Raw genomic sequence first — 57,671 nt, forward strand, 5'->3', positions numbered from 1 at the left:
TGATTACCTTGAGGCTATATTTTTAGCGGGATCCGAGTTAGTTGAGTGATAATTAGGCATTCACGCTCTTGCCGTGGTCACACCCCCCCTTCACTGAACTAATCTAGTTATCAAAATTGAAAATAATTATTCGTCAAGAAAGTTAATTAAGCATCTGAATTTCATACCTAAAACTAAAAATCAGCATAAAGTCAATTCACTAAGCGCGCGCTAAGCAGCTTATAAAAGTTGACAGATTAACCGTTGATCACTATAACTACCTACCAGTAGGTAGTTTGATTAACAAATAAACCTCTTTAGCCAATCTAATCCTGAAAACGCTTAGAGACCCTTTTGAAAAACAATGAACCAAAAAGAACGATAGCGAACTATAGAGAGACAGCCATGATAATTTATGACGTAGAAAATTTCCCAAATCCACTTCGTGTACGCATCGCATTAGCGGAAAAAAACGCCCTTGATGCCGTTACTTTCAAACCTGTAGACTTAATGAATGGTGAGCATAGAAGTGATGCATTCTTAGGCAAAAACCCGTTTGCAGGTGTACCAGTACTCGAGTTGGATGATGGTACGTACATCGCGGAATGCCCAGCAATAACAGAGTACATCGACCATCACTTTGCAGGCCCTTCATTGACAGGTGAAACCGCTAAAGAGCGTGCAGTCATCAGCATGATGCAGCGCCGCGCCGAAACCCAAGTGCTTGACGCTATCGCCACTTACTTTCATCATGCGACCGACGGTTTAGGCCCTGAGTTAGAAACGTATCAAAATAGTGATTGGGGTCAAAAACAACATGCACGTGCATTAGCCGGCCTAGCGTATTTTGATGGTGTGCTGGCAACGCAGACCTACGTGGCTGGTGAAGCATTTACCGTGGCCGACATTACACTATGGTGTGGATTAGTATTCGGTGGTTTTTGTAATGTGAGTATTCCTGCTAACTTAACGCACTTACAAGCATGGCACGACCGAGTTGCTAAACGCCCGAGCATTGCGGCCTAACCTTAGCCTTAATTTGAGACTTGGCCTTATTTTCAGCGTACAAATAAGGCTTATACTACCAATTGATTCACTCTGGGGAGTCAGAAGATGAATATTAACGCCGATTTCAGCCAACGTGTTGTGGTTCACAGTCATCAACAACCGTGGGTCGCTTCACCTATGCCAGGGGTTGACCGTAGACCACTTGATCGCGTCGGCGATGAAGTTGCCCGGGCAACGACTATAGTGCGCTATGCGCCAGGTAGCGAGTTCTCACCTCATGTGCATACCGGCGGCGAAGAATTTATTGTGCTTGAAGGGGTGTTTCAGGACCAACATGGTGATTTTCCTGCGGGCTCCTATGTTCGCAACCCGCCTCAGTCGTCACATAAACCGGGCTCTGAACAAGGCTGCGTAATTTTTGTAAAACTATGGCAATTCAACCCAGAAGACAGGCAACACGTGAATGCGCCTGCCCGGGTCGATAGCGATGTTGCATCATTAGCATTTACTGCGCCGAAGACTGGCATAGTGAGCAAAGAACTATATCGCGATGGGTTTGAGGTGGTCAGTGTGTACGAGGTAGCGCCTGAAACCCAGCTCAATCTAGATGCGGTAAAAGGGCTTGAAATACTCATTCTCAATGGTCAATTTAGCGAGGGCAGCGACACGCTAGAAAAGCACAGTTGGCTGCGCTTACCCCTCGGCAGTAAGTTACAGGGTAAAGCTGGAAATAAAGGCGCAAGGTTATGGATAAAAACCGAGCATTTACCTTTTGTAAATAAGCAAATTGCCCGTGTGCAGAATGTAAAATAGCTAACACTATTGGGCTGGTAAGCTGAACGCTTTGTTTTTTTGGCCTTTGGCCTGCGAGCTCAGCGACTTCGTGGTAATTCGAATTTTTACGATAAAAATAACGATAATTTAAGATGGCGAATTAATAGGGTTGTCATGTTAAGCGGTTAAATAGCTTACTCGAACTGGGGGTCAAAAGAGATATCCGCAGCGGATTTTTAATGAAAGGTAAGTTGCTAGTCATATTCACGACCCTCACCACCCTTAATGCTCTGTCTATTTCACTTCAGAGCCTTACATTGCGACAACAACGGGGTTACCCGTTTAATTTTTACATCTAATTTAACGGCTACAGCGCACGCTTTACCACCAGAGCTGAAGACAAAGGTGTATCTAATATATGCCTAAAGTTCTTTCTCAAAGAAGCTGATTGAATGTCCATTTATGTAGCATTAGCATGTTAAGGGTATTAAACGATATCATTAAGTATGTAAATTCATACGAATGCAATGACAAAGCAGTTTATAATAATCTTATACTGGTCAACAGTAGCCAAAGCACAATTACTAATAGACAAGCCTTGCAGTTATCAAGTTTAGTATGGTTTGGCATGTCATTTTACTTCAAATGATTAACGCTAATAACTTATAAAATAATGTTCGTTCATCGAGTTGATTGTTAACCATGTCAAAAATTTTAAGTAACAAACTTCGTATTCTATTTTGCCTTGTACTCATAAACATACTGAATGTGAGCAACGCTCTGGCATCCGATGATATGGTCAAATTTAGTGGTTACGCTACGCTAGGTGCAATTTATAACGATAGTGCGGATCTAGGGTTTCATTCAAACTTTAAAGTGCCCGCTAGAACAGGTTTCTCACTGGCACCGGATTCATTAATTGGTGCTCAAGCGAATATCGAATTTACCCCCCACTGGGACGCTGTTATTCAAGCCGTCTTTCGCGATAAGCTTGATAATAAAGCGCTTAATTATATCGACGTCGGATTTCTTCGTTATCATCTAGGCAGTAATTGGGAGTTTCGCGTTGGGCGGATGAATACCGATATTTATTTTCTATCGGAATATAAATCAGTCGGTTACGCTTATTTGTGGGCTCGGCCACCGTCCGAATTTTATACCAATGTATCTTCAGTATCTCAGTTTGAAGGTGCCGATGTATTATATAAGCGCTCTGTGGGTAAAGGTTTTTTGCAAGTTAAATTAGGTTACGGTGGGTCCGATGCCACTATCGGAACAACAGGTTCAGAAAACGATACGAACATTGTAACTACAGACTCAAACGTAGATATAAAATTTGGTGATATGTTGATGGCATCTGTAGCTTACCAACAAGATAAGTGGCAAATACGTGCGTCGTTTCTCGATTCAAAAATAAAAAATTTCAGCGAAGATTTAGATATCATTGATGACGCTATTGCGTTTTTTCCTCCCACTATTTGGCCTGGCGGACCGATCCTTAGAGACCGGTTTGAATACCGTGGTAAAAAGCAGCAGTTTTATGGTTTGGGCTATCAATACGATGATGGTCTGTGGCTCGTACAATCAGAGATCGGTTTCACGCACTCTTTATGGGATATAATACAAGACAACGTTTCGGGTTATATCAGCGTAGGCTATGAGCCAGAAAATATAACCTACTTCGCTACACTGTCGGCCATTGAGCCTACACGAGGCACGCTAAGTGATAGTGTTGGAGAGATTTCACCTTACGCACCTGACGCGGTGGTAGCCTTAATACAATCCTTTAGCCCATTGATTAGGGCGGCGTTAGATCAAAGTAGGATTAAACAACACACCTTTAGTATTGGGGCAAAATGGCACATTTCACCCGCTGTGGTGGCTAAATTCCAAGTCGATCGCAGCGTGATTGCAGATAACGGTTTCGCATTATGGCAAGTGAACAATAATCTCGATTCAGGGCAAACTGTTAACGTAACGAGCCTTAACGTGAATTGGATATTTTGATATGCGCTTAGCTAATATCCAAATATTAGGCTTTTTATTATCCTTATGCTTGGCCTTCTCTGCTCAAGCTGTAGTTGTGGTGGTCAGCAAACAGAATCCTATTGATTCTTTGAGTAAAAATCAGATTATTGATATTTATATGGGCAGGTATAACACCTTCCCTGATGGGATTTTGGCTAAACCACTGGATCGCACAGCTAACAGCTCTGAAAAGCAGCAGTTCTACCATGCCTTAGTCAATAAAAGTGAGGCAAAAATTAATGCCTATTGGGCACGTTTGCTCTTCTCTGGACGCGCAAGTCCGCCGGGGCGCTTTGATTCAAATGACGAAATGCTTAGTGAATTAAAACGCTCTCACCAGACAATTGGTTATGTTTTAGAATCGGAAGTAGATGATTCTTTGAAAATCGTTTACCGTTTCGATAATAAGTAATTTATTTAAGACTCTTTTAAAATATCAGTACGTCTAAATGCCGCTTTGTAAAGCGCAATCTTTGTCGATAGATAATTTATTCGCGCTTTATTATTCTCATTAACGTTCAAATTGGTGGAATAACCGTCGCTCTTAGTTGCCGTGTTTTTTCCTGTACTCAGCATGTATTTATTTACTCAAAACCAGTTTGATAAGCATTGCATATTTGACTGGAAGTGAAATTTTTAAGCTAGGTTAGATTATAAAAAAGCCTCAGCTAGAATTAGCTGAGGCTCATTAATTATTATCCTGTTTCTATATCAAGCTGCCGAGCTACATAACTAAATAACTGTGGCGTTTCGAAAAACAGTTCAGGTGTGCAGCAGTGGTGGTTAGTTTAACGTGACAAATTCTTCTGCGCTGGTAGGGTGAATAGCGACACAAGCATCGAAATCCGCTTTTGTTGCCCCCATTTTCATAGCGACGCCGAAGCCTTGTAGTATTTCATCCATTCCATAACCAATACCGTGAATACCGACTACTTTTTCCTCTTCGCCAACACAAATCAATTTCATACGTGTCATCTGCCTATGGCTAGTCAGCGCTGTGTACATGGCGGCAAAGCTTGAGTTATACACTTTGACATTATCTTTACCAAATTCAGCATCAGCTTCAAGTTCCGTTAAACCCATGGTGCCTATTGCAGGGTGACTGAACACCACTGTAGGGATTAAATTGTAATCCATATGGGCATCTGTTTGACCGTTGAATAAGCGTTCTGATAATAAGCGTCCTGCTTTTACCGCAACAGGCGTCAGTTCAACTTTACCGATGTTATCGCCAACGGCATAAATGCCTTCAACACTGGTGTTTTGGTACTTATCAACCGCGATATAACCGCGTTGATTAACTGTTACGCCGGCGTTTTCAAGGCCCATATTGTCGTTTGCAGGCGCACGTCCAATTGCCCAAATAACGCAATCAGCTTCTAATTTCTCACCACATTCAAACGTAAGCGTCAGTCTGCCATCTGCATTTTTTTCCAGTTTTTCTGGAATGCGATGCGTATGCAACGTCGGGCCGTCTTGCGCCATCGTTTCAACTAATGTTTCGCTCAGCATGGTATCGAATGAACGCAAAGGCGCATGCTTACGCACTACTAAATGTGTTTTACTGCCCAATGAGTGCAATACTCCGGCTAGTTCAACCGCGATATAACCCGCACCGACGACCACAACTTCTTTAGGCTGCTCGGTTAACTCGAAAAAACCGTCTGAATCTATGCCTAAATCAGCACCAGGGATGCTTGGCGTAACGGGACGACCACCCGTTGCAATAAGAATGTGCTCTGCTGTGTATTGTTTGCCATCAACTTCTACCGTGTTTTTATCGACGAAACGGGCAAAGCCGTTAATAACAGTAATGTCGTTGTTGCCTAAGACTCGATCGTATGAGGCATGAATTCTTTTAATGTATGCTTCGCGACTATCGACTAGCTTTTTCCAATCGAATTTATTGACTGTTACGTCAAACCCATAGTCCGCAGCATAATGGTTAATAGCTTCAGCGACTTGTGCACCGAACCACATCGCTTTCTTAGGTACACAACCTACATTGACGCAAGTACCACCAATATGGCGCGCTTCAATTAACGCCACTTTCTTACCATGCTTCGATGCGCGGTTCGCCGACGCAATGCCACCACTGCCGCCGCCAATACAAATATAATCAAAATCTGCCATTTCTACTTATCCTAAATTATTAAGCTGTAACTACACGATATAAGGTTAGTCTCTATAAAGACAAATGAATTTTCTAATCAGGTTAATCGATAAAAATAAACGTGTGCCCAGTAGACCTTGCGTTAGCGAATTAACTTACACGGAAACTCACTTAAGTGAGGCTAGTCAAACCCTAATGATTTTAGCCTAGATTTATCTAAACACTTGAATTTGTGCTCCTCGCCCCTTACTTAGTACTCATCATTTTGTTGACTAAAGAGTTCACTATGTCCTTAAGCCCGCTGCAAGATTTATCTGGATTACCGCGTTTTTCAGATATTACCCCAGAGCAAATTCAGCCTGCCGTTGAGCAAGCCATTAACGATGCAAAGCAAACGATAGAAACATTGCTCGACCAACCATCTTACACCTGGGACAATTTTGCCGCCAAGCTTGAAGATAAAGATGACGAACTCGGTCGTATGTGGTCGCCCGTTTCACATATGAATTCGGTTGTCAGTAACGACGACTTGCGGGAAGCACACGATGCGTGCCTGCCTTTGTTATCGGATTACGGCACATGGATAGGTCAACATAAGGGCTTGTACCAAGCCTATCTGCAAATTCAAAACAGTGACGAATTTGCTGAACTAGATGAAGCAAAACGTAAGGTCATTGAAATTACAGTGCGTGACTTTGAATTATCTGGTGTGGGCTTAGACGATGAGAAAAAGCAGCGTTATGGCGAAATTAAAAGCCGTCTGTCTGATTTGTCGTCTACCTTTAGCAATAATGTAATGGACGCCACTTTAGGTTGGCAAAAACATATTACTGATGAATCACAGCTCGCAGGTTTACCTGAATCAGCTCTTGGCGCAGCTAAGCAATTAGCACAAAGTAAAGAATTAGAAGGCTGGTTATTTACCCTAGACATACCCAGCTACCTGCCTGTAATGATGCATGCTGATAATCATCTACTGCGTGAAGAAATGTATCGTGCATTCACCACCCGCGCCTCAGATCAAGGCCCAAATGCTGGTAAATGGGACAACGGCCCCCTTATTGATGAAACCATGGCTTTGCGCCAAGAACTGGCTCAGTTGTTAGACTTTGCTAACTATGCAGAGCGTTCACTGGCGACCAAAATGGCTGAATCAACCAGTCAGGTTAAGGGCTTTTTACATGACTTAGCGGCCCGGTCTAAACCCCAAGCTCAGCAAGATCTCGCTGAACTAGCCGACTTTGCAAAAAAACAATTTAACAAACCTGAACTTCAAGCGTGGGATTTTGCCTATTACAGTGAAAAGCTCAAAGAGCAAAAATATGCAATTTCTGACGAGGCATTACGTCCTTATTTCCCCGCTCATAAAGCGGTGGATGGGTTGTTCGAGGTTGTCTCTCGTTTATATGGGCTACAAATCGCTGAACGTGATGGCGTTGACACTTGGCATAACGATGTTCGCTTTTTCGATATCAAAGATGCCAGTGGTGAGCTTCGGGGCAGTTTTTATCTCGATTTATACGCTCGCGAACATAAGCGTGGCGGTGCCTGGATGGACGAATGCCAAACCCGCCGAGCTAAACCAGACGGTACAGTGCAGTTACCGGTTGCTTACTTAACCTGTAATTTCAGTGGTCCAGTTGGTAACAAGCCAGCGTTGTTTACCCACGACGAAGTCATTACCTTATTCCACGAATTCGGCCACGGAATTCACCATATGTTGACCCAAATCGACGTTGCTGGCGTATCGGGTATTAACGGGGTGGCTTGGGACGCAGTTGAATTACCGAGTCAGTTCCTTGAAAACTGGTGTTGGCAGCCTGAAGCCTTAGCATTTATCTCTAGCCACTATGAGACCGGCGAACCTTTACCTCAAGATTTACTGGATAAAATGCTTGCGGCTCGTAACTTCCAATCGGCCATGCAAATGGTTCGACAGCTGGAGTTCAGTCTGTTCGATTTTACCTTGCATGAGAAATACAGCAGTGAGGAAAAAACATCTGTTCAGGCCTTACTCGATGATGTGCGCAGTGAAGTTTCGGTGGTTATGCCTCCTGAATTTAACCGCTTCCAGAATAGTTTTGGGCATATTTTCGCCGGTGGTTATGCAGCAGGTTATTACAGTTATAAATGGGCAGAAGTGCTTTCTTCAGATGCGTTCAGTCGTTTCGAAGAGGAAGGAATTTTTAACCAACAAGTTGGCCAAGATTTCTTGAATAACATTCTTGAAAAAGGTGGCAGTAAAGAGCCTATGGAGCTGTTCGTTGCATTCAGAGGGCGGGAGCCAAAAGTGGATGCTTTGTTACGCCACAGTGGCATTGAAGATTAAGCAAAAGAGAGTCTAATTAAGCAGGAGTCGGGGTGAGCGAGAACATTTTAGCCAATTTAGAAGATTATCAGGCCCTCTATCAGCGTGCCTGTGAGCGCAAGTGTGGCCCTGACGCCGTTGAAAGCTTACTTAGTGATCCATTATCCGATCGAGACGTCGCCCAATTGGGCGATGATCGCTTTTTAGCTGAATTTAGTAAAAAAGTTTTTCAATCCGGCTTTGTATGGCGTGTAGTACGTAACAAGTGGCCGGAGTTTGAACGGTTGTTTTTTGAGTTTAATCTGGACAAAGTATTGCTTATGCCAGAAGAGATGTTGGAACAACGTGCTCAAGATCCGGCGATTATTCGTAACTATAAAAAGGTCAGAACTATTCAAGACAACGCCATGATGATTGACTCGGTACGTCGGGAGCATGGCAGCTTCGCGCAATTTGTAGCAAATTGGCCTGCTACCGATATCATTGGTTTGTGGGCTTATCTTAAGAAACACGGAGCACGATTGGGCGGTAATACTGGCCCTTACGCTTTACGTGCCTTAGGCAAAGACACCTTTATTCTCAGTCGCGATGTCACCAGCTATTTTACTCAGCGTGGTATAATCTCCGGCGGCGTCAACTCAAAGCGCAGCCTTAACGCCATTCAACAAGCATTTAACCAATTGCAACAGCAAAGCGGGCGTTCGATGCAGGCTCTAAGCGTTCTGATAGCCATCAGTGTGGGTGATAACCTCTGAGCGTCATGTCTCAGATTAATATTATTGACGTTAGTTACCTTTTTTAGGTAAATAATCTTTTGCAACGAACTGCACGTATAACAATGTAACTTTTTTAGATTGGCACTGTTTATTTCGTTACACTAGCGCCAAGAGTTTATTAAGGAATTGACATGAGCGTCAGTGAAAACAATGCCACTATAGCGGCCAATCCAAGTGCTAGCCAAGAGCAAACCCAAGAATCTTCTGAAAAAACCCATTTTGGTTTTCAGCAAGTAGATAAAAATGCCAAGGCATCTATGGTTGCCGAGGTTTTTCAGTCAGTTGCGGCCAAATACGATATTATGAACGATGTGATGTCCATGGGTATTCATCGTTTATGGAAGCGTTTTACCATAGATTGCAGTGGAGCTAGAGCTGGCCATAAAGTGCTTGATTTAGCAGGCGGCACAGGTGACTTAACCGCAAAGTTCTCACGCATAGTCGGTGATAGCGGCGAAGTGGTTTTAGCGGATATTAATGATGCTATGTTACGGGTGGGTCGTGACAAATTACGCGACAAAGGCATAGTTGGTAATGTGCAGTACGTGCAAGCCAACGCTGAAGCTTTACCTTTTCCTGACAACAGTTTCGATATTATTACTATTGCCTTTGGATTGCGTAATGTAACCGATAAAGACAAGGCCCTAGCCTCCATGTATCGGGTACTTAAGCCTGGCGGCCGTTTATTGGTATTGGAGTTTTCAAAACCAACGAGTGAAATATTAAATAAAGTCTACGATGCCTATTCTTTTCATTTGCTGCCTAAAATTGGTGAGTTAGTGGCAAAAGACGGCGATAGTTATAAATACCTTGCGGAATCGATTCGCATGCACCCAGAACAAGACGTGCTTAAAGACATGATGCAAGATGCTGGCTTTGAGCAAGTGACTTATCACAATTTAACCGGTGGTATTGTTGCCTTACATCGTGGGTTTAAATTTTAAATGTTAGTCGGGCAACTGCTAAGCGCAGGCATTGAGTTCACCCTTAACCAGCTTGTGCAACTCGATCCTGACTGCCAAGGACGACTGAAAAAGCTGTCTAATAAGCAACTGCAAGTCACCGTAAGAGAATTACCTTGGTCACTGCTGTTTAGTTTTTCCCAGCAAATTGACGTTAGCACGCTTACGCCTAGCGACCAGGAGACTTCAACCGAATCAACAGCTGATTGCCATATCACGTTAGATCTTAGTACGTTGGCCGAACTTAAAGATAGCAGTAAAATCAGTCAGCTTATTCAACAGGGGAAATTGGATTTAGCCGGTGATATAAATGTCGCTCAAGGGTTTAGCAACCTAATGAAAGAACTCGATATTGATTGGGAAGAACAGCTATCTAATTACACCGGCGATGTCGTTGCACATCAAACATTTAGCAGCGTTAAATCATTTTTTAATACCGCCCAACAAGAAATTGAAAAATTAGCTGATCAGTTTAGTACACGTCTAACTCAGCCCGACGCAGTTGCCGTGACGCCAGCAGAAGTAGAAGACTTCTGTGAGCATGTGAATACTTTACGCAGTGACTGCGATAGGCTTGAAGCCCGTATCGATAATTTAATAGCCTCACAACAGGACGACAAGTAACCCGTGCGGATCCTTCGTTTATACCAAATCAATAAAGTTTTTTTACAATACGGCTTAGATGAGCTTATTCCAGAAAAATGGCTACCTTGGTATGCCAAGCTCGGCCGCTTCGGTTTTTTTTGGCTGCGAAATAAACATAAAGATAAATCCCAGGGCGCTCGCATTAGGCTTGCTCTGCAGTCATTAGGTCCGGTATTTATCAAATTCGGCCAGATGCTGTCTACTCGTAAAGACTTATTAAGCCTTGATGTAGCCAACGAACTAGCCATATTGCAAGACCAAGTTGCCCCATTTGATAGCGAGGTGGCCCAGCAAACCATCCGTCACGCCCTTGGCCTAAAAAATTTAAGCGAGTTGTTCAGTGAATTCGATAGCACACCCTTGGCATCAGCGTCCATTGCCCAGGTGCACGCCGCTAAACTAATTGGTCACAGCGAAGAAGTTGTTGTGAAGGTTATTCGTCCAAATATTGGCTCGGCTATTCATGCTGACATCCAATTAATGCGCACATTTGCCAACGCCTTGCAAAAACTTTTACCTGATGGCAAGCGTCTTCGCCCAGTTGAAGTGGTCGCTGAGTACGAAAAAACCATCGTCGGCGAACTCGATTTACTCAATGAAGCTGCCAATGGTATTCAATTTAAACGTAATTTTGAAAACTCTACGGCTTTATATGTTCCGCATATTTACAGTGATTATTGTCATGCAAATGTGATGGTAATGGAACGAATTTATGGTACCCCAATATCCGATATCGCCACCCTAGAAGCGCGCGGCACAAACATGAAAAAGCTTGCTGAGCGTGGTGTTGAGGTGTTTTTTACCCAAGTGTTCAGAGACAGCTTTTTCCATGCAGACATGCATCCTGGAAATATTTTTGTCGCGTTGGACAACCCCGAAGATCCGCAATATATCACTATTGATTATGGCATTGTAGGCACCTTAAACAGTGAAGATAAACGCTATCTTGCTGAGAATTTTATTGCGTTTTTCAACCGTAACTATCGCAAAGTCGCTGAATTACACGTGGATTCTGGCTGGGTGCCTAGTAACACCAGTATTGACGAGTTCGAAGCCTCTATTCGCCGTGTATGTGAGCCTATTTTTCAAAAGCCGTTAGCTGAAATTGAGTTCAGTAATGTGCTATTACAACTGTTTAATACCGCTCGGCGCTTTAATATGATTATTCAGCCACAGTTGGTGTTATTACAGAAAACATTGTTATATATCGAGGGCCTAGGCCGTCAATTATATCCACAACTGGACTTGTGGCAGACCGCAAAACCATTCCTTGAAAATTGGATGCGTGAGCAGATTGGCGTGAAGGCTATGTATAACAAAGTGTCGGCAAATCTGCCATTTTGGTCGGAAAAACTACCTGAAATTCCTGATTTGGTGTACGACTCGCTACGCCAAATAAAGCGCTACCCTGAACAACAGAAATTGCAATTTGAAAAGCAACAATGGCAGGTTAAACAACAACAACGACGCTTAGTGTTTACCATTATCGGTGCCACCTTATTAATCGTATCCAGCGTTATGCCTATCTATAGTCAACATTGGTGGGTACCTGCAGGGGTGGCAACGATAGGCATAGTAAGTTGGTTGATCGCTTGGCGATGCCGAGTTGCTGAATAACCCCAAAAGCAAAACCTGGATGCCATAGCGACCTGCGGCCTATTGAATACCCCAGCGTTTAGCTATGGCCGAAAAAGCCTTCCACTCTTAAAGCTAAACCATAAGAGGGAGCAAAGTGCTCATCTCGTCGCCATAAAATAAAGGGCTCCAATTCATAAAACAACCATTTTCTTAAGGCATTTTGACGCCAACGCACACTGACATAGTGTTCGTTTAATTGGTAGTTTGGCCGACTCAATCCCTCAATATAGTAACCACTAATAATGGCTGTTTTTTCATCAAACTGATGTAGACTTTGCCAACTATGCCGCCATAGCCAGTCTTCAGTTCTGTCGCGGTAGTAAAAATTATTGTCGAAGCGGTATAACGTTGCTGCGGTCGCGCTGTAATCGAATTTAGTTGAAAAGTGGCTTCCAAAACCATCGTCACTGTAATAATAAATTGAGCCTTCGACACGCATTAGCGTATCAGCGGCCAGAGAATAATGATTACGATAACGACTTTTGACGAAAGTTTGAAATCCTCGGCCTATACCAATTCGATGGGAAAACCCACTATTTGGCCTAGATCGCCACTGTAGTGCTAGATTTAATCTGTCTGTATCGCCAAAGCTATCGTTTTGTCCTAGACGCTCATTACCTAACTCAGTTTCGTCATCATAGTCTGACAACACCACATCTAAACGGTTTTTAAGGTTAGGTAAACGCACCCGTACTTTGAAGCGATTTTGGAATTGATTGAGTGAACGTGTACGCGGCTCCCAGCCAAGCCGAATACGGGCTTCAGCCTGAGCAGTTTCTTGATGCATTACCCCGTCGAGAAAAAAGAAATCATCAAACCATATCGCTGAGTCTTGTACTGACTGAGCAATATTTTCATGCATATCATCGAGCCAAGGATAATCTGGCTGTGGCTCGTTCTCTTCCCCGTTGCAGTAAAATGCGCTAAACATAAACAGCAAAACAACATGTTTTATTTTCAATACCGCACTCCCTGTGTTTTAGCTATTACTGTGCATTGAAATGTTTGCTTAATCAAATCCAGTGACCTTTTTAATTTGCTACGTATAATGGGCCTAAATATTTAAGAGGAGTATGTTATGTTCGGTATTAGCCCAATGCAGTTGATCATCATTTTAGTGATTGTAGTTTTACTTTTTGGCACTAAAAAACTTCGTAATATGGGCGGAGACTTGGGGTCTGCAGTAAAAGGATTTAAGAAAGCAATTTCAGATGAAGACAAAGAAAAAGACGCTGATTTTAAAGCAGATGGAAAAGTCGAAGATACCACTACTGACAAAGAAAAAACGGTTCAACATAATGTCAAAAGTGAATCAGATACAAAGGCTAAAAGTGAGTAACGCGAGCATTATCCATGTTTGATATAGGCTTTTTAGAATTATTAGTCATTGGTGTTGTTGCCTTGTTAGTGCTTGGTCCTGAACGTTTGCCCGGTGCAATTCGTTCAACCATGCGCACTGTGCGCAGTGTCAAAAGCATGGCCACAGGTTTTCGTCAGGAAGTTGAGCAACAATTTAAAATCCATGAATTGCATGAGAATCTGAAGAAAGCAGAGCAGCAAGGACTTGAAAACCTATCGCCAGAGCTGCAAAAATCCGTTGATGAACTGCGTGATGCAGCGAAGTCTGTTCAAAAACCTTACGAAAAAAAGTAGTCACGGATGTCAGATCCAAATAGCTTAATTGCCCACTTAGTTGAATTACGGGGCAGAGTCTTAAAAGCGGTATTGAGTGTGTTTGTGGTGTTTTTATGTCTAGTGTATTTTGCCCAAGACTTATATCACTGGCTTGCCACCCCTTTATTAGAGACTTTGCCAGAACACGCAGAAATGATTGCCACAGATGTAGCATCACCATTTTTTGCCCCTTTTAAATTAACCCTCGTACTGTCGTTTTTTATCGCCATACCTGTGGTGTTGTACCAGATTTGGGCATTTATTGCGCCAGGCCTGTATCGCAATGAAAAGCGTTTAGTCGCACCATTGTTATTTTCCAGTACCCTGCTGTTTTACTCCGGTATGGCCTTTGCCTATTACGTGGTATTTCCTTTGGCTTTTGCGTTTTTTACTGGCGTTGCCCCCGAGGGTGTCACCATTAATACCGATATCAGTAGTTATCTCGATTTTGTACTAAAAATCTTTTTTGCCTTTGGTTTATCGTTTGAAATACCGGTGGCTATTGTACTGATGTGTTGGACGGGCGTAAGTACACCTGACGCGTTGCGGGCAAAGCGCCCTTATGTGATCGTGGGTGTGTTTACATTGGGGATGTTGTTAACCCCACCGGATATTATTTCGCAAACCTTGTTGGCGATTCCGATGTGGATACTGTTTGAAATCGGTATTTTGGTCGGGGGTTTTTACGCAAAACGCAAAGTCGAGCCTGAAGAAGAAGAACAAAAAGATAACGAACAGGAGCCATTATGAAAATTTTTGCTATCACACTAGGATTATTTTTTAGTGCGATATCCGGCGTCAATGCGCAAGATATTATAAGCGAACTACACGATTGCCGAGCTGAGAATAACGATACGCTGCGTTTGGCTTGTTATGACAAGCTGTCATCGATAAATTACCAAGATAGTGAACGTCATACCCAGGCGAGTGTTAGCAACAAACCGGCCGTAGTCGTTTCGACTCCACAACCCATTGTTAAAAAAGAAATGGCTAAACCTTTAGCTTCACAAAGCTTCGCGAGTCGAGATAATCAAGTCAAAAACTTCGGGTTGGCAAAAGTCATTGAACCAGAACAAAAAATTGCAAAAATTACTGCTGATGTCATTGATACTAAAAAAGATCCCTACGGTAAACTGATCGTTAGCTTAGAAAATGGGCAGGTATGGCGTCAAACCGGTAACTCTACCTTAAGAATCAAAATTGGCGATCAGGTGTACGTTGAAGAAGGCATACTAGGTTCGTATTTTTTAAGCAAGGAATCGAGCAACAAACGAATTCGCGTGAAGCGGTCTAAATAGCGTGCAATGGTTTGATATTGGCGTAAATATTCCTAATGACCCGAATGCATTAGCCCCCATGCTTGGGCGCGCTGCAGATGTAGGCGTCACGCAAATCATGCTCACGGGTACGAATATCACTACTAGCCAGCAAGCAGCCGACTTAGCGCAACTGCATCCGATGAAAGTTTTCAGTACTGCGGGTATTCACCCTCATTATGCTGAGCTTGCCCCCACTGATTATATTCAAAAGATTAGCACATTGGCAGAGCAACCCCACGTGCTCGCGATTGGCGAGTGTGGTCTAGATTTTAATCGTGACTTTTCGCCTAGAGATATACAACTAGCCGTTTTCGAACAACAACTTATTCTTGCCTGTGAGTTGGGTTTGCCAATATTTCTACACGAGCGCGACGCATTTGATGCTCAATATGCGTTACTAAAAAAATACAGTAAGCAGTTGAATGGCGCCGTTGTGCATTGTTTTACTGGCAATAACGAACAGATGCAGGCTTATCTGGCATTGGGTTTTTATATCGGGATTACGGGATGGGTGACCGATGAGAAACGTGGTATCGACCTCAGAGATGCTATGCCTTATTTACCCCTCGAGCGTTTAATTTTAGAAACGGATGCCCCTTATCTAAAACCGAAAAAATTAGCCAGCGACAAAATTATCGGCGTAAAGCAAAACGAACCTTGTTATTTGCCCGTTATCGCCAAAACGCTGGCATTCCTTATGGATACTTCAATCGAATCATTAGCCAAGCACAGTAAACACAATACTCAACAGCTATTAGCGCTGGGTTAATTGCATTGACTATCAATATGCTATTTCGCAATGTACTCACCCCACCTGCAGCGGTTCAGTTGCTGTCTGTTACCTGCATTTTATTATTTTTGAGCATCGTGTTTTCGATAAAACTACAGACACCCGCGCAATTATCACACAGCACCTTGTTATACCTGCAAGACACTGAACAACAATACCAACTGCACACCTTACCAGACCCCACAAGTAATCAATGGCTTGCGGCGAAAGGTTTTCAGCTTGGCTTACCTATCTCAGACACGCCCTATTGGTTAAGCTTTACTGTTCCCGCACTTGCTAATGCCGAGCACTGGTTATTGGAGTTAAATAACCCTCTAATCGATCACATATCTGTGTGGTTTTTAGAAAACGGTGAATTACTTAATCTTTACCAAGCCGGTGATGAGTTGCCGTTTTCAGCTAGGCCTTTGCCATACGAAACGTTTTTATTTCCACTTCCTAAATACGAACAACAGTTACGAATTATTATGCGTATTAGTAGTGAAGGAACACTGCAATTGCCTATAAACCTATGGCCTGAATCACGATTTTTAGTTTTTAATGGTGAACACAGTATTTTGATAGGGCTATTTTTTGGTGTGTTGATCACGATGGGACTGAGCAGTCTTTTCTTTTTTGTTATCAGCCGTCAGCCCGTATTTTTGTTTTACGCCGGTTATGTTTTTAGCTTCGCTTTACTTTTAGCCTCAATGCAAGGCTTGGGGTATAAATATGTATGGTCAGACAACCCATGGATGCAGAGACACAGCGTGGCAATCTGGGCTAATGCCACGGTTTTTTGTACCATCATATTCACCAATATATTGCTCGATATAAAAAATATCAGTCAACGACTACATAAAATACTGAATGGAATAGCGATATTTTTTGCTATTAGTTTAGTGCTTTCCTTATTGATACCTAAAGCTTGGTTTATGACACCATTTTTATTCGCTCTGGGCACTATTTGTGTGCTGATGTATGGCTTGGGTATTTGGTGTTGGTACAAAAAAGTGCATTTAGCCCGCTTCTACACTTTGGCCTGGACCTCACTATTAATCAGTTGTTTGATTGCGTGCTTGGATCATCTAAACATTATCTCGCTCGCTATTTCATCAAATTATTTGTTGATGTTGGGCGTTATCATTGAAACATTCTTGCTCGCCTTAATGTTAGCCCTAAGCGTAAATCGCCAGCGCAGACAATTGTTCAGCATTCAAAAAGAAGCTCTGCACAAAGAACGATATATGCGCGTGGTACAAGAAAAAGTGTTAGAGCAGCAAAATAATGCCCAAGAAGCACTGGAATATAGTGTTCAAGAGCGCACGTTAGAACTAGAAATTGCCCTGCGCGAATTATCCGAAATTAACCGCGAATTAGAAGAAAAGAATACTCTGGATGCCTTGACCGGTATTCGAAACAGACGCTATTTTGATAAAAAATATCTTGCTGAAGTACGCCGTAGTCGCCGTGAACGCACCGAACTGGTGGTTGCTATGATAGACATTGACCATTTTAAACGAGTAAATGACGAACACGGGCATTTAGTCGGTGATGACTGCATTAAGTTTGTGGCTGAACGCTTGAAAAAAGCCTTGAAACGCCCCACTGATGACGTATGTCGTTACGGCGGCGAAGAGTTTGCTATTATTATGCCTAGCACCGACTTGGCTGGCGCTAAAATTTTATTAGACCATGTACGAACGGATATACACGATAGTCTCGTGTACAGCGCTGGAGCGTCTATTAGCCTAACAGTTAGCATTGGTTTAACTAGCGCCATAATGGATCCCCAGCAAAATGAGGACACCTTGATTGGCTTTGCTGATCAATTGCTTTATCAAGCCAAAAATAATGGACGAAACTGCGTTATCGCCAAACCCTTATCCAATACCGACCCATCTCAATAGGACTGTAACCATGGCCGAAACTTTTCCAAATATTCGTATGCGTCGCATGCGCCGTCATACCTTTACCCGTGATTTGATGGCGGAACACCAGCTAAATGCTAAAGATCTTATTTATCCTGTTTTCGTTTTAGAAGGTCAAAATCAACGTGAGAGCATTGCATCAATGCCCGGCGTGGAGCGCTTGTCGATTGATCTACTGGTAGAGGAAGCGAAAGGGTTATATGCCCTTGGCATTCCAGCACTGGCGTTATTTCCCGTTACTCCCCTTGAGCAGAAAACTGAATGTGCGAGTGAAGCTTTTAACCCTGACGGTTTGGCTCAACGAGCCGTAAGAGCTCTTAAAAACGCACTACCAGATATGGGTGTTATCACTGACGTAGCACTTGACCCGTTCACATCACACGGCCAAGACGGGTTACTAAATGATGATGGTTATGTCTTAAACGATGAAACCATCGAAGTATTAATTAAACAAGCATTGTCTCATGCCCAGGCAGGTGCCGATATTGTTGCGCCATCCGATATGATGGACGGACGCATAGGTGCTATTCGTCAGGCACTTGAGAGTCATGGTTTTATCAATACATGCATCATGGCTTATTCCGCTAAGTATGCTTCCCACTATTACGGACCGTTTCGTGATGCAGTCGGCTCTGCAGGCAATATCAAAGGCGGCAATAAAAAAAGTTACCAAATGGATCCCGCTAATTCTAATGAAGCGATACGGGAAATTGCGTTAGACATAGCGGAAGGTGCCGATATGGTAATGGTTAAACCTGGTATGCCTTACTTAGATATTGTGCGTCGCTGCAAAGACGAATTTGCGGTACCGACTTTTGCTTACCAAGTCAGTGGTGAATATGCCATGCACAAGGCGGCATTTTTGCAAGGTTGGCTAGACGAAGAAGCAGTGATTATGGAATCATTATTGGCCTTTAAGCGCGCAGGCGCAGACGGTATTCTGACCTATTTCGCCAAACAGGCTGCGCAGATTTTGGCGCGAGATAAGTGAGCTAGATTTGACTTGTAGTTAGCTGAAAGATTAATGGCAGGATGTACTGTGCGCTGGCAAATTTGCCGGCGTTTACCTTCTTATGGTCTTAACCTTACTCCCGTTACTCGCAGGTTAAATGCCAGCCCATTTTATGCTGTTGAAACTTTTCGTTGGCCAACTCAGCATCAATCAAAGGATGCGCTTTAAGCCATTTTGCAGGAAAGACAAGATGCCAGTCATCGCCATCAACGTCTAACCGAAAAACGGGTAACAAGTTATCTTTGCGACGAATGGATAAAATACACGCTAGGCGTAATACCCGCACAAGACTGCGCATAACGTCGCGTACTTCACTGTGATTTTGTTTAAATAGGTCAGGACATATCTGCTGACGGTGATTCAACACTAAGGTTTTTATCCCGTCACGCTGTAAATTGGTAAACCCCACCATTGGCACATAACCTAAAATATACGCACCGTGTTTATGATGTAGCTTGTACTCTATATGCAAGCCTGTTTCGTGCAGCATAGCAGCTGCCGTCAACATTGCTTCACCATCAACGCCACTCACATCCACTTGCTCACTAAGCTGATGAAATAACAGTAACGCCACGTCTTTGACTCTTTGAGCTTGCTCACTGTCAATATGGAAATGCTGCATATGCTGATGAATAGTTTGCATGCGGCGATCGTTTTGCTGCATGTTTTCAAGCATGCCGTAGATCAGTCCTTCACGCAGTGCCCCGCCAGATATTTGCATATCTTTAATGTTAAGAGATTCGAACAAGGCAATAAGAATCGCTAAACCACTGGGGAAAATAATCCGCCGGGACTCTTCAAGCCCATCGATAATAAGGTTATCTAAGGTTGCACAATCGATACATTGTTGACGCAAATTATATAAATAATCGAGTCTAATCGCGTCACTTATACCTAGGGCGACTAATATTTCGGTAATCGCCTGTGGTGTGCCTGAAGCCCCCAAACATTGCTGCCAGTCAAAGTTAATAAATTTATCTGCTACGCCATCTACTAGCACTTTAGCGGCCTGAATCGCATTATCAAAGTTGGTTTCGCTGAGTATGTCATCCACAAAGTAACGTTCTTTAAACGTTACACAACCCATGTTCAAACTAACGAGGTTAATGGGATCCATATCATTACCGATTATGATTTCAGTACTCGCCCCGCCTATATCAATAACAAGAGAATTGCCTTGATTAGCAGAGGTGTAAGCCACTCCCAAATAAATTTGACGTGCTTCTTCTTCGCCACTAATAACAGTTAGTTTGTGCTTGAGGATTTTTTCAGCTTTGCTGGTAAAGACGTGAGCATTTTTTGCTAATCGCAGTGTGGCCGTTGCCACCACACGAATATTATCTTTAGGGATATCTTGCAGACGCTCGGCGAAGGTTTCGAGGCAGCTCCAGCCGCGCTCTAAACTTTCAGCGTCGAGTATCATGTCATCGCCTAACCCTGAGGCTAGACGGACTTTTTGCTTAACTTTACCGATGATTTGTACATTACCCGCTACGACCCGAACGATAACCAAATGGAAGCTGTTTGAGCCTAAATCAACGGCTGCATATAACTCCTCAGGATGGCTCTGGGGCAAGCGGGTAGATGTAATCATGGCTTCCTACGGTTACGCGAACTCGATTGACGCTTCTGTGGGCTGCGGCCATTTTGCATACGCTTTTTATGGCGCGGCTTAGGTGCCTCAACATCACGAAGAAGTGCATCCGGTTTGTATTCTGTTACTGGAATAGCATGTTCGATGTAAGTTTCAATCGCAGGTAAATTCAGCGCATAGCGTTCACACGCGAAGCTAATTGAACTACCACTTTGACCCGCGCGACCGGTACGGCCGATACGATGTACGTAATCTTCTGCATCGTCAGGTAAGTCAAAGTTAAATACGTGGCTCACCATAGGAATGTGTAATCCACGAGCAGCCACGTCGGTAGCCACTAGCACGTCTAATTTGCCTGAGGTGAAATCCTCAAGAATTTTTAAACGCTTATTCTGCGGAACATCACCGCTTAATAAACCCACGCGATGTCCGTCAGCTTGTAACCAATCAGATACTTTCTCGCAGCTGTGCTTGGTATTGGCGAAAACAATGGCTTTATCTGGCCACTCTTCTTCCATCAAGCTTAGCAATAAAGCAATTTTATCTTCATCAGAAGGATAAAATAGCTCTTCTTTGATACGTGTACCGGTTTTGCGCTCAGGCTCAACTTGCACGTGCGTAGGATTATTCATATGTTCATAAGCGAGCTCTTGTACTCGATACGACAATGTCGCCGAGAACAACATGCTTAAACGCTCTGTTGGCTGAGGCATACGATTGAAAAGATAACGAATATCTTTAATAAAGCCTAAATCAAACATGCGATCAGCTTCATCAAGTACTGCTACTTGAATACCAGCCAATGAAAAGATGTTCTGTTTGTAGTAGTCAATGATCCTGCCAGTAGTGCCGATAATAATATCTACACCTTCTTGCAGTTTTTCCCGTTGACTTTGATAACCCTCGCCCCCATAAATCAATCCGAGAGACAAACCAGTGTGTTGACTTAGCAATTCTGCATCGTTAAAGATCTGAACTGCCAACTCTCTGGTTGGCGCCATAATAATGGCTCTTGGTTGTTTTTTAGTGGGCTGCGGGTTACTTAGCAAGTAATGAAAAGTTGCCACCAAGAACGCGATAGTTTTACCGGTTCCGGTTTGCGCTTGACCTGCTATGTCATGCCCTTCTAATAAAGGGGGCAAGCTTAACGCTTGTATGGGCGTGCAGTGACTAAAGTTTGCGGCGGATAACGCCTTAACGACTTGCTCATTAATTGGCAAGTCCGCGAAATGTGTTTCGGTTAAATGAGTTGTTTGCATAGCTTATAGCTTATCAGTGCTTGCATTAAAAAACAGTTTCTATATAACAATCACGATCACGCTGAATTACATCGGCGCTAGAATTAATGACGGAGAAAAGAATGAGCGACAAAATTATCCAATTATCGGACGATAGTTTCGAGGCAGATGTTATCAATGCGACTGGTCCTGTACTGGTTGACTTCTGGGCGGAATGGTGCGGTCCGTGTAAGATGATTGCGCCAATTTTGCATGAAATTGCTGACGAATTCGATGGCAAGTTAACAGTTGGCAAGCTAAATGTCGATGAAAATAACGAAACACCGCCTAAGTACGGTATTCGTGGTATCCCGACTTTACTTTTATTCAAAGGCGGTAATGTAGCTGCGACTAAAGTAGGCGCGCTATCTAAGGGCCAATTAGAAGAATTTCTTAACGAAAATATCTAATAATAGGTACTGAAATTAAGCCCGATTACGTCGGGCTTTTTTATACTTTGCGCAAACCATGTTCAATGTACGACGATTAAAAGCACTATTTTCACTAGACGTACTGTAATTTTGGTGCTAAATTTTCACTGTTCTCACCTGAACAGACCTGTATTTTCGTACCAATCAAAGATTTTAAAAGTAATTAACTTTGAACCATTCAATCAATTTTTGCTGTTACAGCAAATTTTTCAAGCATAAAAAGACCCACCAATATGAACCTAACGGAACTCAAGAATAAACCAATCAGCGAGCTGGTTGCACTGGCCGAGAAAATGGGCCTAGAGAATATGGCCCGCGCGCGTAAGCAAGACATCATATTTTCGATATTAAAAACCCACGCTAAAGGCGGGGAAGATATTTTCGGCGACGGCGTATTAGAAATCCTTCAAGACGGCTTTGGATTCTTGCGTTCTAATGACGCATCGTATTTAGCGGGTCCTGATGATATTTATGTATCACCTAGCCAAATTCGTCGCTTTAACTTACGCACTGGCGATACTATTTCAGGCAAAATTCGCCCACCTAAAGACAGCGAGCGTTACTTCGCTCTGTTAAAGATAAGCGAAGTTAATTTTGACCGCCCAGAAAATGCGCGTAATAAAATATTATTCGAAAACTTAACGCCACTGCATGCCAATGAGCGTTTAATCATGGAACGCGGAAATGGCAGTACAGAAGACATTACTGCGCGTGTACTTGATTTAGCAGCACCTATCGGACGTGGTCAGCGTGGTCTTATCGTCGCTCCACCGAAAGCCGGTAAAACCTTATTACTGCAAAACATTGCTCAGTCTATCGCTGCCAATCATCCAGAATGTTTGTTGATGGTGTTACTGATTGATGAACGCCCAGAAGAAGTCACCGAGATGCAACGCCTTGTGCAAGGTGAAGTTATTGCCTCTACATTCGATGAGCCAGCTAGTCGTCACGTACAAGTGGCCGAAATGGTTATCGAAAAAGCCAAACGCTTGGTTGAGCACAAGAAAGATGTGGTTATCTTACTTGATTCAATTACCCGTTTAGCCCGTGCTTACAACACCGTTATCCCGTCATCAGGTAAAGTATTAACCGGTGGTGTGGATGCAAACGCATTGCACAAACCAAAACGTTTCTTTGGTGCTGCACGTAACATCGAAGAAGGCGGCAGTTTAACGATTATCGCTACAGCGCTTATCGATACCGGCTCTAAAATGGATGAAGTTATCTACGAAGAGTTTAAAGGTACTGGTAACATGGAATTACACCTAAACCGCAAAATCGCGGAGAAACGTGTCTTCCCAGCTATCGATTACAACCGCTCTGGTACACGTCGAGAAGAATTATTGACTACTCAAGATGAATTACAAAAGATGTGGATCTTGCGTAAAATCGTCCATGAGATGTCGGAAATCGACGCGATGGAATTCCTTATTGGCAAGCTGTCTATGACTAAAACCAATGACGAATTCTTCACTGCGATGCGTAAGCAAAGAAGCTAAGCATCTAGCAAAAATTGCATTACAAAATCCGCTGTTGGCTTGCCCACAGCGGATTTTTTGTTTTGCGCTTGGTCTATTTCAAATCACCAAGGGCAAAGCACTTGAGCATGAGCTATTTTATGCTCAATCATTGCTGGATTAACGCACAAACGGGACTCGCTCCGTGATTTGGGCTACAATTCGTTTCCAAAATTTTATGGTCAACAATATCTTGATTGTTAGGGCGATATTTTAAGTGCTGATTCAAGTGTGTTGATACCTTTTAAGCCGATGTTAAGTGAGAGTGAAAATGCCTCAAGTTGCGATTGTTATGGGATCCAAGTCTGATTGGCCCACTATGGCCCAAGCGGCAAAAATGTTAGATGCGTTAGGTGTGAGTTATCATGCACAAGTAGTATCCGCTCATCGCACCCCCGCTCTGTTAACTGAATTCTCAGAAAGCGCTGCCGACAAAGGCTATCAAGTGATTATTGGTGGCGCAGGTGGCGCAGCACACTTACCCGGTATGATAGCCGCACACACTCACCTACCTGTGTTTGGTGTACCCGTGCGCTCAAGCCAGTTGAGTGGTGTTGATTCCTTATATTCAATCGTACAAATGCCTAAGGGCGTGGCGGTTGGTACATTAGCCATTGGAGAAGCAGGCGCAGCTAATGCAGGCTTGTTGGCCGCACAAGTCATTGCCCTGCAAGATACGACCGTACGCGATGCCATCATTCAGTTTAGACAAAAGCAAACTGCTGACGTGCTTGCCCAGCCCCCATTGGAATTGCCTGAATGAATGTTCTGATCTTAGGCTCAGGCCAATTAGCCAGAATGATGGCGTTAGCGGGCGTGCCCCTTGGTATTGAGGTACGTGCGGTCGACGTGAGCAATCTCAAAGTGGTCAACCCGATAGATAAACAGGTGCTAAACATACACCTTGAAACCGCGATTGAAGCCGCCGATGCTATTTCAGCGGAATTCGAACATATTCCCGAAGCCCTTCTTGAGCAAGTAAACCGCAGTGGTAAGCTGATGCCCAGTATCGAAGCCATCGCCGCGGGTGCTGATCGAGTTAAAGAAAAAGCCTTATTAGATAAACTAAATATTGCCAATTGTCCCTACGTGATTGTTGATAACGTCGCCCAACTAGATCAAGCCGTTGAAACTCTCGGCGAAAAGCTGATTATTAAGTCAAGCCGAGACGGTTACGACGGTTACGGTCAGTGGCGTTTATCCAGTAAAGACCAGTTACCTGAAATCAAACAGGCATTGGCTGAACTGGATCTTAAAAAAGTCCCATTAGTCGTTGAAAAGATGCTCAACTTTGAACGTGAAGTGTCGTTAGTGGGTGTCCGCGGTAAAAATGGCCAACTTGCCTTTTATCCTTTAGTTGAAAACCTCCATCATCAGGGACAATTACACACGTGTGTGGCCCCTGCCCCAGCCATCACGCCGGCATTAGCCGCTCAAGCCACTGAGATATTCAGCGCACTTGCCAACGAGCTAAATTATATTGGCGTATTAGCGGTAGAGTTCTTTCAGATGGGCGACACCTTGCTAGTCAATGAAATTGCCCCACGGGTGCATAACTCTGGGCACTGGAGCATACAAGGCGCGGATACCTGTCAATTTGAGAATCACTTACGGGCAATTTGTGAATTACCGTTAGGCTCGACACAGGTACTTGCTCCCAGTGTGATGCTTAACGTGATTGGCTGCGACTTACCGTCTAAAGAAATGCTCAGCGTGCCTAGAACGCATTTACACGGTTATATGAAGACTCCACGCGCCAAGCGCAAAATGGGTCATATCAATATCACCGGAAATGACTACGCTGAACTAGGCGAAGCAATGCAGAAACTGCAAAAGTGGCTGCCGGAAAGTTATTTCCCGACACTAAATAGCGAAGCAGAGCGTCTTTTACAGATAAAATAATAACTTTTTGTTGACAACAAAAGTGGAATCAATAGAATGTCGCCTCGCTCTAGCACACAGCTGCCTAGAGCGGGAATCTAGTGTGCCGACTTAGCTCAGTTGGTAGAGCAACTGACTTGTAATCAGTAGGTCACCAGTTCGACTCCGGTAGTCGGCACCATTTCCCTTCTTTGTGTTAACTTCCCTTTTTTATGCCGTACGGGCTCTCTTCTGCTAATCGTGTGGCGAACTTCATGACTTTCAGTCATTGATTTACTGCGTAAACTCATGTGCGATGCTGATGCTATCCCTATAGACAACTCCCGCTTAGCCTTTGATGTTCCACTAATCATGAGTCGAAAAGAAATGCGCTTGATTTAGCTGGCTGCCAAGAGCTTGCATGATGCTAACTCGGTCTACTTAATGACTGAGTTCCATTGGGTTGTGCATGGCGAGGAATTCTTCTGGCGGCAGTGGTTTGGCAAGGGCAAGAATATATACGACCCGCTCTTTCACTGCGCCCTCAGCATGCAGCACCTTGGCAGGGATCACAATTTTATCTCCTGCTTTAACGTGCGTTCGAATACCGCTTTTGGCATCCAAGAAGTCGGTTTCACCTTCCATGATATAAGCGTGTACTTCTTCTGCATGCCAATGCTCATGAAGCCCTTCAGACGGCCCAGACACAAATGTTGTCGGCCATGTATTGTTTTGTATTACGTCGTTAAGTACATCCGCTGTGGAGTTGAAAAAGTCAGTATAAAATCGCAAGCTCATCGTATTTTCCCTAAAAGTTGAAACGTATATGACAGACAACCAAGCCATTGCATTTAATTGAGATTAACCATTGTTGCTCGTTTGATAAACCCATCTATACTCATGACTTTAGTGTACAGAGTGCATGAATCGATTTTGAATCTGTACGAGTATTTGTAGATGTTATGTAGCGTGGTAGTTTTGCTGGGGTTTCACGTCAACGAAACGTAGACCCGTCGTCTATTTCCCGCTCTGTTGCGAGCTTAGAATCTCAGCTGGGCTTTCGGCTTTTCCAAAGGACCACCCGAAAGCTTTCGCCTTCCGAAGCGGGCAAAGAGTCTTGGCGCCGATTTTGCCAGAATTTCGCGCTTTGTACCCCGACCTCACGCTCGAACTATTATTAATGGACAGCCATGTGGATCTCGTTAAGGAGCAAATTGATGTTGCTATCCGGTTCGGGCAACGACCTGTGGGAGATTTCATTTCACATAAATTGGTTTCAAGGCGATTTCATGTCTGTGCGAGTCCTATGTATATTAAAACGCACTGTCAGCCAAAAGATCCTACTGCTTTGAGTGAGCTTGATTGTCTTTTGTTTTCGATGCCTGGGTATTGCAGCACATGGAAGTTTCGCAAAAAACACAATAATACGTTGGATGTGCCTGTCAGCGGTCATTTACTGATTTCCCATGGGCTCACCATGACAGCTTGTACTGTGGCCGGCCTTGGTCCTGCTCTTCTACCCGACTGGCTTTGCCAAGATGAAATACATAGCGGGTTGCTTGTCGATTTGTTTCCTGATTATGAATGCGCAGCAACTGATTTTGATACCGCCGCATGGTTGGTCTATCAAAGTCGCTCACATTTACCATCAAAAGTACGGGTATTTGTTTGTAAGACAGAAATTAACGGGACAGTCATGCTAAAACCCTCTTGATAACTGACTATCTATTTGAGAGGTGCAAAATTATTGTGACAGTGAATTGTCGGATTTGAACGTATTAATACCGTGATATATAGGCAAAAAAACACCTACCGTATTGGTAGGTGTTTTTTGATGATCACCTTTGTTAGATGACGACTGAATTGTTTATCAATCCGAATACGCTAAGCGATTGAATTTTTGCTGCTGGTAATCGGCATCACCGAAAGTGGTGTTGATTATCATCAGGCGCTTCACGTAATGGCCCACATCTAGCTCATCAGTTAGGCCCATGCCACCGTGTAATTGGATGGCTTCATCACCAATCAGTTTTCCGTTTCGGCCTATCATCACTTTTAATGCGGCGATGTTTTTAGCTAAATCATCTGCACCACTTTCCGCTGCGCATACCGCGCGATATAAAATAGACTTGGCTTGCTCGCCCGCCATAAACATATCGACCATACGATGTTGCAACGCTTGAAAGCTACTGATCGCCACGCCGAATTGCTGACGGGTTTTAGTATATTCAATAGTGGTGGTATTTAATTTTTGCATAATACCCATCGCTTCTGCGCATAGGGCAATGGTCACGTCACTTACCACGGCATCTATCAGCTTGTAACCTTCGTCGACTGCACCGACAACTTGGCTAGCTGCTACGCGCACATCAGTGAGTTTGATGTTAGCGACTAACTGGCCGTCCATTAAACGGTAAGAAGTACGCTCTACGCCTGATGCATCTGCATCAATCAAAAATAAAGTGATACCCGCTTCATCGCATTGCTCGCCAGATGTTCTTGCAGAAACAATTACTTTGTTGGCTGCTGCGCCATTGAACACAACGGTTTTTTCGCCGTTGAGTACAAAGTCGTCACCGTCGCGCTTAGCTTGGGTTTTTACGTCAGCTAATTCAAAGCGGCTTTGACGTTCTACGTACGCAAACGCGCCCTGTAGTGAACCATCAATAATTTTTTCAATATAGGCATCTTTCAATGCTGCGTTGTCACTTTTGCTCAGCAAGCCACCGAACATCAAAACGGTCGCAATGAAGGGCTCAACCACCAGGCCCTTGCCCATTTCTTCCATTACCGCCATTACATCGGTTGCTCCGCCACCGAAACCGCCATAGGCTTCTTCAAACGGAATAGACAACCAGCCTAATTCAGCAAAGGTTTGCCAGTTTTTAGGGTTGAAGCCTAATGCGTTAGCGGCATTGCTGCGGCGGCTTTCAAAGTCATATTCGTCTTGCACAAAGCGCGCTACGCTGTCTTTGAGCATGTTTTGTTCTTCAGATAAATTAAAATTCATGATTAAAGACCCAATACGTATTTAGCGGTAATGTTTTTCTGCACTTCGTTTGATCCACCGTAAATAGTGGCGGCTCGTCCGTACATATATGCTTTTCTTGCGTCATGACCAAAGGCATGGCCGATGCTTTCAGCTGTTTCTTCACCGTGAATAATACCGCTGTAGTAACCTGCTAAGTCCATATACATTTGCTGTATGGCTTGTTGAATTTCAGTACCTTTAACTTTTAGTAACGATGATTCAACTCCCGGTCCTTTGCCGTCAGCGGTCGATGCTAATACGCGCAATTCGGTATACTCAAGCGCCATCAATTCAATTTCAGTATTCGATAAACGATTCTGGAACTGGGTGTCTTCAATAAGTGGGCGTCCTCCACTGATTTCTTCACTGAGTAGCTTACGCAAGTCACGTAATCGGCGTTTTGAGTCAGCTACTGCTGCGATAGAAGTACGCTCGTGAGCCAATAAGGCTTTTGCATAAGTCCAGCCTTTGTCTTGTTCGCCAATACGGTTAGCAACAGGTACACGGACGTTGTCGAACACCACTTCGTTTAGGCTATGGTGATCATCGATAGAAGAAATTTTATTGACCGTAATACCTGGGCTTTTCATATCAATTAGTAAGAAGCTAATGCCGTCTTGTCGCTTACCGGAAGAATCGGTACGTACTAAGCAGAAAATCCAATCGGCGTATTGGGCATAGGTAGTCCAAACCTTAGCACCGTTGACTATATAGTCATCACCATCTAATTCAGCTTTGGTTTTCAATGCCGCAAGATCTGAACCAGCGCCGGGTTCTGAGTAACCCTGACACCACCAATCTTCGCTTTTGAGAATGCGCGGTAAGAAGCGTTTTTTCTGTTCTTCGCTACCAAAGCCATAGATGACCGGTGCAACCATTTTTAGGCCAAATGGCACTACGTCTGGGGCGCCAGCTAATGAACGCTCTGTTTCAAAGATAAAGTTTTCTGTTACCGACCAGTTCACACCACCGTGTTCAACCGGCCAGCCTGGAGCCAACCACCCCTTGTCATTCAGTTTGTTCTGCCACTCAATTTGGGCAGCCTTAAACTCTTGGTCTTCACCACGAATTCTGGTGGCTAAATCTTGCGTCCAATTCTCAGACAAAAATGTGCGCACTTGGTCACGAAAGGCCAATTCCTCAGCCGAAAAGGTAATATCCACTTAATGTCTCCTCTTTCAATTGTTCATCTCGGGTATATTGCCCAAGTTAGTCACTACTGTACGCCCCTTCTTTCCTCTTGTACTTAGGGTAAAATGCCACATAATAAGGCATATGTGCCAAATAGCGTATGCGGAGTAGATTGAATGCCTGAAGCAAAATGGCGAGTGGCCTTACTGATTTTCAACGGAGCTTGGGCATCAACTGTATATGGCTCATTGGAGTTATTTCACAGCGCTAACTTACGCCAACCAGAAGATCAGCAGTTTCACTGCGACTTGATAAGTGCAAACAACGATCCGGTTCAGCTCTATGGTGGTCAGTCGATCCATGGTGATGTGGTCATCGGCGATCAAGCCTATGACCTCATCATGCTGGCACATTACTGGGGCGATTTCGAACAACTCACCATGCAATATCCTGGCATTCCCCCCTGGTTAGCCAAACAACACGCAAACGGGGCACGTATAGCAGGAGTCAATAGCGGTATATTTTGGGCCGCGGAGGCTGGCTTATTAAACGGGGGCCGAGCAACCACTTACTGGCGTCATTTGCGCGAGTTCGAGCAACGTTACCCTGATGTTCAATGGCAGGCCAACCAAGCGAGTGTTGAACATGCTGGCATCTACAGTTCGAACGGACAAAATGCTTCAATGGATTTAAGCATGCATCTATTAGAGAAGTTTTGTGGCCCCTCGATAGCGGCTAGCTTATCCAGAGACATTAGTTTTGATAGCCGGCGAACCTACGATTTAAACCTAATTAATATCGCTGGTTTTCGACAACACAGAGATGTGGGTATTCATCGGGCTCAGGATTGGCTAGATGAGCATTTCACTCAAAGTGTAGAGTTGCAGCATCTCGCCAAGAAAATAGGTATGAGCAAACGGACCTTTATCCGTCGATTTCAAAAGGCGACGGGAGAGTTGCCCTCTCGTTACCTACAGCGTTTACGCGTTGAGGCGGCTAAACACCGTTTGGGTAACACACAAGACAGCATTAAAACGATTGGTATGGGGGTGGGATATCGCGATATCAGTTCATTCTCAAAGGTATTTAAGTTGCTGACGGCGGTGACACCACGAGAGTTTCGCTCACGGCTTCGCCCAGCGGGTATTAGGAATATTTCAAAAGCCGATTAAAAATCCCTTCAATATCTTTTAGGTTGCGACACGGTTCAACACTGGAGCACCACGGTGAATACTGCGACATAATTGAATCGCCAGAATCCCAGCTATTACGTTGTTCTGGGTTAAGCCACAATACTCGCTTACTTTGGCGAAAAACCTTTTGCCAAATGTCTGTTCGACCGTCGCCTTGGTTATTGCGTGCATCACCTAACATAATAACCGTCGTTTTTTTATCAATACTCGCTAACGCTTGCATCTGAAAATCTGCCAAAGCCTTGCCATAATCCGTGGACAAGCCACCCCAGCGCTGCATTATTTCTTCTAACGCTAACTCAATATTTTCTTGCTCTAATAGCTTTGTTACTTCAATCATTTCAGAAGCAAACACAAAAGAACGGACTTTCGGCATCACGTCTTGTAGCGAGTAAAGAAACAATAAAAGAAAGCGCGCAACACGGCTTACCGAACCGCTGACATCACAGATAGCAATGATTTTAGGTCGTTCTACACGTGTTGCCTTCCAGCGGGTATGAAATAGTGCACCGTCAAAAGCCGCATTCGCAGCAATCGTTTTACGCACATCTAACAGGCCTCGCTTACGTGTTAGCCGTCGCCGACTATGCTGAGCTGCTAATTTGCGAGCAGAACGTTGCACCAAGCGTTGCATTAAAGCGTAATCGACATGTTCAACTTGACTTAATTTTGCCTGCTGCAGGTGATCTTCACGAAACTTGGTGCCCTTGTGTCGCGCAAAAATCAGGTATTGTTGTTCCACATAGTCTTTCACTTGCTCAAGCAAACGTGTTCGATACTCTATCAATTCGTGCTGGCTTTTTTTCTGCGCTGGACTATGAGCTTCTGCGCGAATTTCCGTGCTTAGGGCTTCGTCACCCAGGCGTTGCATTATTTTGTAGGCAAAGTGATTTTTTTGGGTAAAGAAAACGATAGACGATAAGTTCTCGGCCATAGCAGCCTGCGTAATCGCCAGACGCATATCTAGCTTTTGACTAAGTGATTGTCCTAACGCCGAGCTAGCAGTGAACTCGTCAGCGCGACTTGCTTGCTCATGTTCACCTATGCTCGCCTCGCTCTCGGTATCTGGTTCATCAGGCGCAAGCTTGTCGCTATCCGCTTGCTTAACCTTTTCAACGCCAGTGAAATATAAATCAAACAATTCGTCATAAATGACTTGGTCCGTGTTGCGTTTGACCAACGTTAACGCCAAAACAGTTTTGGTCGTTATGCGGTTTTCAACGCCTAGCAATTTAATAGCGTTGAGCGCATCCAGAGACTCCGCAGGCGAAACCGGCAACCCTGCTTCACGTAATGCTCCAATAAAGTCAGCAACAAAACGCACTTAAGATACTCGCTTCAACAAAGCAACAATTTCTGGCTCGACTAATTCGATATCATCTTGAAACTTCAATAATAAGTTCAAGGTTTCTTTTACCCAGTGGGGATCAAGGGTTTCAACATTGAGCAAAAGTAATGCCCTCGCCCAGTCAATGGTTTCACTTACCGCTGGAGATTTTTTTAAAGGCATATTTCTCAATTCGCCTATCAAAGCGACTATCTGCTCTCTTAGCTGTGTCTCTAATCCTTCCACTTGCGTTGCTAAAATACGACTTTCTAAAGCAGCATCAGGAAAAGGAATATATAGATGCAAACAACGACGCTTCAAGGCATCACCAAGCTCTCGAGTATTATTACTGGTGAGCATCACTATGGGTGTCGACTTTGCTTTGACCGTACCAATTTCTGGAATAGATACTTGATAATCCGATAATAATTCCAGCAGGAAAGCCTCAAATTCTTGATCAGCCTTGTCTATTTCATCAATCAATAACACCGCGCCGTCTTCACTTTGCAAGGCTTGCAATAAGGGCCTGGGCTCTAAAAAATCCTGTGAATAAAAGATATCGCCAAAATCGTGCAGCCGAGCGATAGATTCGTCTAACCCGCGAGCACCTCTTAGCACATCCCCCAGTTGTTCTTTAAGCACTTGGGTGTAAAGCAGTTGTTTGCCATATTTCCATTCATAAAGTGCTTTTGATTCATCAAGCCCCTCATAACACTGCATACGGATCAGCGGCGCATTTAGATAAGCAGCCGTGATCTTAGCCAATTCAGTTTTTCCTACACCGGGAGGACCTTCAATTAAGATAGGCTTCTGCAGGTGACAAGCCAGGTAAATTGCAGTCGCAACTGAGGGGCTGCATATGTAACCCAAGGCTTCGTATTGGCGTTGAATAATCTCTGGGGAGGCGATTTTCTCTTGGTGCTTTATGATCACAAATATCCGGCATTTTAGGGTGAATATTCAGCATTATTCGCCTATAGCCTGACTAAAAGCAAATCGTTCTGGCTGTTGATAAACAATCAATGCGCTTGATATGTATCCTAAAAAGGTGTCTGTATACGCTATAGTAAATAAGCTAAATATTAAGCCAATCAACAAAACGTCCATGCTAGAAACCTGCCAGCACAGGAAAATTTCTGTGCTCCATAAGATTTGGGATCTGCAATAAAGTAGTAAGATAACGCGTCAACGATTCGTATTGAGCTAAATTTGTCATCGCTAGTTAGCTTCCAAGTAAAAGACTCAAATGATAAAATCAGCCTATCAAACCATTCGATACCATCATCTTAAGGATGTGGCTATTTTGTCATTATCATTTTTTATGCGTACTATTTTCACGTCTTTTACCCCGAATAAGGTGGAGCATTTTGGCTATACATTTAATAACAACTGAACAAACAGACAACCCGAACGACTCGTCTCTTGTTGCTTCAATTAAAAAGCTTTGGCAAAAAATCGAAAAGAACCACAAAAAGAACCACACGAAGAAGAACAAAATAACGCATCTTTATCAACGTTTTCAGTCTCAAGTACTGCCACACGAGCAGAAGATGTGCACTGAAGTACAAGCCTTAATCGCCACCTTAATACCTTTCGTATCACGTAAATCTTTGAGCGAAACACACCGTGAGGCGCTATTGGGTTGGATTAATCAAGAGCTATATTTTATTGAGTCTAATCCCTTTGCCCAAAATATTGAGGTAGATAATTTACGAGACGCACTGCAACAACAGTTATTAATCTTAGCGCAAAGAAACCCTTTTGAAGAAAATGCTGAAAATCTGCAAGCGTTAGCGATGATGTTAGAAGATTTATTTAGTGGTGAGCTAAAGCTAAGCGACGAGGAGCTCAGTAACGTTGCTAGAAATCCTGACGATTTACAGCAGTATATAGATCGCATGCACAAGCAGTTGCAAGAAGAGCATAAATCTACTGAATACGACAGTAATGACGATGAGTGGCAGGACGAACCATTTGACCACGCTGATCCAAATAGCCGAAGCAAACGTGAGCAACTCGCGCTAGATAAGTTGTTTAAACGTAGTGAGTTGAACAAAATTTATAAACGTTTAGCGGCCAAGTTTCATCCTGATAAAGAAATGGATGACGCTAAAAAAGCCGAAAAGCATGATCTGATGCAGCAACTCTCAGCAGCACGAAAAGCTAATGATGCCTTCACCTTATTATCAATGTATCAACAACATTGCGACGATACAGACTTCAATTTTGACGAAGCTACTATGCAAGCAATAGAGAAACTACTGCGCCAACGCATTCACCTTTTAGAGCGTGAAAACCATCAGCTGTCATCACCCGACACCGCAGAGGGCATGGTGTGGCAACAATTATCTGGTCGTAGCAAAAAAGCTACCGCTCATAACATTGAATCATTGATTAGTGAACGACAAGAAATTACTGATAACTGTCGGGCAATGGTTAATGACATCACTAATCTAAAGATTCTTAAGGAGTATTTGAACGAACGACTCGATAACATTCCGCCTTTGGAAACAGACTTCGATATTTTTAGTTTTGAATATTAAAATTAATCAAAAAAAGTTCGTAAAGGCAAGTAGTACGCGCTATTGAAGTAACGCCTACTACTTATGTTACATTCGTTTTTGAATAGTAAAAGATGGCCCGTTAAAACCCTTATTTTGCTTGTTTCGAGAATCAAATCACTGAAATATCCACTTCAATATTGCCGCGTGTCGCGTTTGAGTAAGGACAAACTTGGTGTGCTTTGTCGACTAAGGCTCGGGCTTGGGCTTTGTCCATATCCCCGACTGATACCGCTAATTTCACGGCAATACCAAAACCGTTTTCGATACCGCCAATTGATACTTCAGCGTTAATATATACGTTGCTGGGCAAGGCTATTTTAGCTTGGCCCGCCACAACTTTAAGCGCACCGATAAAGCACGCAGCGTAGCCAGCAGCAAACAATTGCTCTGGGTTAGTCCCCTGCCCGTCATCACCCCCTAAACCTTTGGGCGTTGATAATTGCACATCCAAGCGACCGTCGTCTGATTTTGCTGAGCCTTCACGACCGCCTGTGGCCGTTGCTTTTGCTGTGTAGGCGACATTCTTTAATACATTCATAGGATTCTCCAAAGTAGGATTATTCGGGTTTAAGCCTGAAATTTATTTTGCATGCAAAACAATAAACCTTATAAATATGAATTGCAAATATTTTGCATGCAAATTATTATGTTTCCAGAGGTCAATTATGTCGTTTGAAAAGTTACAGTTAAAAAATCAGCTATGTCATCGCTTATACATGGCATCTAATAATATCGCCCGGGCATATCGTGAACCTTTGATGGCTTTGAATCTAACTTACCCACAATACGTGGTAATGATGGCATTATGGGAAAAAGACGGGATCAGCATTGCCGAGCTTATTGAGCAAACCGCTATCGATGGTGGCGCTATGACGCAAATTTTGAAAAAAATGACTGATAAAAACCTGCTTCGTATTATTAAAAATGAGCATGACAAACGTAAGCGCGTAATAAAACTCAGTGAATCAGGCCAAGCATTAAAGCTTAAAGCCACAGATATTCCAGACAAGGTGTTATGTCAGTTTCCATCAATCACGCCTTCACAGGGCAAACAGCTAATGGACTTGCTTGATTTGGTTGTGGCGCCGACTTCTAGACAGCGTTAGCCTAAATGAATTTCATTCATCTAAATCTACCGAATTAAATTTAAGTGATAAAAATCAGTGAGTAATGAGGTTACACTCAAGATCTATTTTGATTTTTGGCGAGTAAGTTTACTGTGCAACAAGCATTAACGTATTTGGGCACCCTTGACGACGTGGTGCAACGCTACCCATGGAAAATTGAAATGGGTCAGCAGCAATTTAATCAAATGTTGATCCGTAAAGCGCTATTGGGCGAAAAGGTCATCATTAATGACGGATATCTGTTAAATCATCCTTTTGCACGTCACGCTTTGCTCAATCCCACCTCTTCCCCACTCAAAGCCCTAATAGAGGCAAATTTTGTACAGATCATGTCGCGCAGTGGCTCACTGTTAGATGTGGCTGAGAAAATGTCAGCCCAAGGTGTTGAGAGTTTTCAAGCCCTGCAAAAAAGTTCTGAGTGGCCTGCACTACAAACAATGCTAAAGCAGTGGGAGCCTGGTTTACAACGCATAGAAAACTTCATCCCGTGGCCGAAAAAGCACATCAGTCACGGGTTCGACAATATGTTGTGCCGCAGTCGTGAACTGTCAGTTGACACATTGGGAATGACAGCAGTAAGTGATGATGACTTTCAAAGAGTATTTGATTTATATACATTGAAGAATGTCTCTGACAAAGAAGCTACTCGCACTCGTTGGGAGCAAGCTTGCTTACAAGTGCTGAGCGATTCACCTGATGCCGTCACAAAAATCAACGAACTAATGGGACTGGCCTGTGAAGCGTATCACTATAATTTTGCAGTCTGTCTAAGCGCGCAATTTAGCCAACGTAAGATATTAGTTGAAACACGTTATAGCCACGCTTTTGCCGATTTAATTCAGCTAGGGCAGCCCACAGAATCTGAATTAATTGATATACCGTCAATTCAAATACCACAAAAACTGACTTTTGACCGCCCTCAGCTATGGAAAGAATTGGTCGACCCTTTTAGTGAGGTAGCGGGCGTACAAAAAGAATATCAGGATGTAATGGAGCAGTTCTTCGCTGGGCAAGTAAACGCAAAGCTAGTTGAAGAGGTTTCATTAAAATACTCTAAAGCCTTGTCGATACATTTTGAAAATGACGAGCAAGATGGTGGCATTAAAAAGGTTGCATTGAGCATCGGCTTTTTGGGCTTAGGTTTAGTGGCCGGCGGGCCGGTTACTGCAGGCTTACTATGGCTTGCTGAAAACAGCTTGCTGCCCACCGTTACTCGGGTGTTTAAGCTGCGTGATAAAGGTTTTTTCAAAAAACTAACACCGAACCAGCCGCTAGATCTCTCGCATCAAAATACCTTAAGTTCTGTGTCTATATCCTTGCCACTAGCAGAAAAATTAGCCAAAGATATTCCTGATTTTGCTTAAGTTTATTGGAGGCATGATTTTTACTTACCATGCCCCCAAACAATTTAGATTGGCTGGATGCCTGATTGACGTTCAACATTGAGGATCTCAATCAACGCATCGAACGCGCGTTGGGGCTCAGTATGGCGACATATTTTTACCGCTGGGTTATTCCCACCAATGTGGGTAATACCGAAAGTGGCTGGATTGTAATGTGCACGCGCCTTGCCTGCTTCCGTGATTTTGGGCATGCTGGTGTCTGTCCATTTATCCCCTGATTTTACTTCACTAAATTCCACCCAGACTGATTGTAACTCTCCTTGGCATAGCTCAGGTTCTACGACCACTAGCGCTGCAAGTACATCCCAGAAATAATATTCTTCTGACTCGATAAACCAGTCATTATCATCTAGCACTTTATCCCAAAACTTAGCGGCTGGTGTTCTGACTGCACGTTTAAACCGTTTGGCGTATTCAGGCGTCACTTTCACTTGATTGGTTAAGTCTAACCCAACCACTTCAACGGCTAAATTGGAGGCAAAAACCTGCTCTGCGGCTACTGCATCCACGTAAATATTCCATTCTGCTTTTTTGTTAGGATGGTCTCCAGTAAAACCCGGCACAATAATATTGCCAGGGGCATCAAAGCCGCCGCCCATCATCACAAGTCGCGATACTTTAGGCATATCTTGTGGGTATTTATGCAACCACTGTGCGATATTGGTTAAGCTGCCGGCACTGAGTAATACCACTTGCTCATCTTGTTGGCTAAGCAGGTGATGAATAAGCTCTACAGAGTCCATGTCAGTGGGTTGGCGATTTGTTTTTGGTACCGGTACACCCGAGAGCGTATCAGCTTGCTGACGCCATGGGCCGGGAAAGGCAAAGTATCCATCTATCGGGTAATGATCGCCGCAAGCAAAAGGCACGTCAGGTGAGTTTGACAGCGCAAGCAGTCCCGGAATATTCACCATATTTTCAGCGCAGTGTCCTTCACCTACGCCGTTTGATGTCACGCCAAGCAATTCAATGTCTGGGTGATTCGCCACCACTAACATAGCCGACCAATCGTCGATCCCCATGTCAGTATCGTAAATGACCTTTTCGGCTGATACGGAAGAACAAAAAATAGCAAAAATAACTGCAAGTGACGCGTTTGATACGCGGGTAAAACGTTGGAACATCTCAATACCAGTAACAATTTATAGAGGGGGCGGGAATGTAGCAAAAAAAACGCCACTATTCCCATAAAAAACAAGCCGTTAAATTAAAGGCTTTGCACCATGCATAAAATACAAGCCATGGGACTTATGCACCAAGGAATCAAAACTTGCACCAAAAAAAAACCTAAACCACTTTCATATTGCATGGTTTAGGTTTTTAATTCACTTTGCGTTTTGCAACGTGTCACCCGATTTATCAGCTAAGCACATTTAGCCAATGAACGGGGTACTTAGGCTACTTACTTAGATGCATATCTGTGATGTAAATACGGTTACCTTGCCCTCCGCCAACCCCAAAGATGGCGATTTGGGTAAGCTTAGACAGGTTTAGCGGTACATCCGCTAAATTAATGGTCACATCATTCCAGTTGCCGCTCACCGTAAGTGGGATTTTATGTTCAGCCCCATCCACGATAAAGTCTAAGGTGTATTCAGAGAATCCACCTTGGGCAGCAATTTTGAAGTTGAGCGTCTGATACTGCGCAACGTCAATGCTGTACTGCTGCACATCACCGTAAATATCCCCCATTAAGGCCAGTACCGCGCCCCAACTGCTCGAGCCGCGCACTAACTCAAATGCGTTTAGCCCGTTATACATTACGTCAGGGGTGAAGCTGGTCCCGGTAGACCATTCACCAATAGTCATATTACCGTTATGAGCAGAGTCGTCACCATCAAACACCATATCGCTGGTTTCACCTGTTGATGAGAAGAATACAAACTTGTCATCCGAGCTGTCTTTGCTATTGGTAGCGACTTTACCTGTGTCGTACATCACAAGGTCGGTAATGTACAGGCTTTGGCTCGCTGAGCCTCCTTGATACACACCAAATACCGCAATTTGGCTAATATTAGCTAAATCCACTCCATACATGCCAAGATCAATATCGATATCGTTCCAATCAGCTTGGCTTGATAGCGCAAACCCTACTTCTTGGACTGATTCACCATCACCGATTTTAGACACGATAGACACGGCATATCGCTCAAACGCACCTTGTGACGCTGCTTTAAAGCGCAGGTTCGTGTATTGACTGAAATCAACGTCGTAGTTATCGATATTCACGCCATCAGAAATATCGCCTTGCAAAGCCAGTACCGCGCCCCAAGACCCACCAGCAGCCAAACGAAGTCCATTTAGACCAGCGTATTGGGTATTTGATATCGCGGTGCCTGTGCTCCACTCACCAAATATGACATTACCTACGTCGCTAAAATTATCGTCATCGACAATCAAGTCACTGCTTACAGCTGCATCTGATGAGATGAACACGAAGTCGTTCTCAGTACTCGTATCAAACTCAAGCGCTGCATTTTTTATCAACGAAAAGTCAGTCACATAAATCTGTGAAACACCCGCTTGACCACCAATGCCATATACGGCAATCCAATCGACCTTCGACATATTCAGTGGAATGTCAGCAGTATTAAGGGCCAAACTCTGCCAGGTACTTATTGATTCATTGACCGGTAGCGCGATTTCTTTGCTCACGCCATTGGCCGATATAGCAACCTTATAGCCACCAGCAAAATTACCTGTGGTAGCCAACTTCAACTCAATACGATTGAACAAGCTAAAGTCGCCGTTAATACCGTTTTGAAAGGCGAGCACTGTGCCCCAGTTGCCTTGCTCTGGTGAATTTGAGCTAGAGGTTAATTCCCAGCCAAGCAAGCTATCAAACATCACGTCGCTCTGAATCGTGGTACCTGTGCTCCACTCACCGACTGTGCTTGGCACAAAGTCGATATCGGTTGCTTGAGTCGACGAAATCAACACGAACGCTTGCTCAGTAACTGGTTCACCGTCGCCACCACCTGCTGGTGCGACTTGCACCACACTAACGTCATCGATTTGCACTACGCCAGTGTCAGCACCAAGGTCGAAGAACACTCTGCTATTGTCATCACCGAAACCATTAGTGGTTAACGTGTAGGTATAGCTCTGCCAATCAGTGGTCAGCCCAACGGTTTCAGTGACGTTGGTCCACGGATCGTGGTTTAAACCAAGTCCGACTAACATATCGCGTACTTTTGACGCTTTGGCTTTGAAAGTCACCGTGTAAGTAGCGCCTGAAGTCAAGGTCATTACCTGACTTAGGTTGACATCCCATGGGTTACCAGCCATCGCAATATCGGCTTGAAACACATGATTGCCATCAGCAGAAGTTGTATCTTCCACCACGCTTACATCACCAATCCAGCCTTCGCTGCCGTTTTCAAAAGAGCCGTTTGCGACGATCTCATCACCCACGATTGGGTCAGTGCCACCGCCGTTGCCGTTATCGCCACCGTCTCCGTCGTCACCTCCGCCTGTACCATCGTCTTCGCCTTGCAAAAATTGCATGTTGTCGACACGGAAGACTGCTCCTTCTCCTTGCCCCCAATCAGGGAATATCATCACTACATCGATTCCGTTCAGGCCAAGGCCAGCCTGTTTTAGCGCTGCAATGTCAATAGAGTAGTGCTGCCACTGAGCTGTGGGTGTTGCTAGGGTCACAACTGCCTCAGTAGTCGCGCCGCCCTGCTCTACTTTTAAGTTCCACGAGGCAGATGTATTAGCACTTGGGGTGACTAATTTGAGGTCAAACTCCAAGGTGCCATTTGCTTCAATGGGCGATGCATAAAATGGGCTAGGGGCATCAGCAAAGTTTGTGTTAAAACCAAGTACTGTTGGCGTAGCACCCACCGTAAATTCAATTACCTGTGATTGGGCTGCATCATCAAAAACAACACTCGGGGTTGAACCACCGCAACAGTCCCATGCTGGCCACTGAGGGTTAATAACATCAGCGAAGATCAGCAAGTCCCGCGCGATGCCGTCAGACTCAGGTACAGGAATGGGCGCCGCGCCGGTTATTAATGTTCCGCCATTTTCAACTGACTCATCGTAACCATTATTCACAGTGGCACAGCCTAGGCCGTTGCTAGGCGAATTAGCACATTCGTAAACCCGCACATAATCAACAACGAAGCGATTGCTACCATCAAATGCTGAGGCATCTACTCCGCCTTGGTTAACCACTTCTGGCCAAGCACCGCCGACTGCAAAGTTGAGCAATAAATGAAAACGCTCGTCAAAAGGGGCGTTATTCCATAAGGTTTCGCCACTTTGCTCGGTGTACCAACCTCGATGAGCTAAACCATTCGCATCACCGTTGCTGTTATAGCTAAGTGTTGATTTACGCTGTGTTTCGTAGAGCACGCCATCCACGTACCAACGCATTTCGCCCTCTTCCCATTCTAAGGCATAAATATGGAAATCATCCGCTGGGTTTGCGCCATCTGGCAACAAGTAGCTTTGGCCTGAGTTATCGTTATTTGGCCAACTTTGACCATAGTGAAGTGTACCGTGAAAATTCGATTCAACGTTATCTGTAACGTCATCTAACGGTACGCCTAAATTAACCGCCTCAAAAATATCGATTTCACCCGAGTGCGGCCAACCACCGTAAATATTGTCGGTAGGTAGCATCCAAATAGCAGGCCATGCCCCTTGGCCAGATGGAGCCTTAGCGCGAATTTCAAAGCGGCCGTATGTCCAGTCACCTTGGTTTTTAGAGATTAAACGAGCTGAACTGTATGGCAATGCTTGATTAGACTCGGCCTTGGCCACTATGTTTAGCAGGCCATTTTCTACAAAAGAGTTGTCGCTATTTGCGGTATAGCATTGTTTCTCATTGTTGCCGCCACCGTCGCAATTCACTTCGTGGGTCCACTTACTTTGATCTATCGATGTGCCACTGAACTCGTCGCTCCAGACTAAATTCCAGCCTTCAGGCACACTTACATCGTCACCATTGGTGAAGCGAATATTATCGAAATACACAGTATTATTTTGGGTACGAGTATCGAAATCAAAATCAGGGAAGATAATGATTTGGTCGATATCTATGGTTTCAAATAATCCTATATAACCAGTGAAATCAAAGGTGAGCTCTTCCCATTGGTTTATTTTCGTATTGGCGACTTTTATCTCGCCTTGGGCGCCGCCATTAGCAATCGCGAACTTAACACCCACATCACTGACAACACTCTTGTACACCATCATTTTAACGATACTGTTGCTTGCATCTAAAGTGAATGGGGTCATTTGCCCGTGCTGTATTTCTGTGCCTACCCATGGCGCACCTGCAACTTTTGCGGTGATTTTAGCCACGATACTTGAATCGTTAATACCAGAGGTATCAGGGTTAGCAACGAACTCAAGGGGGGCATTATCGTCATTCTCGAATACGTTCCAGCTTAAACCAGCGCCAAATCCTGTTGATTCAAAATCGAATGTTGTAAGGTTGCTCGAACCGCCGCCATTGTCACCCCCACCACTTTCATTTTTTAACACCACACTGACATCATCGATGTAAACCGCACCCACTTGGGCACCTAAGTCGAAAAACACCCGACTATTGTCATCACCAAACCCCGTAGTGGTTAAGGTGTAGGTAAACGTTTGCCAAGTGGTCGTTAAAGCTGTGGTTTGCACGGTATTCGTCCAAGGATCGTGATTTAGCCCTAAACCAACGATAATGTTACGCGCCACCGATGCTTTCGCTTTGAAAGTTAGCTCGTAAGTTTCATCTGGTACCAAGGTCATTACTTGACTGAGATTTACGTCCCAAGGGTTACCTGCAACCGCAACATCAGCCACAAATACATTATTGCCATTGTCAGAGATAACATTCACTGCGCCTATCCAGTTATCAGTGCCACTAGTGAAGCCACCATTAGCGACCAAGTCACCTTCAGGTGGAGGGTTTTGTCCGCCATCTCCGCCACCACTGCCGTTGTCGCCGCCATCACTTCCGTCGTCGCCCGTGCTACCAAAGAAACGGATGTTGTCGAAGTAGACTGTGTTGTCTTGTGCACGAGTAGAAAAATCAAAGTCGGGGAAAACGATCACTTGATCGATATCGATGGTTTCCACTAAGCCAATATAAGCACTGAAATCAAAGGTGAGTTCTTCCCATTCATTGACCTTAGTATTAGCCACTTTTATTTCGCCTTGGGCGCCGCCACTAGCAATTGCGAACTTCACGCCTACGTCGCTGACAACACTCTTGTAGACCATCATTTTAACGATGCTATTGCTTTCATCTAACGTGAACGGGCTAATTTGGCCATGCTGAATCTCTGTACCTACCCAAGGTGCACCAGCAACGTGCGCGGTAATTTTAGCCACGGTTGACGAGTTATTAATACCTGACGTATCTGGGTTAGGTACAAATTCCAGTGGTGGGTTATCGCTATTTTCAAACACATTCCAGTTCAGCGCGGCGCCTAAGCCATTTGGTTCGAAATCAAATGCAGGTAAGTTACTTTCCACTTCACCGTTGTTCGGATCATCACTTGGTGTTTGCAAAATACTGATATTATCAACACGGAAGACTGCTCCTTCACCTTGGCCCCAATCAGGAAACAGCATCACTATATCAATACCATTTAAATTTAAACCCGCGTCACTTAGGGTTTTTAGCGGGATTGAATAATGTTGCCAAGTTTCAGTTGGCGTGGCGATACTCACTTGCGCTGCACTTACGGCACTGCCCTGCTCTACCTTCACATTCCACCCAGCAGCACTATTGTTTGGCGGTGTGACAAGCTTTACATCAAACTCAAGTACGCCAGTCTCGTATAGAGGTGAGGCATCAAATGGACTCGGATTGCTCGCTTCATTGGTATTAAATCCCAACACGGTTGGCGCGCCGCCCACCGTAAATTCAATAACCTGTGATTGACTATCATCATCAAATACAACATTTGGGTTAGTACCGCCACAACAGTCCCACGCAGGCCAAGCAGCGGTCATTTCATCCTCGAAAATCACTAGGTCTCTTGCCACGCCGTCAGATGGCACAGTCGGTGCGGGTGCAGCACCATTAACCAATGTGCCCCCTTCAGATTTAGGCGCTAAGTAGTTGTCAGTTACCGTTGCACAACCTTCCCCCGTACTAGGCGAAACCGAACATTCAAACACACGCACGTAATCCACATCGAAGCTGTTTTGCCCATCAAAAGCACTGGCATCTATGCCACCTTGATTCACTGCTTCAGGCCAGCTTCCGCCGACTGCGAAATTAAGCAACAAGTGAAAGCGCTCATCAAACGGAGCGTTGTTCAATAGGTTCTCTCCGTCTTGTTCGGTAAACCAGCCTTTGTGCGTTAAGCCATCTGCTTGACCGTCAGTGTTATAGCTCACCTCTGATTTCAATTGAGTTTGGTACAATACGCCATCTACATACCAACGTATTTCTCCTTCTTGCCATTCAACCGCGTACACATGAAAATCATCCGCTGGGTTTTCCCCATCCGGCAGGGTATAGCTTTGCCCTGTATAAGAATTATTCGGCCAACTTTTGCCATAATGTAGTGTGCCATGCACATTTTTTTCAACTGAATCTTGACCGTCATCTAGAGGAACTCCCAAATTAACCGCTTCAAAGATGTCAATTTCACCAGAATGTGGCCAACCGCCATAGACGTTGTCGGTAGGTAACATCCATATTGCTGGCCATGCACCTTGCCCTGATGGTGCTTTGGCGCGTATTTCAAAACGGCCGTATGTCCAGTCGCCTTTTTCTTTGCTGATCAGGCGCGCTGAACTGTAAGGTAGTGCTTGATCCGATTCAGGTTTAGCAACAATTTTCAGTACACCATTTTCAAGATAGGCATTATCGCTGCTGTTTGTGTAACACTGCTTCTCGTTGTTACCACCGCCGTCACAGTTAACTTCGTGAGTCCACTTTGTGTCATCAATCACGTCGCCACTAAATTCATCTTGCCAAACTAGCGTCCAGCCCGAGTTACTGTCGACTAATGGGCAGCCCGTCTCATCAACTGCTATTCCCTCGGGCGTGGCCGGACATAAGTCACTGTCATCGTTGACGCCGTCATCGTCAGCATCTAACGTGGCATTGCTTTGAATGGATAAATCAAATGTGAGTTTAGTGCGCCGCTCATATTCGAATCTAACATTTACCGATATCGACGCACCGGGTGCTATTTCGTCTAATAGAAAGTTGAAATAAGGCACACCATTGTCTGTTTGTCCGTCAGCGTCTTTGATATTCAAGCTGGCGTTTTCAATGAGTACCCTAAAAGGACCATTAATAGTTTCCGCGCTGCTGTTAGTAGCTTTGACTTGCACTACGTATGCGCCTTCACCGCGCACATATCGGGCGCTGGATTGGGACACACTTATGGTATTGTCTAACGGACTCCACTGAGCGGATGCCGAACAAGACGCAAAGAGTAAAAGGGCACCGAGTACCCCGCTCATATCTTTTCTAATTTTCATTGGCTTATCTCAACAGTGGTTTGCTCGTTTAGAAATCTGGTTTGCAACGATTTACTGGAAAATGCTTGAGAGATTTTTTTACGACCCAACACACCCGCACAGCCCAGTAGTAAAAATGCTAAAGTTGATGGTTCAGGCACATCTGTCACCGCTTCTTCTAGGGCAGTAAAGCTAATAGATACTGAAGATTGATTATCATCAACAGCAAAACCGTCGAACATATAAAACGATAGCGACCAGTCTTGATTAACGTAACTGCTCAGCTGAGATGCTTGTATCGCTAATGATTCAGTCAAGCTCTGCATAGACATAATGGGCATGGAGAATAACTCCACATAGTCAAAATCTTGATTAAAAAGACTGATAGAAAACTCGTCATCGAATGTCGAGTCAATCAGGGTGGTGTCGACACTAAAATTAATATTTAAAAGATAATCAACGCCACTGATTAATGACAACCCTTGCGATAGTTCGGCTTCAAAATCAACCGTATCGTTGACACTTAAGGTTGCGGCACAATTACCTGGCGAGCCACTAACCGAGACATTACCAAATTGATCCCAGTCACTGACGTTACAGGAATTAGAAAAATTGCCCCCTGTTAACAAAGTAGCCATTGCTTGGTTAGAGGTCAGCAAAATACTGGTGGCGAGAGCGATGTGTTTAATGGTTTTCTTCATGTGTTTCTCCTAGACTTATTTCTTGTGATCTGCCCTGTACAAGCGCATTTTTAATATCGACTACTTATTAAACTAGGCTGGTCGAATCCGGCGTCCTGCCAATCACAGGATGTTTGGTAACACACGACAAGGCCCAAATATCATTTCGCTAATTTTCTATTTTAGTTAACTCCTGTGCACTTCATGCTTTCATCTCTAAACTTGCTTCATTCGTTAAGCGCTCATCATTATCATGAAAGCGCTTTCATTCTGTGATGTAGAGATAAACCTGTGTGAATAAATGAATACTCAGAGAGGTAAATAATTAACAGTTAGGAAACAACATATTTACAATAGCAAAGGCTTGACATTAATGAAAGCGCTTTCATTGATCTTTATTTGACCATTAAGCAAGCGCGTTTACGCATTTGGTATTGACTTGAACTGGCTGAAAATAGATAAAAATAATAAATAGAAGGTGTAATGATGTTGATTACTGAACGGAGATACATTCGTGCGGGAAGTGTTTTTTAAGTCACTATCTCAAACAAAAGTAGAGGGGAACAGAGCGCTGCAAAGCCTTGAATTTACTTTGCGCGGAGAGAATTAAATAAAGTGGATAAGAAAATTTTTAACGTAGAATGCGCTAGGCCTACCAACAAGAATGCAGGCCTAGCGCAATAATGAATTAAATTCTTTTATTTACGCTTACCCGACACTCGCGCCCATTCACCATCAATCTCGATAGGTTCCATATCGAAATCTTGGCTGTATAGATCATTTATGCCTTGGGCTTGCTCAGCTAAAATACCGGACAATACTAGCTTGCCACCTGATTTACAGTAAGCTGTAATCACCTCACGTAAGTCACGAAGTGGTCCGGCAAGAATATTGGCTAGCACGACATCGGCTTGCAGTTCAGGTTGATGCTGCGGTAAATATAGCTCAATTTTATTACCAATATGATTACGGTCAGCATTGGTCTGGCTCGATTGCAATGCTTGGGGGTCTATGTCGATACCCACTACCCGCTCAGCGCCTAATTTAATTGCTGCGATACCTAAGATGCCAGAACCACAGCCAAAATCGACAACTAGCTTATTCGTTAGCTCTAGGGCATCTAACCAACGAAGGCATAAAGCGGTTGTGGGGTGCGTTCCGGTCCCAAATGCTAAACCAGGATCGAGCATAACGTTAACCGCTGATGGGTCAGGTACGTCACGCCAGCTTGGGCAAATCCATAAACGCTCGCCAAAACGCATCGGGTGAAAGTTATCCATCCATTCTCGTTCCCAGTCTTTATCTTCTAACTGGTCGAGTTTATGTGGAAAATTAGCCCCTAACACTTTTGATTTACTGAGCCTGGAAACCACCCCATCCATATCGTGATCGGCTTCATACAAGCCAACCACTTGAGTTTCAGGCCACAACATCACCTCACCTGGTTTCGGCTCATACATGGGTGTGTCTTTCGCGTCAACAAAGGTAACAGCTTGGGCACCATTGGCACTTAGCATATCGCCGACTTGTTCAGCATCTTTGGCTTGTGTATCGATAATGAGTTGGATCCAAGGCATAGCAGGTCTTATCAAATGGCAAAGAAGCCAGTATAACATTAGTTATTTATTGGATTCTGCGTAAACTAATGCCTTAGCGCAGTTACATGAACTTTTATCCTAGTAAATGCGTTCTTATGCTTATCTTTTTGGTAATATCGGAGCTACTTTGTCTTCATCACGCGACTTGACTCGCCCGCCCGTTCACAGGGTGTTGGCTAAACTCACCTTACCTATGATCCTTGGCATCATTGCTGTGTTATCTGTATCATTAATTGATACCTACTTTGTTAGCCAACTCGGTACAGAACATCTTGCTGCCTTGTCGTTTAGCTTTCCAGTTACCATGAGTATATCTAGCTTGGCAATTGGCTTAGGCGTTGGCGCGGCTTCCGCCGTATCGCGCGCAGTCGGATCGAATAATACAGAGCACGCAAAACGCTTGTCTACTGACAGTCTACTGCTGGGTATAGCCGTAGTCTTGGTGGTTGCCGTGGTCGGTTATCTTAACGTTAAACCGCTACTCAGTTTGTTAGGTGCCTCATCAGAAGTACTAGAGCTAGGCGCACGCTATATGCGTATTTGGTTTATTTCAGTGCCCTTTTTGGTGGTACCCATGATTGCCAATGCCTTAATACGTTCCGTTGGAGATGCTTTTTGGCCAAGCTTAGTGATGATTGGCTCAGCGGCCATTAATATTATCTCTACGCCAATTTTAATATTCGGCTGGGGCGTTATACCAGCCTTCAATATTGAAGGCGCAGCATTAGGTACTCTCTTTGCTCAGGTACTCACTTTATTTGCTTCATTAGCTATTCTCATAATCCGCGAGAAGTTAATAAGCTTTCATCTTGCCAGTAAAGAAGAGCTCTTGGCTTCATGGCGTTCGCTGCTCTCAATAGCGGTACCTGCAGCCGCTGGCAATATGGTCAATCCACTGTGTATCGCCATTGTTACTGCCCTTATCGCTTCGTTTGGAGAAAAATCCGTTGCGGCTTTTGGTTTAGCGACGCGAATTGAATTTTTTGCTGTCATTCCTATGCTCGCGTTATCTTCAGCCATAGGTCCGCTGGCAGGACAAAATTGGGGAGCAAATAAAATAAGCCGTATCATCGACGGATTAAAAATAAGCTATTGGGTTTGTATCGCTTGGACAGGGATGTTAAGTATTTTTCTGTGGTTCTGGGCCCCCGCTATCATCTCAGGATTCTCGTCTGATCCAGCGGTCACCGATGAAGCGCTTTTATATCTGCGTATCATACCCCTCAGTGTCTGGGGTTACGGTATTGTCATTGTCGCAGCGGCTGCTTTTAATTCGATTGGTAAGGCGAAAGTTGGCTTAGGCTATTATGTTATTCGCTCGGCATTATTCTATGTGCCTTTGTCATGGATAGGAGCAATGTATGCCAAGGTAGCTTACGTCTTTATTGGTATAGCATTAGCCAACGTGGTGTCTGGCGTTGTGATAGCGGCCTACTCGATATGGTGGTTAAAGCGCACAGCGACGAAGAGCGCACAAATATAAAATAAAAAAGAGCGCCGAAGCGCTCTTTAAAAATCATCTCTATAAAGAAGAAACTAGTGACCGCCTAGGCCCAATTTCTTTTCAAGATAATGAATGTTAGCACCACCAGCGGCGAAGGCCTCATCAGCCATAATACGCTGCTGCAGTGGGATATTCGTTTTAATCCCTTCAATAACCAACTCACCCAATGCATGACGCATGCGGGCAATCGCCACATCACGGGTTTCGCCGTAAGTGATCAATTTACCGATCATGGAATCATAGTTAGGCGGCACGGTATAACCCGCATAAATATGCGAATCCCAGCGCACACCTAAACCACCAGGAGAATGAAACATATTGATTTTACCTGGGCTTGGAATAAAGGTGTCAGGATCTTCTGCATTAATACGACATTCAATCGCATGACCACGCACGTGCACTTGATCTTGGGTAATAGATAATTTTTGACCATCGGCGATACGCAGTTGCTCTTTAATCAAATCGATGCCTGTTATCATTTCTGATACAGGGTGCTCAACTTGAATACGCGTATTCATCTCGATGAAATAGAACTCGTCGTTTTCAAATAAGAACTCAAACGTCCCCGCTCCGCGATAATTTATATCAACGCAGGCTTGGCAACAACGCGCGCCAATTCGAGCACGCATCTCTTCGGTAATACCAGGTGCTGGCGCTTCTTCAACAACTTTTTGATGACGGCGCTGCATAGAACAATCGCGCTCGCCTAAGTGAATCGCATTCCCTTGCCCGTCAGCCAATATTTGAATTTCAACGTGGCGTGGGTTCTCAAGGAATTTTTCCATGTACACAACGTCATTATTGAATGCTGCACCAGCCTCGCCTTTTGTCGCCGCAATGGAGGAGATTAATTCTTCTTCGTTGCGAACAACACGCATACCACGACCACCGCCGCCGCCTGCAGCTTTAACGATTATCGGGTACCCGATACGCTTAGCAATTTCTTTATTACGCTCTTCGTTGTCATCTAAAGGCCCATCAGACCCAGGAACACAAGGAACACCAGCGGCTTTCATTGATTTAATCGCTGACACTTTGTCACCCATTAAACTAATGGTTTCGGCTCTTGGTCCAATAAAGATAAAACCACTGCGTTCAACCGCTTCGGCAAAATCTGCACTTTCTGCAAGAAAACCGTAGCCAGGGTGAATAGCAACAGAATTAGTAATTTCTGCAGCAGCAATAATACGTGGAATATTTAAATAGCTTTCGGTTGCAGATGCTTTACCAATACAAATGGTTTCATCAGCCAAAAGCACATGTTTCAAACTTTCATCAGCGGTGGAGTGCACTGCAACTGTCTTGATGCCCAATTCTTTACAGGCACGCAAGATGCGAAGTGCTATTTCACCGCGATTGGCAATCAGTACTTTATCAAGCATTATCAGTAACCTGCTTATTCAATGATGAATAGGGGTTGATCGAATTCAACCGGCTCTTGGTTGTCGACTAAAATCTCTTTGATCACGCCAGATTTATCTGACTCAATCTGGTTCATCATTTTCATTGCTTCAATAATACACAAGGTGTCGCCTGCTTTGACACTTTGACCGACTTCAGCAAATGCTTTCGAGCCAGGAGAAGATGAACGGTAGAACGTACCTACCATGGGTGATTTAACACGATGTCCACTGGTTTCAGCTACAACAGGAACCGCTTCAACTACAGGCGCAGCTATTGGAGCAGCATGATGTACAGGAGCAGAATATTGCACTTGAGCTGCCGGTTGGCCGCTGCGATGAATGCGTACAGATTCTTCACCTTCAGTAATTTCAAGCTCAGAAATACCTGATTCTTCAACTAACTCGATGAGTTTCTTTATTTTACGTATATCCATGATGTTATCTCTTTTTGATTTGTATACATAAGCGACCGGCGGCAAACCGACCACGGCAACTAATTAGGTTTATTATTTATATGTTGTTGTGCGGCGCTTAAAGCAAAAGCATAGCCTTGTTCACCCATACCACAAATAACGCCTAGCGCTACATCAGACAAATAAGAATGATGGCGAAAAGGCTCTCGGGCATGAACATTTGATAAGTGCACTTCGATAAACGGAATCGATACGCTTAGCAACGCGTCACGTAAGGCAACACTCGTATGCGTAAACGCACCAGGGTTGATAATAATGAAGTCAACTTTTTGATAAGCACCGTGGATCGCATCAATTAACACATGCTCAGCGTTAGATTGAACATGGCTCATAGCAATGTTCAATTCGCCAGCACGTACTTGTAGCGTGTCCACAATGTCTTGTAGGCTGCGTGAACCGTAAACTTCTGGCTCACGTTTACCCAACATATTTAGGTTGGGTCCATTAATTAATAAAACGTTCAAGAATAAGCCGCTATCTTCGTTAAAATAAGAATTATCTGTCATTATTAGCAAATAAGTATCTGTTTGGCGACTAATTTCGCCTAAATTTTCTACTTATGGCACTCAATTGAGGCCATTATAGAGCTAACTTACAAATTAGCAGCAAAATACTGGTCTTATCAGCGAAGATTGCCCCCAAGTTTGCGTATTTTATCCGAGTAATAGGTATATTTTTACGTACATTGACGCCGGGGCGATATCAAGGTCAAATGTCACTATGAACTACATTGCACATATTCACCTCGCCAAACATACGCATACCAGCTTAGTCGGTAATTTTCTGGGGGATTTTATAAAGGGTAGCGCGTTAGATAATTTACCTTTGAACCTGCAACATGGCATTCGCTTACACCGTCATATCGATGTATTTACTGACTCACATCCAATTGTGCTCGGATTAAAACGTGACTTTCCTAAATCGATACGTCGTTATGCAGGGATAATCCTTGACGTATATTTTGATCATTTATTGATACAGCATTGGAAACAGTTTTCTAGTCCAGAGCTTAGTCAGAATAAGCTGTTCAGTGAATTTTATCGCGGCTTAGCGCAATTAGATTTGGATATTAGTCCGCAATTTTCACGGGTCAGAAGTGGTCTTTTGGATTATCAATGGCTAGCGGATTATCGCGAGTTAAGCGCATGTTTACGTGCGATGCATGCCATAGAGAATCGTTTCTCACGCAAACTCGAGTTCGCAGAGCAAGCCATTGCCTATATCGCCGCAAACGAGTTACAGTTAAAACAGTCTTTTTTACATTTTTATCCTGATTTACTTGGGCACAGCGAGCTGTTTGTCAGTAAACTTGAAAGATAGATCACATTTCACGTTCGAGGTACCTTGTGTCAGTTAAAGAAATCAATCATCCCTTGGTTCAACATAAATTAGGCTTAATGCGCGAAGCCGGTATCAGTAGTAAAAATTTTAGAGAGCTTGCCAGTGAAGTCGGTAACTTACTAACCTATGAAGCAACGCGAGAACTAGAAACGGAAACGGTCGAAATAAACGGCTGGAACGATGAGCCTATTAAGGTAAAAAAAATCAAAGGTAAAAAAATCACTATTGTGCCTATTTTACGTGCAGGCCTTGGCATGTTAGACGGCGTAATGCAGCTTATTCCTAATGCTAAGGTCAGTGTTGTTGGCCTATATCGTGATGAAGAAACGCTACAGCCAGTGGCTTACTTTGACAAGGTGGTGAAAGATGTAGATGAACGCACCGCACTGATTGTTGACCCAATGCTCGCTACAGGTGGCACACTCATCGCGACGATTGATTTGCTTAAACAAAAAGGCTGTCAGCATATAATGGGTTTATTCTTAGTCGCTGCCCCTGAGGGTATTAGAGCGGTTATGAGCAAGCATCCCGATGTAGATATTTATACCGCAGCAGTGGACGAGAAACTTAATGAGCAAGGTTATATTTTACCGGGCTTAGGCGATGCGGGCGATAAAATATTTGGTACCCGTTAAGTACTAACGTTTACAGGTCTTAAAGCATGTCCAGTCTAAGGTAATGGCGTGTTGTCATTACCTGTTTATTCGTAAGCTTTTTTTATAATGTATCGGTTAGCCATTCTAGTGTTTGTTTGATAACTCGCTCGTCAAAATGACTTTTTGGGTTGTACGCATCGAAGATATGATCTGCGCCTTGCAGCACTCGCGCTTCAGCAAGTGTGGATGAGGTTAATGGGAATAAGATTTTCTCAATAGGTTTTACATAGTCCTCACTGCCTCGAATTGATAGCAATGGCTCCTTATAAGCGCTTAAATTTTGATAAATATCGTAGCCCATCATCCCTAAAACATGTTCTTTAGTGACCGTCAGCGTTTCCCATGTTGGCACTTTCACTTCACCTGTCTCAAGTACTTGCCGCATTTGCGCTGCTGACAAGATACTTTGTCCTACCAGCGACGGGTCGCCAGCACTAGACCAGAGTACAACACTGTTAATATCTGCGGGATGTAAACCCATCAATCTTATCGTGGTAGAGCCACCTAAGCTGAAGCCAACCACACCTGTTGGTTGAACACTGTACTGCTGGCGCAAAAACGCAAGCCCTGTCTCGGCGTCTGTAACGCGAGAAGCAAATGTGCTGGTCAACCGATAGCCAGTACTTTCACGTTCGCTCTCTCCGCGTATGTTGATTCTAAGAGATGCGATATGACGCTCAGCTAACTGCGCCGCTAAGCGTTTATACATATCACCCACTTCATTCATGTTCCCTGCCCAGCCGTGTATTAACAATACACTGCCTTTAGTCTCGCCCACAGCTGGTGTGTGCGTAGCCATTAGTGAATTGTCCAAGGTAATGACTCGTTCGGTCGTTCCTTGGGCGCCGAAACATACACAGATTAAACACACAACGGCACTTAATCGTCTAAGTAATAGGCTGCTAAATGAGGTCTTTATGCATATGCCGTGATTAATCATACTTTTTGTCCTTATTCTTACAGTAGTGGCCAAGCTTGCTTTCTATAAAACATTATTCACATGACCAGCAAATGCGGGAGCCTGCATAAAGCCCGTTACCCTTGAACCACTTATCTCGTTGCCCTGGGTATCAAAGAATAAAATCGTCGGTAACCCCAAAATGGCAAAATGATCTTGAAACGCAATATTGGTCGCAGTGTTATCTGTTAAATCTATTTGCATCCACACTGTATTACCAAGCGCATTAACCACATCCGCATCTGGAAACGTATACTTTTCGAACTCTTTGCATGCCACGCACCAGTCTGCGTATAAATCGACCATGACGGTTTTACCCTGCGCATTGGCAGCAGCCAATTTTTGCTCGAAGTCGTTTAAATCTTTAACCACGTCAAAAGTGGGATGACTCTGTTGAACCTGATTATGAACAGCGGATGTTTGTGAGAACAGTACCTGATAACCGTACATGGCCGATGCGAATAACCCCACAAAAATCACCAGTGCGCGCGCGCCTTTGGCAAAACTAACTTGGCTAGCTTGATTCATCACAAAGAAATAACTAAACGTGACTAAACCTAATATTGCCCATGCAATATCTGTTACAACGTGACTCACTAAGCGCTCTACGAACATTAATGCCACCGCCAACATCATAAACCCAAAGGTGACTTTGACTATGTTCATCCATGCACCTGCTTTGGGGAGCAGTTTGCCACCGGTAATACCAAATAAAATTAACGGTATGCCCATGCCCAAACTTAATGCATATAACGCACTGAACCCCAGTAGCAGGTCTCCGCTTTGTGCAATGTACAATAAGATCCCCGTCAGCGGTGCGGTGGTGCAAGGTGATGCAACAAGACCCGATATAGCGCCCATAAGCAACACCCCAAAATAGCTGCCGCTTTTTTGTTTATTGCTCATACCGTTAAGCTTTTCTTGCCATCGAGATGGTAACTGCAATTCGTAGGCACCAAACATCACCAGAGCTAGCAGCACAAAAACAACGATTAATACGCCTAAAATTGCAGGGTGTTGTAATGCGGCTTGAAATTTAACCCCAGCCGATGCGACCACCAAGCCCAATAATGAGTAAGTTAATGCCATACCCTGTACATAAACAAACGAGAGAATAAAGGCTCTTGACGTGCTTATCCCTTTACCTTGGCCGATTACAATGCCAGATAGGATAGGGTACATGGGAAATACGCAAGGGGTGAATGCGAGACCGATCCCTAAAGCCAAGAAAATCAATAACACCCATACTAGGTTTTGTTCGCCGGTAAGTAAGTCAACTAATTCGAATTGCTGTGAGACAGACGTACTTGCTTCAGTTTTTTGAGCCTTAGCCTCTGACTGATCAGTTGTCACACCCCCGACGGCATTCAGATAAACCACTTGGGTCGTCGGGGGGTAGCATAACCCGGCTTCTGCACAGCCTTGATACCTGATTTTTACCACGGAATCATCTTCAGACTGTAATATCGGATAAGTTATAGATACACGATGATGATAGACCTCTTGGGGTTCATCGAAGAATTCATCTTCTTTCATCTCACCTTTGGGGAAAATGGGGTCTGCTAAAATGGCATTTTTTGCTACTGCTTTGAATTGTTGCTGATACAGGTAATATCCATCAGCCACGTCCCAAGTGACAACTAGTTCATCGTCGTTTTGCACGAAATCAAACACGAATGCCTGTTCAACTTTTAAAAATTCTGGCTCGTCGCTAAACAGAGAATCAAAGGAATTAGTCTGGGCTGTATTTACACATGACCACAGCAACATCAGCATAAACACTGAGAACGATTGGATTAACTTCATTTAAGACTACTTATCATCAGTACAACATTTGTAATATAGATTAAGGCAGCATGCTTAAGCACACATTAAGCCTTCCTTTTGGAACGACAATATAGACCTTATCACCCATCACTGTCTTTCAAAAAGACCATAATTAGACAAAGTTTATCATTAAGCGCGGGATCAAAGAGCGGTTGCCATACTTTGTAACACTGTTACCCTTGGTAAATGGCGTTAAGACGCCATTACATTCCTTCATATAGTAAATAAAGAGACCGCTTTGGGTAAATTATTCTTATTGTTTGTATTAATACCGATCGTTGAAATATCGTTATTGATAAGTGTTGGTGAGCAAATTGGCGGATGGAACACCGTCGCAATCGTTATTGCAACGGCGTTGATTGGTTCCTACATAGTTCGTCAACAAGGCTTAACCACGCTTATTAACGCCCAGCAGAAAATGCAGCAAGGCGTGGCTCCAGGCCAAGAAGTAGCAGAAGGCCTATTGTTGGTGATTGCGGGTGTAATGTTAGTTACTCCCGGCTTTATAACAGACATTATCGGCTTTTTATTCTGCTTACCTATGACTCGTCCACTTATTGCGAAAGGCCTATTAGCAAAGCTTTCGATGCAAGTGGTGGGTCAGACTCAAGGTGGTTTTAGTGGTCAGCAGGGCTCCGCTAACCGTTCAGCTAATGGTGACATAATTGAAGGTGAGTTCGAGCGTAAAGACGAACATAAGGCTGATACAGAGCGTTTAGACAAACCTGACTAATGGTTGATTTGAGCTTTATCTCAATAGAAAAGTAGACATAAAAAAAGCGGCAAAAGCCGCTTATTTTATTTTAAAATACTGCTACGACTTATACGTCAACGGTACCGCAGAAGCGATAACCTTCACCGTGGATAGTCACAATTAACTCATCGGCATTAATTTCTGACTCGAAGTGCTTACGAATACGACGAATGGTTACGTCTACCGTACGGTCATTCGGGCGCAATTCGCGGCCAGTCATTTCCATGATCAGTTGTTCACGTGTTAGGATTTTACCTGGGTTGCTTAAGAACAAGTGCAACGCTCTAAATTCACTGCGCGGCAATCTAAACTCTTTTTTGCTTGGCGAGATCAAACTACGGCTGTCGCTATCTAGTATCCAGCCATTAAAGCTAACGCGGCTTGGCAAGTCATCATCTTCAGCGTTATTCAAAGTACGCGTTAAGAGGTTTCTTGCTCTAATCGTCAACTCACGAGGGTTGAACGGTTTAGTAATATAATCGTCGGCACCAATTTCCAGACCTAGGATACGGTCCACATCATTGTCACGACCCGTTAAAAAGATCAGACCGATATTTTTGCGGTCACGAACTTCACGGGCTAAGATCAGACCGTTTTTACCGGGTAAGTTGATGTCCATAATAACTAGGTTTATTGCATGATTTTCAAAAAAA

49 protein-coding genes and 1 tRNA gene (1 of these 50 running past the window's edge) are annotated in these 57,671 nt (G+C 44.0%); 30 read left to right on the top strand and 20 right to left on the bottom strand.

What is annotated here, in order from left to right:
- The first annotated feature begins 384 nt into the window (after positions 1–384).
- From GQS54_RS13065 to GQS54_RS13080, 4 genes are all read left to right on the top strand, one after another.
- A complete protein-coding gene (locus tag GQS54_RS13065) occupies positions 385–1,005 on the top strand; it encodes a glutathione S-transferase (protein ID WP_166424429.1) in 621 nt (206 codons plus the stop codon).
- A gap of 87 nt (positions 1,006–1,092) precedes the next feature.
- Complete coding sequence (locus GQS54_RS13070) at positions 1,093–1,800, top strand: cupin domain-containing protein (protein ID WP_166424430.1); 708 nt, start codon at positions 1,093–1,095, stop codon at positions 1,798–1,800.
- 729 nt (positions 1,801–2,529) lie between these two features.
- Positions 2,530–3,768: a hypothetical protein gene (locus GQS54_RS13075; RefSeq protein ID WP_346766577.1), complete on the top strand. Its 1,239-nt coding sequence runs from the start codon at positions 2,530–2,532 to the stop codon at positions 3,766–3,768.
- A gap of 1 nt (position 3,769) precedes the next feature.
- Complete coding sequence (locus GQS54_RS13080) at positions 3,770–4,201, top strand: hypothetical protein (protein WP_166424432.1); 432 nt, start codon at positions 3,770–3,772, stop codon at positions 4,199–4,201.
- A 371-nt stretch (positions 4,202–4,572) separates the two neighbouring features.
- On the opposite strand, the gene gorA is transcribed toward GQS54_RS13080, so the two are convergent.
- The gene (gene gorA, locus GQS54_RS13085) at positions 4,573–5,922 is read right to left on the bottom strand and encodes a glutathione-disulfide reductase (RefSeq protein WP_166424433.1); all 1,350 of its coding nucleotides are present in this window, start codon (positions 5,920–5,922) and stop codon (positions 4,573–4,575) included.
- 266 nt (positions 5,923–6,188) lie between these two features.
- Between gorA and prlC the strand changes: the two genes are divergently transcribed.
- The 5 genes from prlC (at position 6,189) to ubiB (ending at position 12,210) form a co-directional block, all read left to right on the top strand.
- A complete protein-coding gene (gene prlC / locus GQS54_RS13090; protein WP_166424434.1) occupies positions 6,189–8,231 on the top strand; it encodes an oligopeptidase A in 2,043 nt (680 codons plus the stop codon).
- A gap of 32 nt (positions 8,232–8,263) precedes the next feature.
- A complete protein-coding gene (locus tag GQS54_RS13095; RefSeq protein WP_166424435.1) occupies positions 8,264–8,965 on the top strand; it encodes a DNA-3-methyladenine glycosylase I in 702 nt (233 codons plus the stop codon).
- Positions 8,966–9,117: 152 nt separating this feature from the next.
- A complete protein-coding gene (gene ubiE, locus GQS54_RS13100) occupies positions 9,118–9,930 on the top strand; it encodes a bifunctional demethylmenaquinone methyltransferase/2-methoxy-6-polyprenyl-1,4-benzoquinol methylase UbiE (protein WP_205967758.1) in 813 nt (270 codons plus the stop codon).
- Entirely contained in the window at positions 9,931–10,572 is a 642-nt protein-coding gene (locus GQS54_RS13105) for an SCP2 sterol-binding domain-containing protein (RefSeq protein ID WP_166424436.1), read from the top strand.
- 3 nt (positions 10,573–10,575) lie between these two features.
- Positions 10,576–12,210, top strand: a complete 1,635-nt coding sequence (gene ubiB / locus GQS54_RS13110) for a ubiquinone biosynthesis regulatory protein kinase UbiB (protein WP_166424437.1) — start codon at positions 10,576–10,578, stop codon at positions 12,208–12,210.
- A gap of 58 nt (positions 12,211–12,268) precedes the next feature.
- On the opposite strand, the gene GQS54_RS13115 is transcribed toward ubiB, so the two are convergent.
- Positions 12,269–13,192 (bottom strand): hypothetical protein, encoded by a 924-nt coding sequence (locus GQS54_RS13115; protein WP_166424438.1) that lies wholly within the window; start codon positions 13,190–13,192, stop codon positions 12,269–12,271.
- 117 nt (positions 13,193–13,309) lie between these two features.
- On the opposite strand from GQS54_RS13115, the gene tatA reads away from it, so the two are divergent.
- From tatA to hemB, 7 genes are read left to right on the top strand one after another with little or no spacing between them, the layout of a single operon-like run.
- Positions 13,310–13,570 (top strand): twin-arginine translocase TatA/TatE family subunit, encoded by a 261-nt coding sequence (tatA, locus tag GQS54_RS13120; protein ID WP_166424439.1) that lies wholly within the window; start codon positions 13,310–13,312, stop codon positions 13,568–13,570.
- 14 nt (positions 13,571–13,584) lie between these two features.
- Positions 13,585–13,884 carry a Sec-independent protein translocase protein TatB gene (tatB, locus tag GQS54_RS13125; RefSeq protein ID WP_006995013.1) on the top strand — a complete coding sequence of 100 codons (300 nt, stop codon included), beginning with the start codon at positions 13,585–13,587 and terminating at the stop codon, positions 13,882–13,884.
- A 6-nt stretch (positions 13,885–13,890) separates the two neighbouring features.
- Positions 13,891–14,655, top strand: a complete 765-nt coding sequence (gene tatC, locus GQS54_RS13130; protein WP_166424440.1) for a twin-arginine translocase subunit TatC — start codon at positions 13,891–13,893, stop codon at positions 14,653–14,655.
- Positions 14,652–15,203, top strand: a complete 552-nt coding sequence (locus tag GQS54_RS13135; protein WP_166424441.1) for a hypothetical protein — start codon at positions 14,652–14,654, stop codon at positions 15,201–15,203. The genes tatC and GQS54_RS13135 overlap by 4 nt, the downstream gene beginning before the upstream one ends.
- A 1-nt stretch (position 15,204) precedes the next feature.
- Positions 15,205–15,993, top strand: coding sequence for a TatD family hydrolase (locus tag GQS54_RS13140; RefSeq protein ID WP_166424442.1), 789 nt, complete (start codon positions 15,205–15,207; stop codon positions 15,991–15,993).
- A 17-nt stretch (positions 15,994–16,010) separates the two neighbouring features.
- Positions 16,011–17,903 (top strand): diguanylate cyclase, encoded by a 1,893-nt coding sequence (locus GQS54_RS13145; protein ID WP_240919938.1) that lies wholly within the window; start codon positions 16,011–16,013, stop codon positions 17,901–17,903.
- Between the two features lie 10 nt (positions 17,904–17,913).
- Positions 17,914–18,915, top strand: a complete 1,002-nt coding sequence (gene hemB, locus GQS54_RS13150) for a porphobilinogen synthase (RefSeq protein ID WP_166424444.1) — start codon at positions 17,914–17,916, stop codon at positions 18,913–18,915.
- Between the two features lie 103 nt (positions 18,916–19,018).
- Here hemB and GQS54_RS13155 read toward each other — a convergent pair whose 3' ends face one another.
- Positions 19,019–20,530, bottom strand: coding sequence for a guanosine-5'-triphosphate,3'-diphosphate pyrophosphatase (locus GQS54_RS13155; RefSeq protein ID WP_166424445.1), 1,512 nt, complete (start codon positions 20,528–20,530; stop codon positions 19,019–19,021).
- Positions 20,527–21,789, bottom strand: coding sequence for an ATP-dependent RNA helicase RhlB (gene rhlB, locus GQS54_RS13160; protein WP_166424446.1), 1,263 nt, complete (start codon positions 21,787–21,789; stop codon positions 20,527–20,529). The genes GQS54_RS13155 and rhlB overlap by 4 nt, the downstream gene beginning before the upstream one ends.
- A gap of 101 nt (positions 21,790–21,890) precedes the next feature.
- Here rhlB and trxA point away from each other — a divergent pair, with 101 nt between their 5' ends.
- From trxA to GQS54_RS13185, 5 genes are all read left to right on the top strand, one after another.
- On the top strand, positions 21,891–22,217 hold the full coding sequence (trxA, locus tag GQS54_RS13165; RefSeq protein WP_040514341.1) for a thioredoxin TrxA: 327 nt from the start codon (positions 21,891–21,893) through the stop codon (positions 22,215–22,217).
- Between the two features lie 254 nt (positions 22,218–22,471).
- On the top strand, positions 22,472–23,737 hold the full coding sequence (rho, locus tag GQS54_RS13170) for a transcription termination factor Rho (RefSeq protein ID WP_158768283.1): 1,266 nt from the start codon (positions 22,472–22,474) through the stop codon (positions 23,735–23,737).
- 289 nt (positions 23,738–24,026) lie between these two features.
- On the top strand, positions 24,027–24,518 hold the full coding sequence (gene purE / locus GQS54_RS13175) for a 5-(carboxyamino)imidazole ribonucleotide mutase (RefSeq protein ID WP_166424447.1): 492 nt from the start codon (positions 24,027–24,029) through the stop codon (positions 24,516–24,518).
- Positions 24,515–25,657 (top strand): 5-(carboxyamino)imidazole ribonucleotide synthase, encoded by a 1,143-nt coding sequence (locus GQS54_RS13180; RefSeq protein ID WP_166424448.1) that lies wholly within the window; start codon positions 24,515–24,517, stop codon positions 25,655–25,657. Before purE ends, GQS54_RS13180 begins: the two co-directional genes overlap by 4 nt.
- Positions 25,658–25,741: 84 nt before the next feature.
- Positions 25,742–25,817: transfer RNA gene (locus GQS54_RS13185), tRNA-Thr, on the top strand.
- A 239-nt stretch (positions 25,818–26,056) separates the two neighbouring features.
- On the opposite strand, the gene GQS54_RS13190 is transcribed toward GQS54_RS13185, so the two are convergent.
- Positions 26,057–26,413 carry a hypothetical protein gene (locus GQS54_RS13190; protein ID WP_166424449.1) on the bottom strand — a complete coding sequence of 119 codons (357 nt, stop codon included), beginning with the start codon at positions 26,411–26,413 and terminating at the stop codon, positions 26,057–26,059.
- A 331-nt stretch (positions 26,414–26,744) separates the two neighbouring features.
- Here GQS54_RS13190 and GQS54_RS13195 point away from each other — a divergent pair, with 331 nt between their 5' ends.
- On the top strand, positions 26,745–27,329 hold the full coding sequence (locus tag GQS54_RS13195) for a substrate binding domain-containing protein (protein WP_205967759.1): 585 nt from the start codon (positions 26,745–26,747) through the stop codon (positions 27,327–27,329).
- A 156-nt stretch (positions 27,330–27,485) separates the two neighbouring features.
- Here the strand turns inward: GQS54_RS13195 and GQS54_RS13200 are convergent, their stop codons facing one another.
- Together GQS54_RS13200 and GQS54_RS13205 are read right to left on the bottom strand one after the other, a co-directional pair.
- Positions 27,486–28,625, bottom strand: coding sequence for an acyl-CoA dehydrogenase family protein (locus GQS54_RS13200; protein WP_166424450.1), 1,140 nt, complete (start codon positions 28,623–28,625; stop codon positions 27,486–27,488).
- A 2-nt stretch (positions 28,626–28,627) separates the two neighbouring features.
- Positions 28,628–29,809, bottom strand: a complete 1,182-nt coding sequence (locus tag GQS54_RS13205) for an acyl-CoA dehydrogenase family protein (RefSeq protein ID WP_166424451.1) — start codon at positions 29,807–29,809, stop codon at positions 28,628–28,630.
- Positions 29,810–29,953: 144 nt separating this feature from the next.
- Here GQS54_RS13205 and GQS54_RS13210 point away from each other — a divergent pair, with 144 nt between their 5' ends.
- Positions 29,954–30,949 (top strand): helix-turn-helix domain-containing protein, encoded by a 996-nt coding sequence (locus tag GQS54_RS13210; protein WP_166424452.1) that lies wholly within the window; start codon positions 29,954–29,956, stop codon positions 30,947–30,949.
- On the opposite strand, the gene GQS54_RS13215 is transcribed toward GQS54_RS13210, so the two are convergent.
- Positions 30,924–32,294, bottom strand: coding sequence for a VWA domain-containing protein (locus GQS54_RS13215; protein WP_166424453.1), 1,371 nt, complete (start codon positions 32,292–32,294; stop codon positions 30,924–30,926). The genes GQS54_RS13210 and GQS54_RS13215 overlap by 26 nt on opposite strands.
- Positions 32,295–33,230 carry a MoxR family ATPase gene (locus tag GQS54_RS13220; RefSeq protein ID WP_166424454.1) on the bottom strand — a complete coding sequence of 312 codons (936 nt, stop codon included), beginning with the start codon at positions 33,228–33,230 and terminating at the stop codon, positions 32,295–32,297.
- Between the two features lie 434 nt (positions 33,231–33,664).
- On the opposite strand from GQS54_RS13220, the gene GQS54_RS13225 reads away from it, so the two are divergent.
- Positions 33,665–34,840, top strand: a complete 1,176-nt coding sequence (locus tag GQS54_RS13225; RefSeq protein WP_166424455.1) for a J domain-containing protein — start codon at positions 33,665–33,667, stop codon at positions 34,838–34,840.
- Positions 34,841–34,970: 130 nt separating this feature from the next.
- On the opposite strand, the gene GQS54_RS13230 is transcribed toward GQS54_RS13225, so the two are convergent.
- Positions 34,971–35,399 carry an organic hydroperoxide resistance protein gene (locus GQS54_RS13230; RefSeq protein ID WP_166424456.1) on the bottom strand — a complete coding sequence of 143 codons (429 nt, stop codon included), beginning with the start codon at positions 35,397–35,399 and terminating at the stop codon, positions 34,971–34,973.
- Between the two features lie 127 nt (positions 35,400–35,526).
- Between GQS54_RS13230 and GQS54_RS13235 the strand changes: the two genes are divergently transcribed.
- Together GQS54_RS13235 and GQS54_RS13240 are read left to right on the top strand one after the other, a co-directional pair.
- A complete protein-coding gene (locus GQS54_RS13235; RefSeq protein WP_166424457.1) occupies positions 35,527–35,967 on the top strand; it encodes a MarR family transcriptional regulator in 441 nt (146 codons plus the stop codon).
- A gap of 113 nt (positions 35,968–36,080) precedes the next feature.
- Positions 36,081–37,352: a hypothetical protein gene (locus GQS54_RS13240; RefSeq protein WP_166424458.1), complete on the top strand. Its 1,272-nt coding sequence runs from the start codon at positions 36,081–36,083 to the stop codon at positions 37,350–37,352.
- 44 nt (positions 37,353–37,396) lie between these two features.
- Here the strand turns inward: GQS54_RS13240 and GQS54_RS13245 are convergent, their stop codons facing one another.
- From GQS54_RS13245 to prmA, 4 genes are all read right to left on the bottom strand, one after another.
- A complete protein-coding gene (locus GQS54_RS13245) occupies positions 37,397–38,515 on the bottom strand; it encodes a nucleoside hydrolase (protein ID WP_166424459.1) in 1,119 nt (372 codons plus the stop codon).
- A 274-nt stretch (positions 38,516–38,789) separates the two neighbouring features.
- Positions 38,790–45,845, bottom strand: coding sequence for a family 16 glycosylhydrolase (locus tag GQS54_RS13250; RefSeq protein ID WP_166424460.1), 7,056 nt, complete (start codon positions 45,843–45,845; stop codon positions 38,790–38,792).
- Positions 45,842–46,525: a PEP-CTERM sorting domain-containing protein gene (locus tag GQS54_RS13255; RefSeq protein WP_166424461.1), complete on the bottom strand. Its 684-nt coding sequence runs from the start codon at positions 46,523–46,525 to the stop codon at positions 45,842–45,844. Before GQS54_RS13255 ends, GQS54_RS13250 begins: the two co-directional genes overlap by 4 nt.
- A 677-nt stretch (positions 46,526–47,202) precedes the next feature.
- Positions 47,203–48,081 (bottom strand): 50S ribosomal protein L11 methyltransferase, encoded by an 879-nt coding sequence (gene prmA / locus GQS54_RS13260; protein WP_166424462.1) that lies wholly within the window; start codon positions 48,079–48,081, stop codon positions 47,203–47,205.
- A gap of 148 nt (positions 48,082–48,229) precedes the next feature.
- On the opposite strand from prmA, the gene GQS54_RS13265 reads away from it, so the two are divergent.
- A complete protein-coding gene (locus GQS54_RS13265) occupies positions 48,230–49,585 on the top strand; it encodes an MATE family efflux transporter (RefSeq protein ID WP_166424463.1) in 1,356 nt (451 codons plus the stop codon).
- Positions 49,586–49,638: 53 nt separating this feature from the next.
- Here GQS54_RS13265 and accC read toward each other — a convergent pair whose 3' ends face one another.
- The 3 genes from accC to aroQ are packed head-to-tail and all read right to left on the bottom strand — an operon-like array spanning position 49,639 to position 51,988.
- Entirely contained in the window at positions 49,639–50,988 is a 1,350-nt protein-coding gene (gene accC, locus GQS54_RS13270; RefSeq protein ID WP_166424464.1) for an acetyl-CoA carboxylase biotin carboxylase subunit, read from the bottom strand.
- Between the two features lie 14 nt (positions 50,989–51,002).
- Entirely contained in the window at positions 51,003–51,443 is a 441-nt protein-coding gene (gene accB, locus GQS54_RS13275) for an acetyl-CoA carboxylase biotin carboxyl carrier protein (protein WP_166424465.1), read from the bottom strand.
- A gap of 59 nt (positions 51,444–51,502) precedes the next feature.
- A complete protein-coding gene (gene aroQ / locus GQS54_RS13280; protein WP_166424466.1) occupies positions 51,503–51,988 on the bottom strand; it encodes a type II 3-dehydroquinate dehydratase in 486 nt (161 codons plus the stop codon).
- A gap of 214 nt (positions 51,989–52,202) precedes the next feature.
- On the opposite strand from aroQ, the gene GQS54_RS13285 reads away from it, so the two are divergent.
- Both GQS54_RS13285 and upp read left to right on the top strand, forming a co-directional pair.
- A complete protein-coding gene (locus GQS54_RS13285; protein ID WP_166424467.1) occupies positions 52,203–52,802 on the top strand; it encodes an ACP phosphodiesterase in 600 nt (199 codons plus the stop codon).
- A gap of 26 nt (positions 52,803–52,828) precedes the next feature.
- Complete coding sequence (upp, locus tag GQS54_RS13290) at positions 52,829–53,458, top strand: uracil phosphoribosyltransferase (RefSeq protein ID WP_166424468.1); 630 nt, start codon at positions 52,829–52,831, stop codon at positions 53,456–53,458.
- Positions 53,459–53,540: 82 nt separating this feature from the next.
- On the opposite strand, the gene GQS54_RS13295 is transcribed toward upp, so the two are convergent.
- The gene (locus tag GQS54_RS13295) at positions 53,541–54,419 is read right to left on the bottom strand and encodes an alpha/beta fold hydrolase (protein ID WP_166424469.1); all 879 of its coding nucleotides are present in this window, start codon (positions 54,417–54,419) and stop codon (positions 53,541–53,543) included.
- A 42-nt stretch (positions 54,420–54,461) separates the two neighbouring features.
- Positions 54,462–56,243 (bottom strand): protein-disulfide reductase DsbD, encoded by a 1,782-nt coding sequence (locus tag GQS54_RS13300; RefSeq protein WP_166424470.1) that lies wholly within the window; start codon positions 56,241–56,243, stop codon positions 54,462–54,464.
- A 259-nt stretch (positions 56,244–56,502) separates the two neighbouring features.
- On the opposite strand from GQS54_RS13300, the gene GQS54_RS13305 reads away from it, so the two are divergent.
- Complete coding sequence (locus GQS54_RS13305; RefSeq protein WP_166424471.1) at positions 56,503–56,997, top strand: FxsA family protein; 495 nt, start codon at positions 56,503–56,505, stop codon at positions 56,995–56,997.
- 88 nt (positions 56,998–57,085) lie between these two features.
- Here the strand turns inward: GQS54_RS13305 and arcA are convergent, their stop codons facing one another.
- Positions 57,086–57,671, bottom strand: partial view of a two-component system response regulator ArcA gene (gene arcA / locus GQS54_RS13310; protein WP_158768259.1) — the 3' portion only. 122 nt of this gene lie beyond the right edge of the window; 586 of the gene's 708 nt are visible here — the last part of the coding sequence; its start codon lies off the right edge, out of view; its stop codon occupies positions 57,086–57,088.

This window comes from Paraglaciecola sp. 20A4, assembly GCF_011378905.1.
In the GTDB taxonomy this organism is placed as follows: Bacteria; Pseudomonadota; Gammaproteobacteria; order Enterobacterales; family Alteromonadaceae; genus Paraglaciecola.

Excerpts from the sequence above, each read along its gene's own strand:
- GQS54_RS13255 (WP_166424461.1), bottom strand. The coding sequence starts at position 46,525 with ATGAAGAAAACCATTAAACACATCGCTCTCGCCACCAGTATTTTGCTG.
- GQS54_RS13250 (WP_166424460.1), bottom strand. The coding sequence starts at position 45,845 with ATGAAAATTAGAAAAGATATGAGCGGGGTACTCGGTGCCCTTTTACTC.
- GQS54_RS13230 (WP_166424456.1), bottom strand. The coding sequence starts at position 35,399 with ATGAATGTATTAAAGAATGTCGCCTACACAGCAAAAGCAACGGCCACA.
- prmA (WP_166424462.1), bottom strand. The coding sequence starts at position 48,081 with ATGCCTTGGATCCAACTCATTATCGATACACAAGCCAAAGATGCTGAA.
- GQS54_RS13210 (WP_166424452.1), top strand. The coding sequence starts at position 29,954 with ATGCCTGAAGCAAAATGGCGAGTGGCCTTACTGATTTTCAACGGAGCT.
- GQS54_RS13190 (WP_166424449.1), bottom strand. The coding sequence starts at position 26,413 with ATGAGCTTGCGATTTTATACTGACTTTTTCAACTCCACAGCGGATGTA.
- rhlB (WP_166424446.1), bottom strand. The coding sequence starts at position 21,789 with ATGCAAACAACTCATTTAACCGAAACACATTTCGCGGACTTGCCAATT.
- GQS54_RS13235 (WP_166424457.1), top strand. The coding sequence starts at position 35,527 with ATGTCGTTTGAAAAGTTACAGTTAAAAAATCAGCTATGTCATCGCTTA.
- tatB (WP_006995013.1), top strand. The coding sequence starts at position 13,585 with ATGTTTGATATAGGCTTTTTAGAATTATTAGTCATTGGTGTTGTTGCC.
- GQS54_RS13105 (WP_166424436.1), top strand. The coding sequence starts at position 9,931 with ATGTTAGTCGGGCAACTGCTAAGCGCAGGCATTGAGTTCACCCTTAAC.
- GQS54_RS13065 (WP_166424429.1), top strand. The coding sequence starts at position 385 with ATGATAATTTATGACGTAGAAAATTTCCCAAATCCACTTCGTGTACGC.
- purE (WP_166424447.1), top strand. The coding sequence starts at position 24,027 with ATGCCTCAAGTTGCGATTGTTATGGGATCCAAGTCTGATTGGCCCACT.
- prlC (WP_166424434.1), top strand. The coding sequence starts at position 6,189 with ATGTCCTTAAGCCCGCTGCAAGATTTATCTGGATTACCGCGTTTTTCA.
- GQS54_RS13200 (WP_166424450.1), bottom strand. The coding sequence starts at position 28,625 with ATGAATTTTAATTTATCTGAAGAACAAAACATGCTCAAAGACAGCGTA.
- accB (WP_166424465.1), bottom strand. The coding sequence starts at position 51,443 with ATGGATATACGTAAAATAAAGAAACTCATCGAGTTAGTTGAAGAATCA.
- GQS54_RS13180 (WP_166424448.1), top strand. The coding sequence starts at position 24,515 with ATGAATGTTCTGATCTTAGGCTCAGGCCAATTAGCCAGAATGATGGCG.
- GQS54_RS13080 (WP_166424432.1), top strand. The coding sequence starts at position 3,770 with ATGCGCTTAGCTAATATCCAAATATTAGGCTTTTTATTATCCTTATGC.
- GQS54_RS13295 (WP_166424469.1), bottom strand. The coding sequence starts at position 54,419 with ATGATTAATCACGGCATATGCATAAAGACCTCATTTAGCAGCCTATTA.
- accC (WP_166424464.1), bottom strand. The coding sequence starts at position 50,988 with ATGCTTGATAAAGTACTGATTGCCAATCGCGGTGAAATAGCACTTCGC.
- GQS54_RS13135 (WP_166424441.1), top strand. The coding sequence starts at position 14,652 with ATGAAAATTTTTGCTATCACACTAGGATTATTTTTTAGTGCGATATCC.
- GQS54_RS13245 (WP_166424459.1), bottom strand. The coding sequence starts at position 38,515 with ATGTTCCAACGTTTTACCCGCGTATCAAACGCGTCACTTGCAGTTATT.
- GQS54_RS13285 (WP_166424467.1), top strand. The coding sequence starts at position 52,203 with ATGAACTACATTGCACATATTCACCTCGCCAAACATACGCATACCAGC.
- rho (WP_158768283.1), top strand. The coding sequence starts at position 22,472 with ATGAACCTAACGGAACTCAAGAATAAACCAATCAGCGAGCTGGTTGCA.
- gorA (WP_166424433.1), bottom strand. The coding sequence starts at position 5,922 with ATGGCAGATTTTGATTATATTTGTATTGGCGGCGGCAGTGGTGGCATT.
- tatA (WP_166424439.1), top strand. The coding sequence starts at position 13,310 with ATGTTCGGTATTAGCCCAATGCAGTTGATCATCATTTTAGTGATTGTA.
- tatC (WP_166424440.1), top strand. The coding sequence starts at position 13,891 with ATGTCAGATCCAAATAGCTTAATTGCCCACTTAGTTGAATTACGGGGC.
- GQS54_RS13300 (WP_166424470.1), bottom strand. The coding sequence starts at position 56,243 with ATGAAGTTAATCCAATCGTTCTCAGTGTTTATGCTGATGTTGCTGTGG.
- GQS54_RS13070 (WP_166424430.1), top strand. The coding sequence starts at position 1,093 with ATGAATATTAACGCCGATTTCAGCCAACGTGTTGTGGTTCACAGTCAT.
- GQS54_RS13145 (WP_240919938.1), top strand. The coding sequence starts at position 16,011 with ATGCTATTTCGCAATGTACTCACCCCACCTGCAGCGGTTCAGTTGCTG.
- ubiE (WP_205967758.1), top strand. The coding sequence starts at position 9,118 with ATGAGCGTCAGTGAAAACAATGCCACTATAGCGGCCAATCCAAGTGCT.
- GQS54_RS13155 (WP_166424445.1), bottom strand. The coding sequence starts at position 20,530 with ATGATTACATCTACCCGCTTGCCCCAGAGCCATCCTGAGGAGTTATAT.
- hemB (WP_166424444.1), top strand. The coding sequence starts at position 17,914 with ATGGCCGAAACTTTTCCAAATATTCGTATGCGTCGCATGCGCCGTCAT.
- aroQ (WP_166424466.1), bottom strand. The coding sequence starts at position 51,988 with ATGACAGATAATTCTTATTTTAACGAAGATAGCGGCTTATTCTTGAAC.
- trxA (WP_040514341.1), top strand. The coding sequence starts at position 21,891 with ATGAGCGACAAAATTATCCAATTATCGGACGATAGTTTCGAGGCAGAT.